The sequence below is a fragment of the Paenibacillus algorifonticola genome (assembly GCF_000971975.1).
Classification (GTDB): Bacteria; Bacillota; Bacilli; order Paenibacillales; family Paenibacillaceae; genus Pristimantibacillus; species Pristimantibacillus algorifonticola.
The window spans coordinates 346,029-403,699 of sequence record NZ_LAQO01000001.1; the positions used below are offsets into that span (position 1 = coordinate 346,029).

The 57,671-nt window shown below is 49.6% G+C and carries 54 protein-coding genes (2 of these 54 cut by a window edge); 17 read left to right on the top strand and 37 right to left on the bottom strand.

The features are described 5' to 3' along the window. The 3 genes in view from WH37_RS08310 to WH37_RS08320 are tightly spaced (at most 45 nt apart) and all read left to right on the top strand, a layout consistent with a single transcriptional unit that may run on beyond the window. Nucleotides 1–198 carry the end of an SDR family NAD(P)-dependent oxidoreductase gene (locus WH37_RS08310; protein WP_231594162.1) on the top strand. It extends 615 nt beyond the left edge of the window, so only the last 198 of its 813 coding nucleotides appear in the window; its start codon lies off the left edge, out of view; its stop codon occupies nucleotides 196–198. Continuing rightward, complete coding sequence (locus WH37_RS08315; protein ID WP_231594163.1) at nucleotides 195–1,016, top strand: SDR family NAD(P)-dependent oxidoreductase; 822 nt, start codon at nucleotides 195–197, stop codon at nucleotides 1,014–1,016. Before WH37_RS08310 ends, WH37_RS08315 begins: the two co-directional genes overlap by 4 nt. A gap of 45 nt (nucleotides 1,017–1,061) precedes the next feature. Then, on the top strand, nucleotides 1,062–2,450 hold the full coding sequence (locus WH37_RS08320) for a mandelate racemase/muconate lactonizing enzyme family protein (protein WP_046230069.1): 1,389 nt from the start codon (nucleotides 1,062–1,064) through the stop codon (nucleotides 2,448–2,450). 58 nt (nucleotides 2,451–2,508) lie between these two features. Here the strand turns inward: WH37_RS08320 and WH37_RS08325 are convergent, their stop codons facing one another. Continuing rightward, nucleotides 2,509–2,832 (bottom strand): ABC transporter permease subunit, encoded by a 324-nt coding sequence (locus tag WH37_RS08325; RefSeq protein ID WP_052736878.1) that lies wholly within the window; start codon nucleotides 2,830–2,832, stop codon nucleotides 2,509–2,511. A 396-nt stretch (nucleotides 2,833–3,228) separates the two neighbouring features. Between WH37_RS08325 and WH37_RS08330 the strand changes: the two genes are divergently transcribed. After that, nucleotides 3,229–4,104: an aldose epimerase family protein gene (locus WH37_RS08330; protein ID WP_046230070.1), complete on the top strand. Its 876-nt coding sequence runs from the start codon at nucleotides 3,229–3,231 to the stop codon at nucleotides 4,102–4,104. An 85-nt stretch (nucleotides 4,105–4,189) separates the two neighbouring features. Here WH37_RS08330 and WH37_RS08335 read toward each other — a convergent pair whose 3' ends face one another. The 4 genes from WH37_RS08335 to WH37_RS08350 are packed head-to-tail and all read right to left on the bottom strand — an operon-like array spanning nucleotide 4,190 to nucleotide 8,422. Next, nucleotides 4,190–5,212 (bottom strand): mannonate dehydratase, encoded by a 1,023-nt coding sequence (locus WH37_RS08335; protein ID WP_046230071.1) that lies wholly within the window; start codon nucleotides 5,210–5,212, stop codon nucleotides 4,190–4,192. 55 nt (nucleotides 5,213–5,267) lie between these two features. Beyond that, nucleotides 5,268–6,608 (bottom strand): extracellular solute-binding protein, encoded by a 1,341-nt coding sequence (locus WH37_RS08340; protein ID WP_046230072.1) that lies wholly within the window; start codon nucleotides 6,606–6,608, stop codon nucleotides 5,268–5,270. 60 nt (nucleotides 6,609–6,668) lie between these two features. Further along, on the bottom strand, nucleotides 6,669–7,499 hold the full coding sequence (locus tag WH37_RS08345) for a carbohydrate ABC transporter permease (RefSeq protein ID WP_046230073.1): 831 nt from the start codon (nucleotides 7,497–7,499) through the stop codon (nucleotides 6,669–6,671). After that, nucleotides 7,496–8,422 carry a carbohydrate ABC transporter permease gene (locus WH37_RS08350; RefSeq protein WP_046230074.1) on the bottom strand — a complete coding sequence of 309 codons (927 nt, stop codon included), beginning with the start codon at nucleotides 8,420–8,422 and terminating at the stop codon, nucleotides 7,496–7,498. The genes WH37_RS08345 and WH37_RS08350 overlap by 4 nt, the downstream gene beginning before the upstream one ends. A 218-nt stretch (nucleotides 8,423–8,640) precedes the next feature. Here WH37_RS08350 and WH37_RS08355 point away from each other — a divergent pair, with 218 nt between their 5' ends. Both WH37_RS08355 and WH37_RS08360 read left to right on the top strand, forming a co-directional pair. Beyond that, complete coding sequence (locus WH37_RS08355; RefSeq protein WP_046230075.1) at nucleotides 8,641–9,546, top strand: RraA family protein; 906 nt, start codon at nucleotides 8,641–8,643, stop codon at nucleotides 9,544–9,546. A 143-nt stretch (nucleotides 9,547–9,689) separates the two neighbouring features. Beyond that, nucleotides 9,690–10,538 (top strand): Rpn family recombination-promoting nuclease/putative transposase, encoded by an 849-nt coding sequence (locus WH37_RS08360; RefSeq protein ID WP_046230076.1) that lies wholly within the window; start codon nucleotides 9,690–9,692, stop codon nucleotides 10,536–10,538. Between the two features lie 114 nt (nucleotides 10,539–10,652). On the opposite strand, the gene WH37_RS08365 is transcribed toward WH37_RS08360, so the two are convergent. Together WH37_RS08365 and WH37_RS08370 are read right to left on the bottom strand one after the other, a co-directional pair. Continuing rightward, nucleotides 10,653–11,822: a helix-turn-helix domain-containing protein gene (locus WH37_RS08365; RefSeq protein WP_046230077.1), complete on the bottom strand. Its 1,170-nt coding sequence runs from the start codon at nucleotides 11,820–11,822 to the stop codon at nucleotides 10,653–10,655. A 63-nt stretch (nucleotides 11,823–11,885) separates the two neighbouring features. After that, nucleotides 11,886–12,533 carry a GntR family transcriptional regulator gene (locus WH37_RS08370; protein ID WP_046230078.1) on the bottom strand — a complete coding sequence of 216 codons (648 nt, stop codon included), beginning with the start codon at nucleotides 12,531–12,533 and terminating at the stop codon, nucleotides 11,886–11,888. A 187-nt stretch (nucleotides 12,534–12,720) separates the two neighbouring features. Between WH37_RS08370 and nagZ the strand changes: the two genes are divergently transcribed. Beyond that, entirely contained in the window at nucleotides 12,721–14,034 is a 1,314-nt protein-coding gene (gene nagZ, locus WH37_RS08375) for a beta-N-acetylhexosaminidase (RefSeq protein WP_046230079.1), read from the top strand. A 36-nt stretch (nucleotides 14,035–14,070) separates the two neighbouring features. Here the strand turns inward: nagZ and WH37_RS08380 are convergent, their stop codons facing one another. Further along, the gene (locus WH37_RS08380; RefSeq protein ID WP_046230080.1) at nucleotides 14,071–15,018 is read right to left on the bottom strand and encodes a hypothetical protein; all 948 of its coding nucleotides are present in this window, start codon (nucleotides 15,016–15,018) and stop codon (nucleotides 14,071–14,073) included. 101 nt (nucleotides 15,019–15,119) lie between these two features. Beyond that, nucleotides 15,120–15,941 (bottom strand): uroporphyrinogen-III synthase, encoded by an 822-nt coding sequence (locus WH37_RS08385; protein WP_414811824.1) that lies wholly within the window; start codon nucleotides 15,939–15,941, stop codon nucleotides 15,120–15,122. A 351-nt stretch (nucleotides 15,942–16,292) separates the two neighbouring features. Between WH37_RS08385 and WH37_RS08390 the strand changes: the two genes are divergently transcribed. Next, complete coding sequence (locus WH37_RS08390; protein WP_046230082.1) at nucleotides 16,293–17,141, top strand: helix-turn-helix transcriptional regulator; 849 nt, start codon at nucleotides 16,293–16,295, stop codon at nucleotides 17,139–17,141. On the opposite strand, the gene WH37_RS08395 is transcribed toward WH37_RS08390, so the two are convergent. From WH37_RS08395 to WH37_RS08420, 6 genes are all read right to left on the bottom strand, one after another. Beyond that, a complete protein-coding gene (locus WH37_RS08395) occupies nucleotides 17,096–17,740 on the bottom strand; it encodes an HAD family hydrolase (RefSeq protein WP_046230083.1) in 645 nt (214 codons plus the stop codon). The genes WH37_RS08390 and WH37_RS08395 overlap by 46 nt on opposite strands. Nucleotides 17,741–17,808: 68 nt before the next feature. Next, nucleotides 17,809–18,402, bottom strand: coding sequence for a DUF1349 domain-containing protein (locus WH37_RS08400; RefSeq protein ID WP_046230084.1), 594 nt, complete (start codon nucleotides 18,400–18,402; stop codon nucleotides 17,809–17,811). Nucleotides 18,403–18,481: 79 nt separating this feature from the next. Then, nucleotides 18,482–19,726, bottom strand: coding sequence for an MFS transporter (locus WH37_RS08405; RefSeq protein WP_052736879.1), 1,245 nt, complete (start codon nucleotides 19,724–19,726; stop codon nucleotides 18,482–18,484). A 96-nt stretch (nucleotides 19,727–19,822) separates the two neighbouring features. Further along, a complete protein-coding gene (locus WH37_RS08410) occupies nucleotides 19,823–20,854 on the bottom strand; it encodes a zinc-dependent alcohol dehydrogenase (protein ID WP_046230085.1) in 1,032 nt (343 codons plus the stop codon). Nucleotides 20,855–20,889: 35 nt separating this feature from the next. Further along, entirely contained in the window at nucleotides 20,890–22,161 is a 1,272-nt protein-coding gene (locus tag WH37_RS08415; protein ID WP_046230086.1) for an aminotransferase class III-fold pyridoxal phosphate-dependent enzyme, read from the bottom strand. Nucleotides 22,162–22,185: 24 nt separating this feature from the next. Further along, nucleotides 22,186–23,343 carry a glycosyltransferase family 2 protein gene (locus WH37_RS08420; protein WP_046230087.1) on the bottom strand — a complete coding sequence of 386 codons (1,158 nt, stop codon included), beginning with the start codon at nucleotides 23,341–23,343 and terminating at the stop codon, nucleotides 22,186–22,188. A gap of 307 nt (nucleotides 23,344–23,650) precedes the next feature. Here WH37_RS08420 and WH37_RS08425 point away from each other — a divergent pair, with 307 nt between their 5' ends. Further along, nucleotides 23,651–25,483, top strand: a complete 1,833-nt coding sequence (locus tag WH37_RS08425; RefSeq protein ID WP_046230088.1) for a UbiD family decarboxylase — start codon at nucleotides 23,651–23,653, stop codon at nucleotides 25,481–25,483. 237 nt (nucleotides 25,484–25,720) lie between these two features. Here the strand turns inward: WH37_RS08425 and WH37_RS08435 are convergent, their stop codons facing one another. The 8 genes from WH37_RS08435 to WH37_RS08465 all read right to left on the bottom strand — a co-directional run bounded on the left by WH37_RS08435 (nucleotide 25,721) and on the right by WH37_RS08465 (nucleotide 32,428). Beyond that, entirely contained in the window at nucleotides 25,721–26,482 is a 762-nt protein-coding gene (locus tag WH37_RS08435; protein WP_046230090.1) for a spermidine synthase, read from the bottom strand. Between the two features lies 1 nt (nucleotide 26,483). After that, nucleotides 26,484–26,639 carry a hypothetical protein gene (locus WH37_RS35430; protein WP_156182261.1) on the bottom strand — a complete coding sequence of 52 codons (156 nt, stop codon included), beginning with the start codon at nucleotides 26,637–26,639 and terminating at the stop codon, nucleotides 26,484–26,486. 185 nt (nucleotides 26,640–26,824) lie between these two features. Further along, nucleotides 26,825–27,823, bottom strand: coding sequence for a biotin synthase BioB (bioB, locus tag WH37_RS08440; protein ID WP_143088437.1), 999 nt, complete (start codon nucleotides 27,821–27,823; stop codon nucleotides 26,825–26,827). Between the two features lie 249 nt (nucleotides 27,824–28,072). Continuing rightward, nucleotides 28,073–28,570 carry an SRPBCC family protein gene (locus tag WH37_RS08445; protein WP_046230092.1) on the bottom strand — a complete coding sequence of 166 codons (498 nt, stop codon included), beginning with the start codon at nucleotides 28,568–28,570 and terminating at the stop codon, nucleotides 28,073–28,075. Beyond that, nucleotides 28,563–28,934: an ArsR/SmtB family transcription factor gene (locus WH37_RS08450; RefSeq protein ID WP_046230334.1), complete on the bottom strand. Its 372-nt coding sequence runs from the start codon at nucleotides 28,932–28,934 to the stop codon at nucleotides 28,563–28,565. Before WH37_RS08450 ends, WH37_RS08445 begins: the two co-directional genes overlap by 8 nt. Nucleotides 28,935–29,452: 518 nt before the next feature. After that, nucleotides 29,453–30,943: a glycerol kinase GlpK gene (glpK, locus tag WH37_RS08455; protein WP_046230335.1), complete on the bottom strand. Its 1,491-nt coding sequence runs from the start codon at nucleotides 30,941–30,943 to the stop codon at nucleotides 29,453–29,455. 51 nt (nucleotides 30,944–30,994) lie between these two features. After that, nucleotides 30,995–31,537 carry a glycerol-3-phosphate responsive antiterminator gene (locus WH37_RS08460; RefSeq protein WP_046230093.1) on the bottom strand — a complete coding sequence of 181 codons (543 nt, stop codon included), beginning with the start codon at nucleotides 31,535–31,537 and terminating at the stop codon, nucleotides 30,995–30,997. Nucleotides 31,538–31,780: 243 nt separating this feature from the next. Beyond that, nucleotides 31,781–32,428 (bottom strand): hypothetical protein, encoded by a 648-nt coding sequence (locus tag WH37_RS08465; protein WP_143088417.1) that lies wholly within the window; start codon nucleotides 32,426–32,428, stop codon nucleotides 31,781–31,783. A 201-nt stretch (nucleotides 32,429–32,629) separates the two neighbouring features. Here WH37_RS08465 and WH37_RS08470 point away from each other — a divergent pair, with 201 nt between their 5' ends. From WH37_RS08470 to WH37_RS08490, 5 genes are read left to right on the top strand one after another with little or no spacing between them, the layout of a single operon-like run. Further along, entirely contained in the window at nucleotides 32,630–33,187 is a 558-nt protein-coding gene (locus WH37_RS08470; protein WP_046230094.1) for an RNA polymerase sigma factor, read from the top strand. Next, nucleotides 33,174–33,938 carry a hypothetical protein gene (locus WH37_RS08475; RefSeq protein WP_046230095.1) on the top strand — a complete coding sequence of 255 codons (765 nt, stop codon included), beginning with the start codon at nucleotides 33,174–33,176 and terminating at the stop codon, nucleotides 33,936–33,938. The genes WH37_RS08470 and WH37_RS08475 overlap by 14 nt, the downstream gene beginning before the upstream one ends. 1 nt (nucleotide 33,939) lies before the next feature. Continuing rightward, nucleotides 33,940–34,821, top strand: a complete 882-nt coding sequence (locus WH37_RS08480) for an ABC transporter ATP-binding protein (protein WP_046230096.1) — start codon at nucleotides 33,940–33,942, stop codon at nucleotides 34,819–34,821. Then, a complete protein-coding gene (locus WH37_RS08485; RefSeq protein WP_046230097.1) occupies nucleotides 34,818–36,107 on the top strand; it encodes a hypothetical protein in 1,290 nt (429 codons plus the stop codon). The genes WH37_RS08480 and WH37_RS08485 overlap by 4 nt, the downstream gene beginning before the upstream one ends. Nucleotides 36,108–36,146: 39 nt before the next feature. After that, entirely contained in the window at nucleotides 36,147–37,298 is a 1,152-nt protein-coding gene (locus WH37_RS08490) for an ABC transporter permease (protein WP_046230098.1), read from the top strand. An 810-nt stretch (nucleotides 37,299–38,108) separates the two neighbouring features. On the opposite strand, the gene WH37_RS08500 is transcribed toward WH37_RS08490, so the two are convergent. Next, nucleotides 38,109–38,333, bottom strand: coding sequence for a hypothetical protein (locus tag WH37_RS08500; protein ID WP_046230100.1), 225 nt, complete (start codon nucleotides 38,331–38,333; stop codon nucleotides 38,109–38,111). 348 nt (nucleotides 38,334–38,681) lie between these two features. On the opposite strand from WH37_RS08500, the gene WH37_RS08505 reads away from it, so the two are divergent. The 3 genes from WH37_RS08505 to WH37_RS08515 all read left to right on the top strand — a co-directional run bounded on the left by WH37_RS08505 (nucleotide 38,682) and on the right by WH37_RS08515 (nucleotide 42,363). Then, entirely contained in the window at nucleotides 38,682–40,082 is a 1,401-nt protein-coding gene (locus WH37_RS08505) for a discoidin domain-containing protein (protein ID WP_046230101.1), read from the top strand. A gap of 220 nt (nucleotides 40,083–40,302) precedes the next feature. Beyond that, on the top strand, nucleotides 40,303–41,118 hold the full coding sequence (locus WH37_RS08510) for an alpha/beta fold hydrolase (protein ID WP_052736880.1): 816 nt from the start codon (nucleotides 40,303–40,305) through the stop codon (nucleotides 41,116–41,118). A 96-nt stretch (nucleotides 41,119–41,214) separates the two neighbouring features. Further along, complete coding sequence (locus tag WH37_RS08515) at nucleotides 41,215–42,363, top strand: PQQ-dependent sugar dehydrogenase (RefSeq protein WP_231594165.1); 1,149 nt, start codon at nucleotides 41,215–41,217, stop codon at nucleotides 42,361–42,363. 269 nt (nucleotides 42,364–42,632) lie between these two features. Here WH37_RS08515 and WH37_RS08520 read toward each other — a convergent pair whose 3' ends face one another. From WH37_RS08520 to WH37_RS08580, 13 genes are all read right to left on the bottom strand, one after another. Beyond that, nucleotides 42,633–44,315, bottom strand: coding sequence for a hypothetical protein (locus tag WH37_RS08520; RefSeq protein WP_052736881.1), 1,683 nt, complete (start codon nucleotides 44,313–44,315; stop codon nucleotides 42,633–42,635). 54 nt (nucleotides 44,316–44,369) lie between these two features. Further along, nucleotides 44,370–45,533, bottom strand: a complete 1,164-nt coding sequence (locus WH37_RS08525) for an MFS transporter (protein ID WP_046230102.1) — start codon at nucleotides 45,531–45,533, stop codon at nucleotides 44,370–44,372. An 11-nt stretch (nucleotides 45,534–45,544) separates the two neighbouring features. Beyond that, nucleotides 45,545–46,420, bottom strand: coding sequence for a carbohydrate ABC transporter permease (locus WH37_RS08530; RefSeq protein ID WP_046230103.1), 876 nt, complete (start codon nucleotides 46,418–46,420; stop codon nucleotides 45,545–45,547). A gap of 26 nt (nucleotides 46,421–46,446) precedes the next feature. Beyond that, nucleotides 46,447–47,349, bottom strand: coding sequence for an ABC transporter permease (locus WH37_RS08535; protein ID WP_046230104.1), 903 nt, complete (start codon nucleotides 47,347–47,349; stop codon nucleotides 46,447–46,449). Between the two features lie 125 nt (nucleotides 47,350–47,474). Next, nucleotides 47,475–49,076, bottom strand: a complete 1,602-nt coding sequence (locus WH37_RS08540; protein WP_046230105.1) for an extracellular solute-binding protein — start codon at nucleotides 49,074–49,076, stop codon at nucleotides 47,475–47,477. A gap of 327 nt (nucleotides 49,077–49,403) precedes the next feature. Further along, entirely contained in the window at nucleotides 49,404–51,668 is a 2,265-nt protein-coding gene (locus WH37_RS08545) for a helix-turn-helix domain-containing protein (protein ID WP_046230106.1), read from the bottom strand. A 250-nt stretch (nucleotides 51,669–51,918) separates the two neighbouring features. Continuing rightward, a complete protein-coding gene (locus WH37_RS08550) occupies nucleotides 51,919–52,392 on the bottom strand; it encodes a VOC family protein (protein WP_046230107.1) in 474 nt (157 codons plus the stop codon). Nucleotides 52,393–52,472: 80 nt separating this feature from the next. After that, the gene (locus WH37_RS08555) at nucleotides 52,473–53,129 is read right to left on the bottom strand and encodes an urease accessory protein UreH domain-containing protein (protein WP_046230108.1); all 657 of its coding nucleotides are present in this window, start codon (nucleotides 53,127–53,129) and stop codon (nucleotides 52,473–52,475) included. A gap of 33 nt (nucleotides 53,130–53,162) precedes the next feature. Then, on the bottom strand, nucleotides 53,163–54,005 hold the full coding sequence (locus tag WH37_RS08560) for an urease accessory protein UreD (protein ID WP_046230109.1): 843 nt from the start codon (nucleotides 54,003–54,005) through the stop codon (nucleotides 53,163–53,165). Continuing rightward, nucleotides 53,998–54,714 carry an urease accessory protein UreG gene (gene ureG / locus WH37_RS08565; RefSeq protein ID WP_074904676.1) on the bottom strand — a complete coding sequence of 239 codons (717 nt, stop codon included), beginning with the start codon at nucleotides 54,712–54,714 and terminating at the stop codon, nucleotides 53,998–54,000. The genes WH37_RS08560 and ureG overlap by 8 nt, the downstream gene beginning before the upstream one ends. 57 nt (nucleotides 54,715–54,771) lie before the next feature. Then, nucleotides 54,772–55,494, bottom strand: coding sequence for an urease accessory protein UreF (locus tag WH37_RS08570; protein ID WP_177217911.1), 723 nt, complete (start codon nucleotides 55,492–55,494; stop codon nucleotides 54,772–54,774). A gap of 27 nt (nucleotides 55,495–55,521) precedes the next feature. Continuing rightward, a complete protein-coding gene (ureC, locus tag WH37_RS08575; RefSeq protein WP_046230111.1) occupies nucleotides 55,522–57,537 on the bottom strand; it encodes an urease subunit alpha in 2,016 nt (671 codons plus the stop codon). Continuing rightward, nucleotides 57,534–57,671, bottom strand: partial view of an urease subunit gamma gene (locus tag WH37_RS08580; RefSeq protein ID WP_046230112.1) — the end only. Its footprint extends 189 nt past the window's final position; the window shows 138 of its 327 coding nt (coding positions 190–327); the start codon falls outside the window, past its right edge; the stop codon is at nucleotides 57,534–57,536. Before WH37_RS08580 ends, ureC begins: the two co-directional genes overlap by 4 nt.

Consider the following 57,671-nt stretch of genomic DNA (forward strand, 5'->3'; position numbering starts at 1 on the left):
TATGAGGATTACGCGTACAAAGTTCCAAATGCGGTACTCGGCAGCTATGATGATTTGGCGCAGCTTGCACTGTTCCTGTCCTCTGACGAGGCACGATATATGAACGGTGCAGACATTCGGCTTGATGGCGGATTTTTGCAGCATTATATGGATTTCAAAATGAAGCGTCCCCCACAACTGGGCGATCAAGGAGGATGAGCATGGACCTGGCGGGCAAGGTAGCCCTCGTAACGGGCGCAGGAACAGGCATCGGCCAAGGTGTCGCCATACAGCTCGCACAATGCGGCGCGAAAGTCGTCATTCATTATAATCGAAGCGATGCCGGAGCAAAAGAAACGCTAGCGCAAATTAAGACGGCGGGAGGCGAGGCGGTGCTGGCGCAGGCCGATGTTGCCAGCAAAGCGGAAATCGAACGTTTGATGAAGCAAGCTGCACATGCCTTCCCTGCAGCAGATGCTGGCGGTACAATCGATATTTTAGTCAACAATGCCGCTTTGCAGCTTAATTATGGGCTATTTGACCATGATGAAACGTCCTTTGACCGCATGATGAACATCAATTTGAAAGGTTATTGGCAGTGTATGCAAGCAGCTATTCCTTATATGAAAAATAACCCTGCCGGCGGCCGCATCATTCTCATCTCCTCGGTTCACAGCAAGCGTCCAACCGACTTCGACGCTGTGTATGCCATGACTAAGGGCGGCATTCGCATGCTGGGACGGGAAGCTGCGATCGAGCTTGCTCAGTATGGCATCACCGTCAATACCATTGAGCCTGGGCAAATTAACGTTGGCGTACAGTCTGCAAGAGAATCTCGGCCAATTGGCCCCGCTGCCTCAGACTCTGACGCGGCAAATTCTATACGCAAAAAACGGGACATTCGCAAAAAGTTCCCGCTCGGACGTGTCGGCAAGCCGCTTGATGTCGCTCGGCTCGTCTGCTTTATCGCATCCGATGAAAGCGAGTTTATGACCGGCTCAGCCATTCGATTGGATGGAGGCAGCATGCTGCTGTAGCAGCCGGATGATCCTTACGATAACGATAATAGGGGAGTGACGATTGTGATTAATAAAGAAACGTATGAGGAAACGCTTGCCCATGTACGAACGAGCTCTAATCCGACACAGCTGCGTATTACAGATATCCGGTTCACTGACATTGTAGGCGGCCCTTTCCACAGCAGCCTCATTAAAGTGTATACGAATCAGGGACTGGTCGGGTTTGGCGAAGTCCGTGACGGAGCCGATAAAGTGTATGCACAAATGCTGAAGGCACGGCTGCTGGGCGAAAATCCTTGCCATGTCGATAAGCTGTTCCGCCGCATCAAGCAGTTCGGCGGCCATGCCCGTCAAGGCGGCGGGGTAAGCGGCCTTGAAATTGCCCTATGGGATTTGGCGGGAAAAGCCTATGGCGTTCCCGTCTATCAAATGTTAGGCGGGCGCTTTCGCGACCGCATTCGCATGTACTGCGACACAGAAGTCGTAGGCAAAGACACGGGCAAAGCAATGGGCGAGGCGCTCAAGAAACGTATGGACGAAGGCTTTACTTTTCTGAAAATGGATCTCGGTATTGGTCAGATCATCCATGAACCGGGCACCTTAAGCGCCCCCCTCGGCTTTCTCGAGGAAATGCGGGAAAAATCGCGCAACCGCTACAACCAAAATTTTGACGGCATGTCGGATGAACAGCTGCGCGAAATAACGAATCGCCATTATGATATTTATAATATTGCTCACCCGTTTACCGCCATTCAGGTGACCGAGAAAGGGCTCGACCTGCTTGAGCAATATGTGGCAGATGTCCGCAGCGTCATCGGCTATCAGGTTCCGCTTGCCATTGATCATTTTGGGCATATTGGGCTGGAAAGCTGCATCAAGCTCGGACGCCGTGTCGAGAAATTCAACCTCGCTTGGATGGAGGATATGCTGCCGTGGCAGTATACGGAGCAATACGCCAAGCTTGCGCGGGCAGTGGCAACGCCGATCTGTACCGGCGAGGACATTTATTTGAAGGAAAACTTCAAGCCGCTGCTGGAGGCGGGCGGCGTATCGGTCATTCATCCAGATGTGCTGACGACCGGGGGCATTTTGGAGACGAAAAAAATCGGCGATATGGCGCAGGACTATGGCGCGGCAATGGCCATCCATATGGCGGAAAGCCCAATTGCTTGCTTGGCGGCCGCCCATGTTGCAGCGGCAACGGAAAATTTCCTCGCCCTCGAATACCATTCCTGCGAGGTGCCGTGGTGGGATGATATTATCATTAGCAGCAAGCTGCCAAACAAGCTGGTGCAAGATGGCTTCATTACGATCAGCGATGCGCCTGGACTCGGCATTGACGACCTCAATGACGAGGTGCTTGCCGAGCATCTGCATCCCGATATTCCCGGCATTTGGGAGTCTACCGATTCGTGGAATAAGCTGCTGTCGAACGACCGTTTGTGGAGCTAGCATTTGTAGAGCTAAGCTAGACGAGCACGAAGAAAATAAAGCCCGTATTAGCTGTATATCAAGCTAAACGGGCTTTATCCATTAAAACAACACTAATGAACAGATTGGATACGACAAGAACGGCCAAGGTGACAAGCGAGATCAGCGTCAGTTTGGATAGGAGCAACTTGCTGCGATCGATCGGATAGACAGATAGCAGCGAGATCGTCTTGTTCGCATACTCGCCTATAATGATGCGAGCCATGAGCACGGCAGCGAAAATCGCGAACGTGATATTCACCATCACCCGAATGAAACGAAGCACGGCGACGTAGGTCGGATATATGACGATGTCTTCCTCCGCCCATCCCTGCTGCAGCATCGCCCATACCACGCCCGCCATCGCCAGGTTCGCCGCGATGACGCCAAGAAGATAGCCGCCAAGTACCCCGCGACCAACGGCCAGAACGACCTAATGGTCGAGCCGGCTTTTTTTCTCTTCATGAACACCCAGTACAACAATCCGAAATTGACGACAACCAGTACAAGCTCCCAAAATCTCATCTTATGTAACCGCTCCTTTTTCCTCATCCAAATTTGGCAGTTGAGTCGACTCCTATTTTAGGTGTAAAGCTTGTCGTTTTTCATTCTTGATTCTTAATTGTTTCTTAAATAGCTATGAAGCCTTCTCCATTCTCCATTTCACAAATCATTCCTATACAGCGCATGTACTTGCTATAATAGACAGGAAACCTTACTGTTATTTAGAAACAGGATTACACCCACTGGAGGTAGATAAATGACAACAAACCAAGCAGGCTATGAGGTTACCAGCTACACCGATACATATGAAATTTATGAGCTGAAAGAAAGTGCGACAAACTCCCGCGTGCTCGTCTGTCCGGAACGCGGCGGCATCGTAATCAGCTGCCAGCTCCACGGTGAAGAGCTGCTTTACCTTGATCGCGATACATTTATTGATCCGGCTGCAAACATTCGCGGCGGCATTCCGATTTTGTTCCCGATTTGCGGCCAATTGCAAAACGGCGCCTACGAATGGGATGGCGTAAGATATAATATGCGCAATCATGGCGTAGCCCGCACAGCTTCATGGGAGGTAGAAGGTCAATCGGCTGACAATGAAGCATCGCTTACGGTTTCGTTGGAAAGCAGCGCGCAGACGCAGGCGGCGTATCCTTTTAATTTCAAGCTGACGTTCACGTATCGCTTGAAAAACGGCAAGCTGGATATTGAGCAGGTATACAGCAATTTGTCTGAGACAAGCATGCCGGTACAAGCTGGCTTCCATCCTTATTTTGCAATTGCCGAGAAAAACCTGAATTATCGTTCCGATGCGCTGCAAGCGCTGGATTACAACGACAATCAGGTGAAACCATTTACGGGCCCTCTGGATTTGAACGGACTGGTTGAATCCGTCGCCCTGATCGACGCGACAACGCCGGAAATTTCCTTCCCTTTCGGTGATAAAAGCATTAAATTGAGCTACAGCGAGGTGTTCGGCACAACCGTCATTTGGTCAGTCGAAGGCAAGCCTTTCATCTGTGTCGAGCCTTGGACGGCGCCAAATGAAGCGCTGAATCATAAAAAAGGGCTCGTTATGGTTGAACCAGGCAAAGCTTTGGAGGCCAGCTTTACGATTGAGCTGGAAGCTTAATTTAGCTGCAATAAAAAAAAGGTACTGCTCTTGGCCAGCATGTCAACATGCTATCCGAAGGCAGTACCTTTGTTTTACCTGCAGCTTATTCTACTGCTATTTTTTCTACTGCTGCCGTACTTGCGCTGGTCTGCGCTCTTTCCGCCTGCCGTCTCGCCGCCGCCTCCATCAACCCTTTAATGTAGCCTACCCCGAACAAACGTCCAAACAGCTCATAGCCGGGATTATCATTCGTTTCGCCTTCCATCGTCGGCACATGATCGGGCCTTGCCGGGCCAGTGAAGCCGACATCATAGTAGGTGTACATCGCCTCCAGCATATCGGTAATGCCATCATCGTGGAACGTTTCCTCAAACTTTTCCGGTGTGCCGCGCACATCTCTAAAATGAACAAAAAACATTTTGTCCTGCCCGCCAAAATGGCGAATGACGCTTGGGATATGCTCCCCCGCCGTCGCGAGCGTACCTTGGCATAGCGTAATGCCATTGTAAGCGCTCGGTACAAGATCTATGGCTCGCTGCAAAGCATCCGCGTTGCGCAAAATACGCGATACCCCGCGAATAGGAGTAATCGGCGGATCATCGGGATGCAGCGCCAGCTTCACCTTCGCTTCCTCTGCCACAGGCACAATCTGCTCCATAAAATAATGCAGATTTTCCCACAGCTGCTGCTCGGATACTTCGCCCGCTTCGGTAAGCGGCGCATCCCGCATCAAGCTGTGATCATAGCTGGAGACGAGCGCTCCGCCCCGCGTACGCGTCGTCGTTGAGGTACGGAACCAATTGAACTGCGCCATAAAGTTGTAGCATAGCACAGGGATACCTGCCCTCCCCATATTGACAAGAAATTGCTGAAATATTTCGATTTCCGCATCGCGCCCTGCTGTGCCAAGCTTAATTTCATTGCTTGGCGGCATCGATTCAATGACAGCCAGATCAATGCCGCTGTCGGCAAAACGCTGCTTCATGCGGATAAGCGGCATAAGATCCCAAGGCTTTTCATTTTTTTCATCCCATGCCAGACCGCTCACCGCGTGATTGACATCCATTTGCTTCGCAAGCTGCCACAGACGGTCAGGCCGCGGCGAGAAAAATTCTGCCAGCTGCATTTCAATTTCCCCCTATTTTGTTTTACAAGCTCTGCATCCAGTGCGTGAATTAAGATTATCCAGCTTTAGCGGCTAGCTCCTTGCCCAGCTTGTCGATTTTATTGAATGCTTCTTCAATCGATTGCTGGCCGAAGGAGACGGCATCCATTTCTTTTTTGTACGTATCCACCCACTCGGAAAAACCGGCAGCTGGCGAATAAAACGGCAGCGCTTTGTCTACCGACATATCGTAAATCTCCTTGCCCAGCAAATCCTTGGCTTCAAGCGTTGGCTCAAGCTCCTTGAATATTTCCGGATTAATCGGCAGTCCGCGCGTCAAGCCTAGAGCCTTGCCCGCCTCTTGATCCATTATAAACCATTTCACAAACTTCTTCGCCTCTTCCTTGTTTTTCGAATTGGCGCTTACGCTGAGGAAAATCGTCGACTGCGCCCAGCCGCCGCCAGCTGGTCCCGTCTGCAAGTTTACAACGCCAAGCTGGCCTGGCATCAGCTGCTCCAATGCGCTTACGGAGCCGGTCGTCGCGCCTCGCGTCAGCACAACGCCTGAAGCCATAGGGTCGGCTTGCGGGTCATTTTCCAGGAAAGAAGCGGCTAGCTCTGCTGGAGGAACGATTTTATTTTTGCGGAAATCGTCATAAATGCCATAAAACTTCATGAACAACTCCTTGTCGAGCGTGAACGTTTTGCCGCCATCCGACATAATGGGCGGTTTGCCCATCGCCGTCTGGTAATAGTTGAAGCCATCCCATGTCGATGTATCGCCAATCGGATATTTGCCCTCCGGCAGCTTGGCCCGTGCATCTCTCGCCCACTGAAAAAACTCATCATACGTCCAATCCTTATGCGGCAGCGGGATGCCGAGCTGCTCCAGCTCTGTTTTGTTGTAAGCGAGACCCTGCGCGTTCTGGCTGAGAGGGATGCCATACAGCTTGCCGTCTATTTGCAAATTTTTCAGCACATTCGGGTCCACAATGCCGGTCAAGTCAATGTCGGATAAATCCTCCAGCTGGCCTCTGGACACGTATTCCTGAATGTAAGCCGCATCCATTTGCAGCACGTCGGTAATCGACTTGGAGGCTGCCAGTGTCGGAAGCTTCTGCCAATAAGCATCCCATGCCATAAATTCCGGCTTGAATTTCACATTTGGAAACTGCTGAGAATAAATGTCCAGCGCTTTTTTCGTAGCTTCATGACGGACATCTGAGCCCCACCACATAATGCTGAGCGTCGCCGCTGCCCCGCTTGCTCCCCCTGCCGCTGCCGTCTCCGTTGCCGAGCTTGGCTCCGAGCCCTGATTGCCTCCGTTCCCGCTATTTCCGCTGCATGCGGTCATTGTGAGCACCACAGCGAGCGTCAGCATCGCCCAGCCTTTGCTTTTCAGCCACCTTTTTCCCATTGTCAGCTCATCCCCTTCAAATGAAATATCTTTCTCTGTAAACGATTTTCACAAAAGCCGTTACCCTTTGAGTCCTGTTGTAGCAATGCCTTCTACAAAGTGCTTTTGGGCCAGAAAAAAGATCAGAACGGAAGGCATAATCGACAGTAAGGACATCGCAAGCAGCTGCCCCCACTGAATATCGAACTGGTCGATGAACATTCGCAGCGCAAGGCCGACCGTAAACTTTTCAACCGAGCTTAAATACAGCACCTGGGCAAAAAAATCATCCCAGCTCCAAATAAAGGTGAAAATACCCACTGTCACAAGCGCTGGCTTAATGAGCGGAAAAATAATCCGCAGAAAAATGCCGTAGACGGACGCTCCGTCGATTTTGGCCGCCTCATCAAGATCACGCGGGATGCCGCGAATAAACTGCACCAGCAAAAAAATAAAGAAGGCGCCGCCCCCGAAAAAATGCGGCAGCACAAGCGGGACGTAGCTGTCGACCATTCCCAGCTTGTTGAACAAAATGTATTGCGGCACGACCGTCACCTGACCAGGCAGCATCATCGTCAGCAGCAAAATCGAAAACCAGAAACCTTTTAGCCCAAAATATAATCGTCCAAAGCCATAAGCTACAATGGCCGCCGTCAAGACACCGCCGACTACATTGCCCAGTTCCATCAGCAGCGTATTGCCGAAAAAATGCGCAAACGTATATTCGCCGGAGAAGCGCCAGCCCTTGCTGTAATTTTCCCACATCGGGATGGAGGGCCAAATCGTCGGCAGGCTCAGCTCGGACGTTTTTTTGAGCGAAGCGCCTACCCACCAAATGACGGGATAAATCATGATGAAGGAAAACAACGCCAGAAATACATGATCGAAACCTTTTGCGCGCAGCCTTCTCATTTCGCTTTCCCTCCATCCGATTCGTAAAATACCCAATAGCGGGAAGCGGCAAAGTTAATAATAGTCAGCAGAGCTACGATGACGAGCAGGATCCAGGCCAGTGCAGAGGCATAGCCCATCTGGTAATGCTTGAACGCTTTTTCATAGAGGAACATGGCGTACATGTAGGTTGAGTTGATCGGCCCGCCCTTCGTAATAATGTAGGCGGACGTAAATGTTTGAAAGGAACCGATAATGCCAAGCACCAGGTTGAAAAACATAACGGGAGAAAGCATGGGGAGTGTAATGCTGAAAAATTTTCGCGTTTTGCCCGCTCCGTCGACCGATGCGGATTCGTACAGCTCTTGCGGAATTTGCTTAAGCCCCGCGAGAAAAATAACCATGGTGGAGCCGAACTGCCACGTATTGAGCAGGATCAGCGTAGCCAGCGACGTATCGGGATTGGATATCCAGGCGACGCCTTGAATGCCAAACCAGCCAAGCACCTGATTCACATAGCCGTCCAGGCTGAACATATTGCGCCACAGCGCCGCAACTGCAATACTGCCGCCGATGAGCGACGGAAAATAAATCGCGGTGCGGTAAATATTCATGCCGCGCAAGCTTTTATTCAGTGCCATCGCCACCATTAGCGAGAAAAACAGCTTGAGCGGCACGGAGAACAGCACGAACATAAACGTCACTTTTAACGATGTGGTGAATGTGGAATCATTCGTAAAAATGTTGACGTAGTTGTCCATACCGATCCACTGCGGCGCTTCCAGCAGCGAATACTCCGTAAAGGATAAATAAAAAGATTGGGCAATCGGCCATAACGTCAGCAGCAAAAACCCTAGCAGCCATGGCGAAATAAACACGTAACCAGCCAAATGAGTGATCCGGTTATCTTTACGCTTCACCCCATTTCTCCCCTCCCTTTGCATACTTGAGTCGAATGCTTTTTGCCTAGCCTTACTTTATACGAAAACGCTTTCATAAATGAAGGAGACAATTTTATGATATGGTTGGATTTTTTTATAGTCCGCTGCCGATTACCGTAAAAAAGTCACATCGACAAATTTGCCGCTGTCCGCAACAATAAAACTATAGCGTTCATAGCCATACCTTGAACAAATTACAGTAGCGGAAGAGGTGCTGCAAGATGAAGTTCGATAATCCGGAAGATATAGGGCAATTGACCCCGCTTTGGGAGGGTGAGCGCTTTGAGAATGGCCGCCCTAAAGTAGATGAAGATATATTGCGCCGCATGCGAAAAATAACGCTGGAGGAAGCGTGGGGCCCGCTGTGGAATCGCGGCTATACGTTTCAATTCGAAGGAGACTTCAAAATTATGCATCCCGAGCAGGTGATGGTCGGGCGTGCCGTTACAGCGGTCATGGTGCCCAAGCGCCCCGACCTGCATGAGACGCTGCTTGATTACGGGCATGAGCAGGAGAATCGCCACGGCTTTTTCAACCAATGGGTCATTGATTCGCTGGTGGAGGACGATGTGGTCGTTGTCGATATGTTTGATAAAATTCATAGTGGCACTTATGTTGGAGGCAATTTATCTACGGCGATTGCCACTCGCACGAAGCGCGGCGGAGCCGTAATTTGGGGCGGTATCCGCGATAATCAGCAGGTGAAGGAAATCGGCGGCATTAACGTCTATTATCGGGGCAGTGATCCGACAGCGATTGCCGATGTGACGATGGTCGGAATGAATGTGCCGACTCGTATCGGCAAGGCGATCTGTATGCCAGGGGATGTCGTGCTGGGCACGCCTGCGGGGGTTATTTTTATTCCGCCGCATTTGGCTGAGTTGACCGTTGTACAGGCGGAGAAGTCGCAGGTGCGCGACGTATTCGGCTTCATTCGCCTAAAGCAGCAGGTGTATTCAACTGCGCAGATCGACGCCGCGTGGAACACGGCCTTGTGGCAGGATTTCATCGACTGGTTCAACCATGATGATGCAGCAGCGGAATATCGGCATTTGAGCTGGGACGATGAGCTTGAGGATGCGAGGAAGAGAGAGCATGATGGGCCGCGGAGCGATGTGCGGTTGTAGGGGACTAGAGGTAAAAGCAGCCGATGACGGTATTGAGCCGTTGTCGGTTTTTTATTTTACATAAGAGGACTATGACTTTCGTTTAGTAAATTCCGGTTTCTTATTTCGCATGGTATAATCATGTTGAATGGAGCTGATTTGGGATGAACGAGCTGCTTGATCCTCGTAATGATTTCGTCTTTAAGCGCATTTTTGGCAGTGAAGAAAATAAAGATGTACTGCTCGCTTTTTTAAATCGTACTTTTGCCGAGTCTAACGAACCTCCGCTATCAGAAATTGTTCTTTTGAACCCCTATACGGATAAGGATGCTCCATTGGACAAACAGTCCATTTTCGATATTTGGGCCAAAACATCTGAGGGTAAACTGATTAATATTGAAATGCAATTATTTAATAAATATGATATAGAAAAACGTACCCTGTTTTATTGGAGCAAACGCTACTCCAGCCAATTGCAGGAAGGAAATACGTATAAGGAACTCAAAAAATGTGTGACCATTAATATATTGAATTATTCCTTCCTGGCTAATGACCGTTACCATAATGTGTTCCATTTGCGGGAAGACCACACCGGCCTCGCCTTAACGGATGATATTGAAGTCCACTTTATGGAGCTTTCCAAGCTAAGTGATCAAATGCTGCCTCATGAAGGCGGCTTAATCAATTGGCTGTTATTTCTGAAAGGTGCCGATAAATCAAATTGGGAGGTGCTAAAGATGAATGAACCGACACTAGGCAAAGCGATGGATACCTTGGAGTTTCTAAGTCAGGATGGGGAGGCTCGCCGTTTATATGAGGAGCGGCAGAAGTTTTTGCATGATGAAGCTTCCATGATTGAATGGGCTACGGAAAAGGGCATGAAACAAGGGATCGAAAAAGGCGAACGCCAAAAAGCGATCGAAATCGCCAAAAATATGCTAGCATTGGGGATTGATTTATCACTCATCGTCAAAGCGAGCGGCTTGTCTGAAAAAGAGGTTAAAGCGTTATAACTGACTGCATTTCAGCAAATGACTATGCAGCTAGAATGTCATGCAGCTAGAGTGTCCATGGCACAGAGGGAGCCCACAATTGCGTGGGCTCCCTCTTCCTTTATGCTTTCCGATCTAATGCCCCGCCGACTCCCGGTACTCGCTTGGAGACAAGCCAACCCGCTTTTTGAAAATTTGGCTAAAATAGCGCGAGTCTTGGTAGCCGACCTTTTCAGCAACTTCATAGTTTTTAAAATGCGTCGACTTGAGCATCGCTTTCGCCTTATCAATTCGGATATCGGTCAAATGCTCGATGAACGTTTTGCCGGTGTTCGTCTTGAACAGCAGGCTCAAATAGGTCGGCGTCATATACACCTTCTCCGCCACGCTTTGCAGCGAAACATGCTGGCATTCCTGCTCCATATAATACATCGTTTTCTTAATGATGCTGCGATGGCTCTCTCCTTGGTAAGGCGACACAGCCTTCCACAAGCTCGTGACAAACTCGCTGACGCAGCGAACCAGCTCATGAAGCGTTTTCATTTTCAAAATCGATAAAATTTCATACGGCTTGTTAGCTACAACGGCATCCGCGTCAGCCAGCACTCTTCGCTCCATCCCCACGAGCAAACGCAGCGTTAGCTCATACATATGCGAAATATCAATCGGTCCGCCGCGCATGACACTGCGATAAAACATCTTTACCGCCTCTTCAAGCTGCCCCTCCGACGTCGCCGTCTTGCAAGCATCGAACAGCTCCTTCTCCTTATGCTCCGGATAGTCCTGAAGCGGCACATAAGCACGAAGCTCGCTATAATAAATAATTTCACCAATGCCTTGATAAAATTGATGCTGGAGCGCCTGCCCCGCCTGTTCATAAGAATGCCTCACTTCTTGCAAATAGCCACAGGGCTTCCCTATTCCAATCGTAATCGGGTCGGAAAATTGCTCACCCAGCATCGACTGCACATTATCGAGCATCTTCTTCGACACCCAGGAAAACAGCAGCGTCAAGCGGTTTTCTTCATCTAGAAAGAGAACACTTCCCGCCGGAATGCGCGGCTGCAAATACTCCCTTATTTTCTCCATATAGCCGAGCCGATCATGCTCATGATGAAAATAAGCCGCTGGCGCAAGCAGTGCTATAGCCGGGTACGTAAAATAGGGATTTACATTCAGCTTCACTAGCTGCTCCTTCATATTCGCCCTGCCGCCGCCTCTGTCCGAAACCAGATCCTGCAGCAAACGATCCCTCATCAAGGTCAGCATATAATCGTCCTTCAGCCATTTCTCTTCCTTCAGCATGCTCCATTTCCCCTTTAAATTGAAAGGTTAACAAGCAAGTTGCCTCTCGTCTTTAGTCGCGGCCTAATCCAGATGAATGATTTTGTAAGCGTGCATATGGTCGATAAACGCCTGCTCGGCCGCTGCAACATCCCCTTTGCGCAGCACGTCAATTAGTACAGTATGGTAATCTGCCAGCCCTAGTGTCGTGTAATGCCGATTGGAAATCGCCATGAACCGCATAAGCTTCGTCTTCATGTCCTTCCATAGCGTTAAAATGGCCCCATTATCGCATTTGCGGTAGAAAAAGCCATGGAAATCCATGTCCAGCTCCAAGATGCTCAGCATATCGTTTTGCTTAACGGCTTGGTCCATCTGCTCAATAATGCCAGCCAGCTCGGAGAAATCCTGCTCGGTAAGCAGCGGCATCGACTGCCTAACCGCAAAGCCTTCAATCATTTCCCGCAGCACGAACAAATCCTTGATTTCCTTCGCCGTTATGTTGGAGACAACCGAGCCTTTGTTCGGAACGCCTATAATGAGCCCTTCCTGCTTGAGCCGTTCAAGGGCCTCCCTTACGGGAGCCTGGCTAATCTGGAATTGCCCGGCGATTTCCAGTACAATAAGGCGGGCACCCGGCTGAAGCTCGCCAGCCAAAATATCTTTCTTAAGCTTCATATACACATGTGTACTAATAGAATGAATTGGCACGATTGCAGAATTTTCTGGCATTTGAACACGTCCCTATTCCAAATTATCGATTATCGTTAATTTATCTACTTCCCATTATATCGGCTCATTTCCCGCTTCACAACCCAATTTTGAAAATGATGCCGCCAAAGTTTTCTCTTCTAACTTCCCAGAAAGTATGAGAAGCTGGCATGAAGGGGATATTGCAAGAAAAGGAGGAACTTCCCACATGCTTAAAAAAATCACCTCATTACTCCTTGCTTCATTTCTCGTTATATGTGCGAGTTCTTGCGGCAGCGCGGGCGATCGTGCCAACAGCAGTAACGGCAGCCATTCCAGCTCCAATCAACCATCCACTGCCATGCCGCGGGGCCCTTCCGCCACAGAATCGGCAGCAGCATCAGCCATTCCAACTGCATCGCCTACGCCAACTGCGACGGAAGCGCCTGACCCCATCAAACAGGAAATCGCCAGCATGTCGGTCGATGAGAAAATCGGACAGCTGGTGCTCGTTGGCCTGGAAGGTACCACCCTTCAAGAAGATGCAATCGAAATGATGAATACGTATCATGTAGGCGGCTTTATTTTGTACAAAAGAAATATTACCGACGCTTCGCAGACGCTAGCCCTGCTGAACGAGCTTAAAAAACAAAATAAGAAAAATCCCGTACCGCTGTGGCTGAGCATTGATCAGGAAGGGGGAACGGTGAGCCGGATGCCGCAGGATTTTGTGAAAATTCCATCCGCACAGTCTATTGGCAGCAAAAATAAACCGCAATACGCCTACGGCATAGGCGAAGCTATCGGTGCCGAGCTGTATGCCCTTGGGTTTAATATGGATTTTGCCCCTGTGCTCGATATTAACAGCAACCCGGACAATCCGGTCATTGGCAACCGGGCGTTTGGCTCCACAGCGGAAAGCGTCATTGCCAGCGGCATTGAGACGATGAAGGGCATACAGGCGGGACATGTCGTGCCTGTTATCAAGCATTTTCCCGGTCATGGGGATACGTCAGTCGATTCGCATCTGGATTTGCCGGTTGTGGACAAAAGCTTGAAGCAATTGGAGCAGTTCGAGCTGCTTCCCTTTGTAGAAGCGATTAAGGAGCGGGCACCCGCTGTGATGGTCGGGCATTTGCTTATTCCGGCAATGGACAAGCAATACCCTGCTTCCTTGTCCAAGACGATCATTACTGATCTTTTACGGGACGAGCTCGGGTTTACGGGTGTTGTCATTACGGATGATATGACGATGGGCGGCATTACGAAGCATTTTGGCATTCAGGATGCGGCGGTCAAGGCCGTTCAAGCGGGCAACGATATTCTCCTTGTCGGACATGATGCCAAGCAGCAGATCGCCGTGCTGAAAGCATTGAAAAAGGCGGTCAAAGCGGGCGAAATCTCCATGCAGGCGCTCGATGACAGCGTCTACCGAATTATCCGTCTCAAAAGCACCTTTAAGCTGAAAGATGAGCTCATCAGCCGTGCCAATGTCGATGCGGTCAACCGTCAAATTAAAAAAGCGCTGAACGCTTCTAAATAGAAGCATTCGGCGCTTTTCTTCGTTATTTGATTAGATCTATTCGGGCGACATATAACGGCCATAGCTGATGTCAAGCTCGGAAAATTTGCCGTCCTTCTCCGAAAGGAATGACACATTTTCTCCTTCCGCCCCCATCCATTTGACCCCGAGAACGATACCTTCAGCCGTCTTCGCGGCGAATAGGAAGGAAAACATTTCTGGCATGACCTCACCGCCATCGTCTACCCGCCACGTCGAGCTTTCATCGAACTGCGCCGGATAGTCCTGAAAAACGAAACCGTCTGCGGTTTGCAGCGCCAAGCTTGCCAGCATGTCCTTGCCCTGACGCTCAAACTGCACCAGATACAAGGTATTCCCTTCATCCCCTATTTCCTCGAGCGGCCATAGCTTCTCTACGCTGCGATTTTTGCTTTTGGCAAAAGCCGACTTTACATGATCTGCTGCCTGCCCGCTCCGTTTTTCAGTTATGGACAACAGCATTTCCGGCTTCACCGACTGATCCTGGATTAGAAAATAAGTTTCATTCGGCTCCGCCTTGCCCTCCATGACCTCAAACAGTTGGCCTTGCTGGTTTGCAAAATTTTGCGCCGTTTGCCTGCCGTTATCGGCTTCGGTTGCCTTTTGCTCATTTTTGTATTTAATTTTGAGCAGCTGCCCATTGTGACCAACCGCAAGATTAAAGCTGGACCACTGCTCGCCGCCCCCTTCGGACAGGCCGGCAAGCAGCTGTTTGCCCGCTTCATCGGCAAAGCCAAACGTTCCTTTGCCAAGCGCGGCGGCATCCAGCAGCGGTGCTGCAGTTGGCTCTGCTACTGGCTCCTTCGTCGCCGCTCCTCCATCCGCTGGCGCATTCGTGACTGCTGGACTCTCCACTTCCCCGCTCGTGGAAGCCGTAGCTTCTCCCGAATACTTAACCTCTGAGGAGCATGCACTTAGACATATAGTCAATATGAACGACAGTATCAACAAGCTGCTTTTTCTCATCTTATCTACCCCTTCAATCAAATGATGCAACGACTACAAGCTTAAGACGAAGCAGCTATTCAAAAAGGTGCAGTCCGAAAACACTAGAATTAGCAATTCGTTTATTTGGTTAGACCTTGCGCTTCATAATAGTGTGCCACTTCAATAATCATCGCGCCCATTCGTTCAATATCCGGCACAATATAGCGTTGTACGCCGATTAATTGCAGCGCCTCAGCGGTTACTTTGCCCACAGCTGCTGCCAGCACCTGTCCATCGAATATTTCCAGAAGCTGCTGCTCAAGTCCTATTTTTCTTGCATGGCGGAATAAATATTGTACTTGAACGGCTGTTGTAAAGCAGACCACGTCAACCTCGCCTGCCACCAGCTCTTCCATGAGCTGAGTAAGTACGCTTACCTCGGGCGGAACATGTTTGTAGGGCAGCAGCGAAATAACCTCACTCGCTTTTTTAGCAGCAAAAAAACGCTCCAGCTCGGGCGAAGGCTCGCCATGCAGCTGAATGACGATACGCTGGCCGGCAAAATCATATTCCTCCAGCTTTTCGATTAGATTTTGCACCGTGCCATCATCATCCGCTACAACCGCTTTCAAGCCTGCACGCTTAATATAAGCAGTCGTCTTGTAACCTCTGGAAGCAATCGATGCCTGCGACAGCTGCTCCAAAAACGCCTCCTTTATATTCAGCTTTTCCGCATTGCTGGCAAGCGTCTCCGAGCCAATGCCCGTCGTTAAAATGACCCAATCAGCACCCTCCGCCGCAAAACGCCGTAGTGGTGCTTCCAGCGTTTCCTCATCCAGCAGCGTCAGTCCCTGAAGCGACCGCACGAGCGCTGTCCCGCCCTGCTTTTCAATGATGGCGCTCATTTCCTCTGTTTTTCGAGATCCTGCTATGACCAATCGTTTCCCCTTCAATGCGTCCATTCCCATGCTTGCCCCGTCACCATGCTTTCTCCAAATGTGTTTGTCATATATCTTAACACAAGCATAAACAACTGTCGCCATTTCAAGGCAGGCAAAACTTGTTTTACACTTTGATAACTGCAGCTGACATGTAAAATAACCGTTCTCTAAGCCAAGAACGGCTGTTTCTTTACACCTATACAACTGCTCCATATAACGAAAAATAGCGAATAATAGAGAAAAACAGAGAAATACATCGAAAACTAGATATAACATATATTTCTTTATATATGTTATAATTCCAATTGTTATTCAGGCATCCACAGTTTGACTCTCATTTTCATTCCACTTTTAGGAGAAAAGAGGAATTCGATGCAGGAAGCATTAGACACAGGCAGCACCCACAACGAGCTCCCCCTATTGATTACCGGATCTGGAAGCGTTACCGTCACTGAGCCTGAGCGTTGCCCTGGGGGCAGCCCTGATTACAAAATCGTAAACTGCGTAGGAGGCACAGGCCGCCTTGTTTTTCAAGAACGGGAAATTCAGCTGCAGGAAGGCGTCGCCATTCTTTATTTTTCCCACACCGCTTCTATATCCTGCGAAATTAGTGAAACGCTCAGCATTAAATATTTAACCTTTACCGGTTATTTGCTGCCAGCATTTTTGCAAGCCTTACATATCGCGAACCTTTCCGTATTTCGGCTAGATCCCGCTCCGCAAATGCTCATTGACGAAATTATTTTAAGCCAGCAATCCACCCGTCAGGAGCGTGTTTTTACCGGATCAGCACTCTTGTATATGCTGCTTATCAAGCTGAAGCTCTCCAAGGACCTTTACCTCGTTCCTGAACGCAAGGAGCATACACCGAGGCTGTCCAGCATCCTGACCTATATTAAACAAAACTATCATCTCGACATTTCCCTATCCATGCTGGCCGGGCAGCTTTACATCACCGAGCAGCATTTGAATCGCATGTTCAAAAAAGAATACGCGATGACCCCGCTCGATTTTCTAACCCGCTACCGACTGCTCAAGGCAAAAGAAATGCTCATTCATGAGGATTCCATGACAGCCAACGACATTGCCAAGGCAGTCGGTTTTAACAGCGCGAGTTATTTTGGCTCCGTGTTCAAAAAGCATGAAGGCTGCTCGCCCATGGTGCTGCGCAAAAGCTACAAAGCTTCTAAATCGAATTCGGCGATTGAGGCAAGCCGCTGATCAAAATTTAAAAATTCCAAATCCCTCGTCACTTCATTAGGCACCACGATACAGCGGATGCCAGCCGCCTTCGCAGCTTTCAAGCCATTTGGCGAATCTTCAAAGACGATGGCTTCTGAGGCATCAATGCCAAGCCGTGCCAGCGTCAGCTGATACAGCTCCGGATCAGGCTTTACCCGCCCCACATCTTCAGAGGTATGGATCACATCGAATGCTTCAAAGATGCCGAGCTTCTTCAAGTAGCTGTGAACCCAGTCACGGGTAGAGCTCGAAGCAACCGCAAGGTGCAGATTTCGCTGCTTCACGCTCGCCAGCAGCTCCGCAACTCCAGGCAATAGCCCAGCTTCGCCAATGTAAACGGCATATTTTTGCTCAGACAGCTCTTTAATATGGTCATGGTCAATCGGCGTTTGCAGCGCTTCCTCCAAATAATGAAAAGGATTGAATTCGTCGAAGTTCGTGCCTACATTGCGGGACCATAGGCTAAGCGACAGCTCTACGCCATGCTCCTGATAAATGTCCCGAAAAGCGTAATACCAAGGTGTCTCGGTATCCATAATCAAGCCGTCGAAATCAAAAATGATCGCTTTCAGACTCATCGCTACTATCAGCTACCTTTCCTGCTTTTACTTGCAGCTTACCGCCAGCGACTTTCAGCTTGCAGCTGCTAAAATCGGCTTTCCTCATTCGGCTCGGTGAGATGGACAAAGCTGAAGTCGGCCCTGCTGCCGCTGCCTTTCGGAGATTGCGCAACGACGCCGACCTTTACTTCATCCGGCGTACGCATGCCGAAATAACGGATCAGCCTCCAATCCTCGCCATCAGGCGAATAATAGAAGGACACACAGTCCTCTACTTTATTGATTCGCAAATAAGGATTGTCCGACTGGATCTCTTCCGAGTTGCAATCATCTGACCAGCCGTCCTTGGTGACGACCGAGACGATCGAGGCTGCCCGCCCATTAAATTCAAAGCATAATTTGCACCAATTGTCGCTATCGACGTACAGCATAAGGCATCCAGAGTCATACTGCTGCTTCATCTCCACCGTCAGCCTTGCCGTCAATTCGAAGGAGCGCTTGACCGGAGCGTACAGGAAAGGAGCGGAGCTGGCAAAATGCTTGCCTGAAGGATCGCAGAAAAAATCCGCCTCCGGTGGTGCCTCAATGATCACGCCGCCCTGCTCTGTGAATTGCCACTGCGGCGGTTCGTTAATCCAAGCCAGTGTATCGCGTGTTTCATGATTTAATACATTAATCATTAATTACCCCTCCCTAGCCATTTTCTGTATAACCATTCGACCTCTTTAGCAGAAAACCTTCTTTTGTCATAAATGGTTATTAGACATGATGGTTCGCTTTCATAACCTGCTGTTGCCTGGAAGGAAGCGGGAGGAAAAACACGACAGCCATGAGCACCATATACAGCGCAACAATGACGGCGAACAGCAGCTTCGGATTATAGTTATAGATGAGTCCCGTCAAATAACCAGAGGGGATAGCAATAAGGGTCATGACCGTCTGTACGGCCGAAAACATATCTGCCTTCTCATGCGTGCCGAGGCGATTCATCAGCAGCGCATCCCGGTACGTTTGCAAAATAAACGTTCCTGCCGCCAATATAATAATCGTCAGCATGAGCAGCGGCACATTGCCGGAAGGAATAAAGAGCAGCAGCAAGGAGCCGGCGGTGCATAAGGCGATCGACAGACTAACGTATTTTTCATCCGAGCGCTGTTTCAGCCGAGGAATGACGACCAAGTATAGCACCATGACCGTCACCGCAGTGACGACTGGAATGTAGGAAATCGTCCAATCACCGAAATGCAGCTCCTCTTTGAAAAACACGACCTGAAAAAAATTCAGCTGCAAAATAAAATTGGACAGCACCGTTATCAAAATAATCGGGAACAGCCGGCGGGTATAGAACGCTTTGCCGAATAGACGCAGGCTGGCTCCCAAGCTTTTCAGCACCTTGGTCTGGCTATGTACCTCAATGAGCTCTTTGCCCGCCTCCGTCTCCTCCGTCAGCCTGTTCCTTACAATGAACATAATCGTCATCATCACGCCTCCGGCAAAATAAATGACGGCGAGTGTCTTCCCGATACCGAAATCGGCGATGACAAAGCCCGCTAGCGGTGTAAGCACGCCTGCTGCGGTAATAATCATATTCATGATGCCAAAAACTTTCGGTCGCTTTCGCTCCTCGACATCTTCAATAATGAGCAAATTGAACGACACGGTGACGAACTTGGACGTCGCATTTAATAAGTAGGCAATCATAAACAGCCAGAAGCTTTGCGAGAACGCCCAAATAAACATTGGAATGCTCCAGGCTACAATATCAAAAATGAGCGAGGTGCGCTTGCGGCCCAGCTTATTCGTAATCGACCCGGCAAATAATTGAAACACAAAAGCAAAATATAGGTTAATGGAATTAATCAGCCCAATTTCAATATCGCTCAGTCCGGCATCCTTCATATAGAGCGGCGCATAAAACAAAACGATCGTTCCAGGAATCGCCCAGAGCGGCTCCAGAAAAATCGAATACCGCGGATTTTTTGGCAAATCGGCAAGCAGCTTCATCTTTAAGGCTCATCCCCTCTTCTTCATGCGTCATTGCTGCGCGGCGCCCCGTAAGCCATTCGTCGCGCAGCCATAACGCCCTTGCCTTAACCTACATTATGAAATAAGTGCCGTCTTCACGGAGGTCATCGCTCTTGGCGCGCCTGTACTCATGTCATAACCAATCGTTTCATTAAAAGCGCCTTCGTAGTCCTGCAGCTTTTTGGTTGAAGTGACCATATTTTCGAGCTCCGGCAAGCTTTGAGCAAACTTGAGCGCCGTGCTGATCATTTGATGAACCGCTACATCGCCAATGACATTTACCCCGTTATTAATAAAATCAGTCGGCTTAAACGATACTTCATAGCTGTCGTCATAGCCCATTGGAATAATTCTGCCGCCCTTGCCGATCAGTTCCAGAGCGACATGCAGCTGATTGCCGACCGCATCAATAATAATATCGAATTTATGGCCATTGTTAATTTCGAGCACTTTTTCAAGCGTCAGCTCCTGAGGATGGAACACATAATCAGCGATGTTCGCAGCGAAGCTTTTACGGTATTCATCCACCTCTGTGCCTACGGTCAGGCGGCCAAGCCGCTTGCCAACAAGCTGGCACAAGGAGCCAATCGCGCCGGAACCCAGCACCAGCACCGAATCGCTCGGTTTAACGCGGGCTTTCAAAAAGCTGTTGAGCACACAGCCCAGCGGCTCGACCATCATTGCCGCTTCCCAGCTCATCGTGTCAGGAATTTTGAACACATATCTTTCTTCGCCCGCATAATATTCCGCGAAAGTGCCGTGGATGGTCATGCCAACCTGATGATCCTCGAAATTTTCGCAGTAGCAGTGCAGCCCCTCACGGCAATAGGAGCAAATGCCGCACGATTGGGTCGGATCAATGAGCACACGGTCGCCTACTTTAACGCTTCTTACTTTAGGGCCAACCTCAACGACGGTTCCAACCCCTTCATGCCCGATAATCGTGCCGGAATTGGCCGGAATTTTTCCTTTTACAATGTTAAGATCTGTTCCGCAAATGCCCGAGCCAAAAATTTTAACTTTGACGCCTGTCGGCGACCCGATGGTCGGCTCCTCCATCTCCAGAAGTTCCACCTTGCGATAATCCTGATATACTAATGCTTTCATTAACTTGCCTCCTCTTTCTATTCGTGAATAATAGGTTAAACTGCCGACTTGCTATGTTTATGTTCTTGTTTGCTCCACTCCAGCAAAACTTCCTTAAGCGACTCCTGTACGAGCAGCAGCTCCGCCTCCGAATGAGCATCCGAGAAGACGAAGAAGCCTTTCGTAAAAATCCCCTGCTGAGCGAGCCGCTTCATCATATAAGCGCGGAAGGGATCGCGGTAAAAGTCCTGCTCCGCCCGTGACCTAAGGCAGAAGCTCGCATAGGTGCCGTGCAGTGCCAGCTCCTCTGTCAGCCCCAGCGCATCCAGCTGAGCCTGCAGCTCTGCCATCAGCTTCTCGGTACCGCCGCGCCAGCTTGGCCAGCTTGGTGCCGCCTGCATCAGCTTCTCGCAGGCAATAAGCGCTGCCAGCGCGATCGTCTCGCTCGAATGGGCGCTGCTGAACTTGACCTGTCCACATAGCCGCATAATCGGCTCTGATCCCAGTACGACGCCCAGCGGCAGGCCATTCGCCAGCCCCTTCGACAAGCAAAGAATATCCGGCCACAGCCCGTATTCGCCTGCAGTCGCCTGCTTGCCCATTCTTGCGCCCGACGTTACCTCGTCGAATACGATTAGAATGCTGTGGCGTGCGGCCAGCTCCATCACCTTTGCCAGCTCCTCGCGCTGCCACTCGCTGGGGCATAACACGATGCAGGCCAGCTGGTCGCCATGCCGGCGCACCTCGTCTTCGATCCGCCGCAGGCTTGCATGCGGAACCCAAACGGTACTATTGCGAATTTCCGCCGGAATCCCCATCGCTTCCGCATCTCCGCCGTAATAGCCATACGCCGACCAGTCGCTCCAGCCGTGATAAGCCGTTGCCATCACCTTCGTCCTGCGGGTGTAGGCTCGTGCCAGCCGAACCGCGCCGCTAACCGCATCGGCTCCGCCTTTGCAGAAGCGCAGTGCCGCATAACGCTGCTCGAAGCGGGCGAGTATGAGCTCCGCTGCCGTCAGCTCCACATCAGCGGGCACTGAGAAGCTTGTCCCTTTGGCGAGCTGCTTTACAATCGCCGCTTGCACTTCCTCACGGGCATGTCCCCATGAGGCGGTGCCCATCGCCATCTCGCAATCGAGCCACTCATTGCCGTCGATATCGATAAATCTGGATTGTCTGGCTTCTACGCAGCAGATGGCCGTTTCGCCGGGGAATAAGCGCTCTGGCGTCTTTGCCAGCGTGCTGCATCCGCTCGGAATCAATTGCTGCACGCGCTCCAACCATTGCAGGCTTTGGGTAAACACCGCCTGCTCCTCTCTCGTCTTCATGGTTTCTCCTCCATTTATCGCGTTCTAGCGCACCTTTGTTCCTGGCCAGCAGCTTTCGTAAATCCGGTCGATGGAGATGACATTGCCGTAGAGGTCAATGATCAAATCCTGTGCCCGGTGGGCGTGGCGCATTTCAATCCAGTAGCGATTTTCCAGCAGCCGCGTAAAGTTGTCTACTAGAAACAACAGACGGCTGCGGCTCTGAATGAGCTCCTTGCCCAGCACCTGCGGCAGCCAAATCGCCCCATTCGAGTTGAAGCGGTTCGAATAGTCATATACTTCTGTCAGCGTGGCGAACTCTGCCTCCCGAAGCTGGCTCCAGAACATGTCCGCGTCGCTGCGCACCTCAGCCAAATCGACGCCAATCATCGGCAGCGCCGCTGCTGCTGGATCCTGCTGCTCCAGATGCGACTTCAGATGGTCAAACATGAACGGCCAAATATCAGCCTTGATGTCACTGCCCCATTTTTTCCAGAAGCGGGCCAGGTTGTTTTTGCGATTGAAGCTGCGGTGAATGCCGCTGCTGCGCTCCCAGTGATAGGCCAAAACCTCCGGATTAATGACGATGTCATAGCCGGCTGCCCGCGCTCTCATCTGGTAATCGAAATCCTCGTAGCCGTTGAAAAACTTTTCGTCGAGCAGCCCCACCTTCTCATACACCTCGCGCTTCATACCGAACATCGCGAATATGACGAGCTGTACGGAAAACGTCTGCTTCGGAATATCCATAGGGGAAGCGTTCAGGAAGAGATGACGGCCTATCGTATCCGCAAATGCAATGCCGCAATGCTGGACGCCGCCTGTCTGTGGATACAGCAGCACGCCGCCCGCCATGCCGATCTCGTCGCTGCTGTCGAGCGTCTCGCTCATCAACTGCTGCCAATTGTGATTCAGGATCGTGTCGGAATCGAGAAAATAAATATATTGCCCCTGTGCAATTTTCAGCGCGCTATTAATAGAAACGGCGCATCCAAGCGGATAGTCGTGCTGCAAAATCTCCACCGTCACGCCTTCCTTGCACTCTGACTGAAGCTTGTCCAAATGCTGTCTGACTGCTGTGCCGGAACCGTCATTGATGAAGATAATCTGGGTGGATGGGCTTACTGTCCGCAGCAATGAATCCGTAAATAAGTTCAAAATGTTATAATCCTGGTTTACTGGCACAATAACTGTGTGTAGCATGTAATCTCCTCCACATGATTTATAGTTTCAATTTCGTTCGACGCCAGCTGCCCTCCCTTTATCCCGACTCGACTCTATCTAATTTTGGAATTTATGACGTGTGACTGGAATAGAATCTGGTTACAGTGTATGTTTATGCACCTTGCTGTGTAAATCTCAACATCTGAACTCTATTAAATTTTGAACCTGTTCACTAGATTAGGCGGCAAATTTGACAAGGGGTTTTAATTCGTTTTAACTAGAGATAACGGGTTTTTTAAGCAGAGAATCATTTCGCAAAATTCATATAGATCGGAGCTATTTCAACATGTATCGCCACTTGGAACAATGTGTATTGGATTTAGAGCAGAACGGACATCTCGTCCGGATAAAGGAAGAGGTCGACCCCCATTTAGAAATGGCGGCGATTCATATGAAGGTATTTGAAGCTGGCGGTCCCGCCCTATTGTTCGAAAATGTAAAAGGCTCCAAATTTCGTGCCATATCGAATTTGTTCGGAACGGTTGAGCGGAGCAAGTTTATGTTCCGCCATACATGGGAGTCCGTCGAGCGCGTCATGGATTTACGCGGCGATCCAATGAAAGCGCTGAAAAACCCGTTCGGACATATCGGAACGGGTCTCGCAGCATGGAAAGCACTGCCGAAGCAAAGCTCCGGCAGCGTACCGGTAGCGGCGCAGGAAATTCAAATTTCCGATCTGCCGCTCATTAAGCATTGGCAAGGCGACGGCGGCGCTTTCGTCACCCTGCCTCAGGTATTTACCGAGGAGCCGGGCAAGCCGGGACTCATGAATGCGAATCTCGGCATGTACCGCGTTCAGCTTAGCGGCAATGATTATGAGCTGAATAAGGAAATCGGCGTCCATTACCAAATTCACCGCGGCATTGGCATTCATCAGGATCTGGCGAACAAGCTGGGCAAGCCGCTGAAGGTCAGCATTTTCGTCGGCGGACCGCCTGCCCATACGTTGGCGGCTGTTATGCCGCTGCCAGAAGGCTTAAGCGAAATGACATTCGCTGGTTTGCTCGCAGGACGCCGTTTCCGCTACAGCTATCGAGACGGGTTTGTACTAAGCAATGACGCGGATTTCGTCATTACTGGGGAAATCCATCCCGGCGAGACGAAGCCGGAAGGTCCATTTGGCGACCACCTTGGCTATTACAGTCTGACGCATCCGTTTCCACTGATGAAGGTGCATAAAGTGTATGCGAAGCCAAATGCGATCTGGCCGTTTACGGTTGTTGGCAGGCCGCCGCAGGAGGATACCGCCTTCGGAGCGCTTATCCATGAGCTTACGGGAGACGCCATCAAGCAGGAAATTCCCGGCGTGAAGGAAGTCCACGCCGTCGATGCAGCAGGCGTGCATCCGCTGCTGTTCGCGATTGGCAGTGAGCGGTATACGCCGTATCAGCAGGTGAAGCGGCCAACGGAAATTTTGACGCTGGCAAACCGGATTTTGGGCACAGGACAGCTCAGCCTGGCCAAATATTTATTTATTACGGCGGAGGACAAGCAGCCTGTAACAACGCATCATGAGGCGGAATTTCTCGCCTATGTGCTGGAGCGGCTTGAGCTGCGGCGGGATATTCATTTTTATACGAATACGACGATCGATACGCTGGACTATTCGGGTACGGGGCTTAATGAAGGCAGCAAGGTCGTCTTTGCCGCTTATGGGGAGAAGAAACGCGAGCTGTGCCGCGAGACGCCTGATGCGCTCAAGGAACTTCGCGGATTTGAGAACGCACGTCTCGTTATGCCAGGCATCGTAGCCATTCAAGGGCCAGCTTTCACAAGCTATGCCGACGCGAAGGCGCAATTGCAGGGCTTGAGCGAAGCGATTGCCGAGAAGGGGCCGCTGCCGTCCTGCCCAATGATTATTTTATGCGACGACAGCACGTTTTTAAGTGCAAAAGTGGATAACTTCCTGTGGGCTACGTTTACGCGCAGCAACCCATCCCATGATATTTACGGGGTAAATAGCAGCTATGAGCATAAGCACTGGGCTTGCGATAACGTCATTATCGATGCGCGCACGAAACCGCATCAAGCGCCGCCGCTCATTGCCGATCCAGCGGTGGAGAAGCGAATTGAGCGCTTGTTCGCAACTGGCGCGAGCCTGGGCGGGCTCAAGCTATAGCTTGCTCACACGCAAAGCTCATATAGCTTGCAAATGCGGAGTTTCCATCATGCACCGACTAAGAAAAAGCAGAAATAGACAAGAAAAGAGCACAGGCGCTTGTCCTATGCTCTTTTCTTCTTTTGTTCTTTTGGAGACACGATGCTCACGCACATTGATGAGGAGCCCAATTGGTTCAGCCCGGGGCGCAGCGAATGCGCTCGCGGCCGCCGCTTTATTTTTCACTTTACGAAGCTCTCAATCTCGAATGATATAGCCTTGACCGGGCTCCAGCTCCACAAAGCCAGCCATCTGGCGAGCTTGAAAAGCAATCGGCTTGTCGCTGCCGATAATAATGATATTTTGCAGGTCAGCGGCTCCATCCGCGGGCAAAATAAACGCTTTGGTGCAAGCGAACAGCTCGCCCAGCGTCAACATAATAGCATGAATGAGCCGATCCCGCTCTCCCCTGCCCATCAGATTCAAAATCACTGCGCCGCCTTCGCTCAGCTTCTGCTGAATCAAGCAAAAAAACTCCAGCGACACAAGCTGCCGCGGCGTCCCCTCACGGGTGAAAGCATCCACAATGACGTAATCATAAGCACGGTCCGCTTCGCCAGCAAGCAAAGCCCGTCCATCACCAATGATAACATTATCCTGATTGTAGCCAAAAAACGTTCGGCTCAGCTGCACCACCGTCTCGTCAAGCTCGGCAACTTTAAACGACTTCTCTGCAAAATAACCGGCTATCGTGCCGATGCCATGACCGATGAGAAAAACATTTTCGAAAGCGGCTTGATTGCTTTCCATTAAATGAATGATGGCCCGCGGATATTCGAACAATATACGCTCCGGGCGTTTCAGATCAAGCGCTCCCTGCGTCGCCTCTCCGGAAAATTGCAAAACGCGGAAGCGTCCCTTTTCCCCATCCAGCTCCATCGTATCGTAGACGGCAATTTCGTGATGAGCGGTACGCTCCTCAAACCATACGCGTCCTATTTTATTTCCTGAATGATCCATGTCACGATTCACTGAGCTTCGTATCCAAAGTACTATTCATAAAATCAATCAATACCCCCGCGCTTTTGTCATTCTCCGCCAGTTTTTCGAATGTGCCAATGCTCACATCCAGCCGCTCCACCAGCTCCGAAATTTCATCAATCTCCTCCTGCGTCATACCTTCTCGAGCTTGCTCCCATTTTTCAATAAGCCCGCTTAACTTAGAACTAATTTCCCCACTAACTCTGTCCTTGCTTGCTACAGCATATGTTCTTCATATGCATCTCCTAGAATTCGACAATTTTCTATGAATTCCTTTCCAAAGCTAAGAAGGCTGAAAGCAAACGGCGGGGCAACCATTAATTATAGCGCGTTTCGTTCAATTTCAAAGCCCAGGTCTTCGATCATCTGATGATCGGCAGTGATATCTTGCCCCTCTGTCGTCAAATAATCGCCTACAAACAGCGAATTCGCAGCATATAACGCTAAAGGCTGAAGCGATCGCAAGCTGTGTTCTCGTCCCCCGGCGACGCGAATTTCCCGCGACGGACAGATTAAACGAAACAGGGCCAGCACCTTTAATGCTTGCAGCGGCGGTATGCAGCCTGCATCCTCAAGAGGCGTACCGTGTATCGCGTGGAGAAAGTTAATTGGGATGGAATCTGCCTCAAGCTCACGCAGAGCGAATGCCATTTCAACGATTTCCTCATTCGTTTCTCCCATGCCGATAATAACGCCCGAGCACGGCGAAAGACCGTGGGCTTTAGCGGTTTGTACCGTATGTACACGCTGTTCATAGGTATGTGTCGTTGTAATGGAAGGATAATACTTTGGGCTCGTATTCAAATTATGATTGTACCGATGTACGCCTGCATCAGCTAAACGCTTCGCCTGCTCCTCTTTCAACAGCCCAAGGCAGGCACAAATTTTCAGCGGCATCGTCGCGCGAATTTCCCGCACCGCCTCCACCACTTGGCTGAGCTCCTTGTCTGTAGGTCCCCGGCCTGCTGCTACTATGCAGTAGGTTCCCGCCTTTCGAGCCATTGCTTCACGTGCGCCGGCTAGCAGCGTCGTTTTATCAAGCAAGGTGTATCTGGGGATCGAAGCGGTCGACACAATCGATTGCGAGCAATAGCCGCAGTCCTCGGGACAGAGGCCGCTTTTCGCATTAATGAGCATATTCAGCTTCACCTTCCTGCCAAAAAAATGCTGCCTCACTCGAAATACCGCCTGCAAAAGCGGCAACAATTGTTCCTGCTCTCCTTCAAGAATGGACAGTCCATCCGCTAACGTCAGGCATTCCCCATCAAGCGCTTTTTGCGCCATTTCCTCCCACTTGCTTCCAATAAGCTGTTGCTCCATCATCATACGAGCTGCCTCCCCACCGAATAAAAAGCCGCTTGGCATTTAATTGTTAACCTAAATAATTTAATATAGGTTAACAATTAATCTTTGTTATTCTAGCAAAACACGCCGCCTCTGTAAAGATCGCCTTCATTCCATATCTGAGCACTGCATAACAAAAAGACTGTCCCCTTTGCAGCTTGCACTGCGAAAGAAACAGCCTTGGGACGTTGATTAAAGCTTGCATAATTACTAGGTTTAAAAGGCTTAGCCTGCCTGAACCTCTTTCAAATGTGCTTCGAGCTGATCGAATGTTCCGCCAAAGCCTTGTCTCATGGAATCGAACATGCCCATAAAAAATTGGCGTTCTTCCTCCGTCGCATTAACCGGTCCTCCGCGCAAGGTGAGAATGGTTTTGCCATCCTGCTCGGTGAACGTTACCGTATTGGAAACTTCAATCGGGAATGTTTCACTGAAAGAAGCACGTACGGCATTGCCATCCTTGTCGGAAAAAGAGTTAATGAAGACGATCTTTTCCGGCTCTACAATTTCTCCAAACACGAATCTGCCCCACATTTCAGTACCATCTGGCGCCGTCATCTTGTAATGGAACATGCCGCCCGGTCTAAAATCCAGTTTGGCATAGCTAATCTCCAGCCCGGTCGGCCCCCACCATTTTTTCAAATGCTCTACCTCAGACCACACTTTAAATACCAGCTCACGCGGCGCATGCAGTTCTCTTGTAATTTCCAATTGTTCAGCCATGTTCATCCTCCATCTTCAACTTTGTAATCTGTTGCTGTGCTTGTGCTGCCTCTTGCTTCTGAAGCTCCTTCAAATAAGCTTCCAAATTGTCAAAACGCTGCTCCCACATGCTCCGGAACGTCTCCGACCATTCATTCAATTGCTGTAAAGATTGCGGCCTCAGCTTGTAAATTCGCTTATTGGCAGCCGGCTGCACCTCCACCAGTCCCGCGTCGCTGAGCACGCGAAGATGCTTCGACGTCTGGGGCTGGTTCAGCTCCAGCTGCTGTGCAATAGCGCCTACGGGCAGCGGACCGTCACGCAGAAGCTCCACGATACTAAGGCGGTTCGGCTCGGCTAAAGCGCTGAAAGTCATCGCTTTCATCATCATAAATCTACTCCAGACTTGTTCTCTATTTAAGTATACTTCAAAAGGAATATTCCTGTAAATGCATATTTAATTCATTTTGAATTCAATATTCCCACTAGCCTCTTCATTATATCATGCCGAGCCGCAGCAACCTGCCTTAATTGTTGCTTCTGCCAGATTGCTTTACCTATGTTATCCCCTTAGCTCAGAAAAATGACTTAGGCTGGACGCTAAAACAATTTACATAATCGTCCTTATCTTCTCCAACCAATAGGGCAAGGATTCTTCCGTCGATCGTTCAAGATCGTTCCACCGATCGTTTCTTCCACTTCGTTTCTGAGCTAAGGGGATAACAAAGGAAAAGGAAACGATACAAGCAGCGGATCTAGTTTGAAAGCAGACAAATCACAGGTTCAAGTCACTTGCTGTACAAACGGAAACGACATTGCGGTTCCGTAGTGGCAGCATCCTTTTCGCACATAAAAAACCGCAAAGCAGCCCCTCGCTGCCTTGCGGTTTCAACTAGCCTCGCTTTATTTAAACGCCCTCGCAGCGTTAACTGCTTTTTTCCAGCCGATATAGAGCTTTTCCTTACGCTCTTCCTCCATTGCTGGCTGGAACACCCGCTCCTTGTGCCACTGCTCCATAATTTCCTCGCGGCTGCTCCAGAAGCCTACGGCGAGTCCAGCCAAATATGCCGCCCCAAGCGCAGTCGTTTCCGCATTGACTGGACGCTCGACCGGAACGCCGAGAATATCGCTCTGGAACTGCATCAGGAAGTCATTTTTCACGGCTCCGCCATCGACGCGCAGCGTTTTCAGCGTTAGCCCAGAATCAGCCTCCATAGCCGCAAGCACATCGCGCGCCTGGTAAGCGAGCGCCTCAAGCGTCGCTCTAATAAAATGCTCCTTGGTCGTGCCGCGTGTCAGCCCAAATACCGCACCGCGCACGTCGCTATCCCAATATGGCGTGCCTAGTCCAACAAACGCCGGTACGACATAGACGCCTTCCGTTGAATCGACGCGTGCGGCGTATTGCTCGCTGTCCGTCGCATTTTGCAGCATGCGAAGGCCATCCCGCAGCCATTGAATAGCAGAGCCAGCTACAAAAATACTGCCCTCCAGTGCATATTCAACTTTGCCGTCTATCCCCCAAGCGATTGTGGTCAGCAAGCCATGCTCGGAAACAACTGCTTTTTCTCCGGTGTTCATCAGCATGAAGCAGCCTGTGCCGTAAGTATTTTTAGCCATGCCTTCCTGGTAGCAGGCTTGACCGAACAAGGCCGCTTGCTGGTCGCCGGCGATACCGGAGATCGGAATTTTGCAGCCGAAGAAATGATATTCGTCAGTATAGCCATAAACCTCAGAGGAAGGACGTACCTCCGGGAGCATATTTGCCGGAACGGTGAGCAGTTCCAGCAGCTCTTCATCCCATTTTAACTCGTTAATATTGTACATCAGTGTACGCGACGCATTGGAATAATCCGTCACATGGACCTTGCGCCCGGACAGACGCCAGATCAGCCATGTATCGACCGTTCCGAACATAAGCTCGCCACGCTCAGCCTTCTCGCGCGCACCCTCCACATGGTCAAGAATCCATTTTACTTTCGTACCGGAAAAATATGCATCAATAAGCAAGCCCGTCTTGCTGCGGAACAAAGGCTCATGACCGCCCGCTTTAAGCTGCTCGCAAATTTCTGCCGTTTGGCGGGATTGCCAGACGATGGCGTTGTAAATCGGAACTCCCGTCTCGCGATCCCATACAATCGCTGTTTCACGCTGGTTCGTAATGCCGATTCCAGCAATCTGCTGCGTTCTAATGCCCGATTCAGACAAGCAGGCGGCAATGACCGCCAAAATAGAGCCCCAAATTTCATTGGCATTATGCTCAACCCAACCTGATTTTGGAAAATACTGCTTAAACTCCTGCTGGGCCGTATGAACCTTTTCCCCTTTCTTATTAAATAAAATAGCTCGCGAGCTTGTCGTGCCTTGATCGAGCGCCAATATATATTTTTCCATCATTTCAAAAACCTCCTGATTTACACGTTGTGCCTAATCGGAATCATCCCTTTATAATTTCCAAAGCGCCGCATTGCTGGATGAAACCGCGATAGCCCCGGAGCCGAACAAAGCAGGCAAATCCTCTCGCGTATGCACAAAGCCGCCAAGAATAATTTCCGTATTCGTCTCCTGCCTGATTTTGCCGACCATAGAGTGGGCGAAGCTTGGCAGCAGCTCGATGTAATCGGGCTTCACATGCGCCGCCGTATTAATAATCGTCTTGACCGAATGCGAGTCAATGAGAAATCCGCGTTGAATTGCTGCAAGCCGATGTTTCTTGGCAAGCAGCAGGCTTGACGTTCTTGTGCTGATGACGCCATCAATCTTGATCGCCTTGGCTAAATAATGAATGGATGCCTCATCGTCCTTAATGCCCTTGACCATATCCAGATGCAAAAACAGCTTTTTGCCCGCACTTCGCACCGCATCCGCGATGCCCTGCAATTGTATAAGCTCGCCCTCGAGCAAAAATAAGATACGCTGCGGCGAGGCAAGCGCCTGCTCTAATTCTTTGAAATTCCGAATCGCCGGAATGACTGTATTCGGCTGCATGCTTGTTCCCTCCAAACCTCGCAACCAATCACGGCTGCCAAAATCACTGCTTCGGCTGTAAAGCTGTAAACGATTTCAACGGCTATAAATTAAAAAAAGCCGACAGAAAGAATGTATACACCCCATATTTGGAATTTATATACTCAATCCAGCGGCTGTTCTCATTAGTCTCACAGCGAGTTTTATTTACTTGTCAGTGACGATTATAATATACTCCGATCAAGCTGTAAACCCACTCATTCCTTATGAAAGCTCAAGAAGGCCAAGCGTTCCCAGTTCCTCAAGCGCTTTCTCAGGGTCTCGCTCCGGATTCAGGCTGGCGATGAGTTCTTCTGTCATTTCGGCGCCTTCAAAAACCGCGCGCACGGCTGCCAAATCCAGCTGCTCCTCGAAATAGCCTTGTGCCCATTCCTGATAGCTTTCTGGGGAATCGCACAAATAACCTAGGAGAAAATCTGCTCCATTTTCCCAACCATCTGGCCGCTCATATTCGCTGCTGTGCCACGCGGAATCGCCATTTTCCCACCATATGCAAAAGGTAACATCCTCATGAGTGAATGCCACATCCTGTATACGATGCAGCAGCGCTTTCGGCACCTCATCATAAATGCCCGGCCAAGTACCGTATTCCTCCTGCGCATGCGGACTGTAAGGGGATTCATGGTCAAAGCCTTTGATAATGACCCCTTCCGCTGCAAAAACAACAAATACAACATCGCCCGATCCATTGTTCAAGCTGCCCATCGTTTCATCATCCGACCATGCGGAATCATAGCGATGAACGCGAAGCCAGTCCTCCTCGCACATAATCAAATCCAGCGCAGCGAGTATGCGCATCTGTTTCTCCAGCTGCTCTGGTGCCGGCAGCTTTGGCTCCTCCCATATGATCAATCGTTTCTACCTCTTTCCCCGTTACCTTATTTATGTGCTTTCCCAATTATACAGCAAAAGCAGCGGAGGTACCGCCTGATCCGATATGCGAATGCTGGCATAAATTTTTTTCTGCCAAACTATTTTACGCTACACTACGAATATATACATAAGCGGCGAAAAATGACTGGCAGCATAACGTTTTAGGAAAAGAGAGGGCGCATGGAGACGGAAGCAGCATGGATTAAGCAAATTCAGAAGCAATCAAGCGAGTCAGCAGCGAATGCGCTGGTCCGCTATTATTACAAGGAAATGTACAGCTATGTATATAGACAGACGACAAATCAACAGCTGTCCATGGATCTAACACAGGATATCTTTATCCACATGCTGCAAGCGATCGGGCGCTATGATGGACGCAAGGGTTCCTTCCGGTCATGGCTGTACAAGCTTGCGACGAACCGGATTGTCGACTACTACCGCTCGCGGTATTATCGCTACGATCAACGGACGACAGCGATGGATGCGGAGTTCGCCGAGGATGAGGATTTCACACTGGAAATTGAGCAAAAAGAACAGATCGAAGCCGTTTTGCAGCTTGTTAACGAGATGGATGCTGCCGCTCAGCATATTTTCCGGCTCAAATTTTTCGCCGAATATACGTTTGCTGACATTGCGCCACTGCTGCATATGCCGGAGTCGACCGTCAAAACGAAATATTACACGATGCTCAGAAAGCTGAAATACGGATTGGGAGACGATCACGATGAAAAACGATAAATTGGCGCCGATCGAGCTGCCAAGCGAGCTGAAAATCGAACAGCAAATAAATCTGATTGTGGCACGGGGGCTTGTGCCGAAGCAAACCTTTTTAGCTTATTTGCGCTTGATGTATGCCCGCCTTGGCTATCGTTATGTGTTTCACGACTGGACAGAAATTGCCTTTGCGCTCACTTCCGGCTCCCTTCTTATGCTGCTTGCCCTATTCGCGAGATCAAGCAATTCGCTGGTCATGAAGGAGGATATTTATGCGGCTATCTTTATTGGGTCGCCCGTCCTCTACCTCCTTGTATCCACCCTATTCTTCGTCCGCCCTAAGCATAGCGATACGTATGAGACAGAAATGGTGTGCAAATACAATGTTTATCAGCTTGCTTCGCTGCGAATGCTGGCCTTTAGCCTGATCTGTCTGGTTCTAAATGCAGCGCTCGTGTTTGCAGCTTCGGCTATGTTTCAGCAATTTCATTTGCTGTTTGCGCTGGCGCTATCAGCTTCGTCGCTGTTTCTGTTTTCCGTTGTTTTTCTCTATATCGTCCTCCGCATTCGCTCGGACATGATGAAATATGTGCTGATTTCGGTCTGGTTCGCCAGCCATATCGGCTTGAAGGCTTTGTACAGCACAGGCTATATGCAGCTGCTTCAAACGATTCCTGTCTCCGTTTATTTGCTTTTAACAGCTGTCTGCGGGGCGTTATATATCAAAAGCCTAAACCAATTGCGAAAATTGCAAAATCCGGAAGGAGCGATTTAAAATGCTGACTGTACAGCAGGTTTCCAAACGCTTCGGCAGCTTTAGCGCGCTGGAGGACATTAATCTTGAATTTACGAATGGCGTTTATGGGCTGCTTGCCCCGAACGGCGCTGGCAAAACAACGCTCATTAAAATGCTCGTCACCTTGCTTTTTCCAAGCGAAGGCGAGATTTTGTACAACGGTGAAAATATTATAAAAGCGGATGAGCGCTATCGCGAGCAGCTCGGCTATCTCCCACAGCAATTTGGTTATTACAAGCATTACAGCCCGCACAAATATTTGCTGTACATCGCCGCCCTGAAAGGCATGCGTGCAGCGGATGCCAAACCGCGAATTGCCGAGCTGCTGAAGCTCGTTGCGCTGGAGGACGTCATGGATAAAAAGATGCGCAAGTTTTCCGGCGGCATGATACAACGCGTCGGCATTGCGCAGGCGATGCTGAACGATCCACGCATTCTCATTCTCGACGAGCCTACTGCCGGGCTTGATCCGAAGGAGCGCGTCCGCTTTCGCAATATGCTGGCGCAGCTTGCGCGCAATCGCATCGTCATTTTATCCACGCATATCGTCTCGGATGTGGAATCGATTGCGGATGAAATTATTATGATTAAGGATAAGCGGGTGCTGCATAAAAGCCCGATCCAAGGCATTTGCAGCCAGCTTGAGGGCATGGTATTTGAAACGACAATTGACTATGAAGCGGCAGATGAGTTCCGCGGCAAGTATTTATCGATTTCGGAACGGCAGGAGCAAGGCCGGCTTAAATTCCGTTTTATTGGCAGCGGCGAGCCTCAGCCGAATTGGATACCGACCAGTCCCAATTTGGAGGATGTGTTTATTTATATTTATCAGGACGAGGCGAAGGCAGATGAAACGGCATGAGGGGGGTCATCTGGCGCTATGAGCTGAGAAAGGCGCTGCTGTCTCCGGTTATTTTAGCGCTGCTCGCCCTCTTCATCGCGTTCAATCTGCTGTTTATTGCCGAGCAGTCTTACAAACGACAGGATATGGCTGTACTGAACGAGATGGCAGAGCAGTTCGGCGTACAAATAACCGATCAAATGCAGGACAAGCTTGAACGTTATAATCAGGCGCAGCTCGCAGAAATGAACGAGCTGACGAAGACGCGGACGGGTGAGGTGTATGCGCAGCCGGGTGATTTTTTCACCTATGACCATTTCAATGCCTACGTTCAGGAACAGCCAGACCTCTACCTGGATGCGGAAATTTCCGGTTTTAATCGGATGCGGATCATACATGATTATGCAGCAAGGATGCATGGCATAGCTGAAGTCTATGCCATGCTGGATACCAGCCAGATGGCTTTAGGGCAAATTCAGTTGTACGGTTTGAGCGGACCAGCTGCTGAAGCGGTAACTGGGCGCTATGCAGAGCTCGACGGTCGAATACAGCAGCTCGTTGCGAGCGGCGAATATAGGCATTTATTTTTCGACGGTAACGTGTACGGAGCGCATTCGATGCTGTTTAAAAGCTTGTTTCGGATGCTGCTGTTTGAGCTGATGATTCTAGCTGTGCTGCTTGCCGTTTTTTTGAGCAAAAATGAATTCGAGCAGCATACGCATCTCTTGTTTTATGCTGCCAAGCATGGGCGAAAGCTGCAAACGGACAAGCTGCTTGCCGCGCTTGCCTCTGCTGCTGTGCTGACAACGGTGCTCGCTGGCGTCACGCTGGCTATCTATTTTCTCACCTTCAGCTATAAAGGGCTGTGGCAGACGCCGATCAGCAGCTTTTTCACCTGGGAGCCGGGGATGTTTTTCCCATTCCTCACTTGGAGGAACGTATCGTTCGGCGTCTATTTCAGCTGCGCGGTAGTGCTAATGTACGTGCTTCAACTGCTGTTTGCCGCCGTCGCGTTTGTGCTCGGCTCCTTTATTCGCAACAGCTACCTCGTGTACGGAAGCTTTGCCGTTCTATTCGGCAGTCTGCTGCTGCTGGGCAGGCTCGTCCCACTCAGCTCGGAGCTTATATTTTATACCATTCTCACGCCATTTCACCTCATACTCAATCCGCATATCTGGTTCACGGCGGGCGGAGCCTTCAGTATGATCCGTGATTGGGAATGGATGACGGCCGGCGGCTGGGCGATAATGCTGGCCATCCTCAGCTTGTGGTGCCTGCGGCAATTCAAGCGCCAGGATATACATTGACAACCCTTTTTGAAAATGAAGGAGTTCGGAGGAGCAACTATGGCTATTGTGCTTCATGAAATAAGAAAGCTTTTCAGCCTGAAAATGATCGCGCTGGTCGCCCTGCTCAATGTCATTTTTTATTTGATGTATATTCAGTTTTATTTTGAGCATTTTCCAAACGGCAGACCGGATAAGGATATTTACAAGATTGTAATCGAGATCAAGCAGCAATATGGCCTAGAGCTTGATGAGGCAGAATTTGTACAATTCAAGCAGACGTTTGATCAAAAGGTTCAAGAAGCAGAGCTGATCATGAGCCGTGATTCGCATTTCAAGGGGGCGGGCATCTCCACCTATGAGGCTTTTCGTACGATGGATACGTTCTCTGGCAATAAAAGATTCAAGGAATTGAACCATTACGCCATGTTCGATCCCGGCATCGATTTGTTCTGGGAGCTGCAAGCTCAGCAATATTTAATCGAGCGATTTGAAGACAGGCTGGAAAGGGCTTATGCCAATTTCGCAAATACGGACGTATCAGTTGTAAAGCGGGTTGATGCTCTGGTCGAGTCAGGAACACTGAATACGATTTTTCCAGATACAATCTATAGACATTATCAAAGCATAATGTTTTACGTGTATTCCATTAGCATCGTCAGCATTTTGCTGATCGTATCACCGATTTTTTTGCGAGACAGGCGCAGCGGAGTCATTCACCTCCAGCACGCTTCACGGATCGGCCGCAGGCTGTTCCGCAGCAAGCTGATTGCGGCTCTTCTATCCGCAATGCTCATTATATCTATACAGCTCGGCTGCTTCTTCCTGCTGTACACCCGGCGGGGTATCGCATTATTTTACGAAGCGCCCATCAATTCGGCCTTTAATTCTATGTATTTCTGGTATGACCTGACGTTTGCCCAGTTTATTGGGCTATCTGTAGGAATCCTCTATGTGCTCGGCCTGATTACAGCACTGGCGGCAGCCTTTTTCTCCAGCATTTCAGCGAATTATATGGCACTCGTCGCGCTGCAAATTCCTTATATTTATCTTATTACGCAGCCGCTTTCTGGCGTGCTGATTGAAAATTTGATTGTGCTGTACAGGCCGAAATATGCGCAGCCCATCGCTTACGGGTTACTTTTCGCCATCGTTGCTGCTTTGCTGGCATTCCGATGGCGGCGGGAACGGAAAGGAGATTTGCTTCTATAGGGCTTGCTTTGCCATCAAGCGCCAGCCTACCCACAGGCCTCCTTGATGGCTTCAGCTGTTTAAGCGGCTAGTCCTAGACTGCCGCTATTTGCTCAATAGATTCACTCACAAAAACATCCTCTCCCTTCACATGTCGTGACACTATTTTATTCCATACGTTTGCTCCGTTATCCTGCCCTTTTAGTAAACTACACATTTTAAAGTGCGATTTCAAAAATTGGGCACATGACCCAGTATCACTAGGCTAATGTGTATCATACATTGCCATATAAGTTTCCATAAATGTTTTGAACAAAGAAATCTAAAAGGAGTTATTAATAATGTGGGTTTATTTTCCTGATTCTTATGATCGTGCGTTTGGACCGTTTGGAATTCCAGGCCCTTCAATGCCACCACCATTTGCTCCTCCTATTTTCCCTCAACCAGGCATGCAAACATTCCCAAGCACGCAGCCTCCAGTTCAAACACCTATTCAAGGAGGCCCTCCTGCTTTCGCTCCTCCTTCTACAATTCCACCCAGACCACCACAATTGCCATCAGGAGTTTCTGCTTTAATAGATCCAGGTGCTATAGCAAGTTGTCGAAACAAATTCACCTATATATGGCAAAGTAACGGCGCTTCCTACTGGATGTTTATTACTTTTGTTGGCCCAAATTCAATAGCTGGTTGGCGCTGGGTAGGGCCAGGAATTGGTTGGGTAAATTTCGGGCTTGATCTTAGATTTGTGGACTCGAGCGTCTGTGTCCCTTGATTTCAATAATTTTCATTATTTGAGGAGAAAGGAAAGGAGTTGCGTACGCAGCAAATCCCTATTTGACGCCGAATTGCAAAAAAATGCTGACCATATCAGCTCCTCCATCTGCCGGGTAATGATCGAATATAACACGCAAATGAGCAGCATTTTTCGGCACCTGCTCTCTCTGCTGCCGATTACCGTTCCAACGCCCAGCAATGCCGATGCTGCTGGAAGCGCGAGATGAAGATGGCAGCGCAATGAGCGAATTGCAGCTGCGCGATGAACAAAGGCTTGGCATCCTGCAGGATGCCAAGCCTTTTATTACGTCCGCAAACTTGATCTCTACTTATATCGTTTAATGGATTTTCCAGTTAATGGTATAAGCGTCTTAATGGATATAGAGACATTCGATAATCAAACAAGCAGCAAAATCCCGCCCAGGCGTTTCATCATTCGACGGTTATCCACGAATTCCAGCAGCAATTTACAAAAATATACTTTTCTATTTTTTTCATCTATTGTAAAATGATAGACGAAATGAGATTTTACTAGATGTATCCAAAATTTCAAAATCACAGTGTATAGGGGGTTAAAGATCAGCCAGCGGTTTGAAACAAATCTAATCTCAGAAAATGGAGGATTACAAATGTTAAAGAAAACCGGCCTCATCTTGACTTCATTCATGCTCTCGACTTCCCTGCTTGCAAGCAGCCTTACAGTCGCAGCAGCAGCCCCGGCGGCGCCAACGATTACGCCAACGGTCGCTTATCAAGCTTCAGCCGCCGCAGCCAGCAGCATTACGCTTGCCGACATGCCTGCCAATCTCAAAAGCTCCATTGAATGGGTATGGACCAATCGCATGGTAACGGAAGGCTCGACGACTCGTAAAAACTTGATTTTCGATCAAATTTTTGCCGGAAAAGGTACGATAAATTACGTGGTGCGCTGGCAATCTAACAAAAATTTGACGCTCCAGCAGCGTAAAGACCTTGCCGCCATGCTGCAGCGCCAAATGAATAATTGGACGAAGCATTTGAAAGATTACGACGGCTGGCCTTACGGAGACATTCAAGTGAAAATCGTTGGCTGGGCCGTAGCCAATTCCGCGCAAATTTTAGACAAGCAAGCAGATGAAATCATCTATACGGACTATATAACCGACCAACTGAGTACCTCTAATCCTGCTATCCCATCGAAGCTGCCTGTAGCGCCGAGCGCCCTGTCTCGCTTTGACCATTTTACGAACCCCAATTATGTTTATCCGGGCGGGCTCGACAAGCGCTTTGATATGTATTTGTGGGCAACGTCAGGCTTTGGCGGAGGAGCAGGCGGCGATTGGGGACAGCGCATGTCCGACGATTACATTTTGAGCACGGTCAACTCCAATGAAATTCAAATTACAGAACATGAAATTGGCCATGGCTTTGGATTAACAGACTTTTATGAGGCGAATGAGCGCCCGCCAGGCGGCTTCCCAGTACCAACGATTATGTGGGCAGGAAATTCGCCAACGATCACAAGCTGGGACATTTGGATGCTGCGCTATACGTGGAGCCAAATTAAACAGGATGCCTCCCGCTTCCCGGCTACAACCGATAATGGCAATACGAATTTGAGCAATATTGCACTAAACGCTTCCGTAACGTCCTCTTATGTGTCCCCTTGGGAGAGCATTAACGCGCTCAATGACGGCTTTGATCCGATTCATTCCAATGACCGCAACCATGCTGTTTATGGAAACTGGCCGGAAACGGGTACTCAATGGGTGCAATATACGTTTGATAAAAGCTATACCGTCACACAATCTGATGTGTATTGGTTCAAGGACAATGGCGGCATCGATGTGCCAAGCTCGTATAAAATCAAATATTGGAACGGCAGCGCCTGGGTAGACGTCCAAAATGCCGTTGGCTTGGGAACGACCATCGACAAATACAACACAACAACGTTTACTCCCGTAACAACGACATCGCTGCGAATCGAAATGGTATCGAAAAACCCGGCATCAACCGGCATTTTAGAGTGGAAGGTCAAAGCTTCCAGCTAATATTGGAGCCTAGAAGTGTAGTGGAAAAGAGGCTACGCTGCATGGAAAGCAAGACATCATAAGCATAACAAGAACGTCAATGGGACTAGCTCCCTTTCGGCGTTCTTTTTTTGCCTTCTATTTATAGCTGCTAATCCTCCATTGATCTTCCATGCTTTTGGCATTACGGCCTGCCCGCTCGAATATATTGATAAGCATACTAATGTGGAGGCCTATTCCAATGAACGAGTTCATAGTAACTGCCCGGCACTTGCCATATCGCAATAGCAGCATTTTTTATCAATTCATGCCCAACCCCGGCAAACAAACGCTATTATTTCTCCATCCGGCCTTCGCGGATCATCGGGTATTTTGCGGGCAGACGAGCTATTTTAAGACCGGCTATCAGGTGATAGCCCTTGATATGCCAGGGCATGGACGCAGCCAAGTTCATGGCACCAAAGTGACGTTAAAAGATATGCCGCACATTGTGGCCGGGATTTTAGACAAGCATAACATTGCCGCCTGCCATGTGGTCGGCGTTTCACTTGGCTCGCTCGCAGCTCAGTCTTTCGCAGAACGTTATAACGAGCGGGTGCATTCTGTTACAATTGTCGGAGGTTATTCCATTCATCGCGAAAATACGGAAATTTGGAAGGAGCAGAAACGCGAGGGACTGCGTTGGCTGTTTTATTTTTTATTTTCCATGGGGCGGTTTCGCCGCTATGTGACCACCTTTTCCTGCTCCAGCAGCTATGGCCGAAATGTATTTGCCCAAAGCGCGAAGCTGTTTAATCGGCGCTCTTTCGCAGCCATGGCGGGGCTAGGCGCTTTTTTCACGAAAAAAGATACGTCCGTCCCCTATAACATGCTGCTCGTATACGGAGAAAAAGATTTGAAGGTGCTTGTGGATAACGCACATAACTGGCAAAAGACAGAAGCGCTGTCGCAGCTTTTTCTGCTGCCAGGTGCCGGTCATTGCGCCCAGCTCGATGCGCCAGAGTCGTTTAACCACATACTGGAGCGATTTATTGTGTCTGTGTCCTGTCGAGCATGATTTTTCGTACGATTTGAAATATCCCCTTTGATGTTTCGGCGAAGCGCCCGAAGCGTTAGAATAGATAATAGACGAACAAGAGGGAGAGAATGGATCTTGAAATTGAAACGAGTAACGGCTGTACTTACGTTGAGCGTATGGATAGGTGTGTTGGCGGCTTGTGGACAAAATGAAGATCCGGGGGCAACCCCACGCTCCACGGCCGCAGCGCCAGAAGTGACATCGGATACAGCTGTGCCAACAGCTGCAGCGGAACCAACGTCTGAATCGACTGGACCGTATGAAGTAGCCGCAGAGGAGCTGCGAGCTCCTTGGGTCATTGCGTTTGCCGGTAACGTTATATACGTTAGCGAACGGGAAGGCAATGTTGTCCAAATCGATGGCGATCAATGGACGAGACAAACCGTGAACCTGACTAAATCGGTTCATGGCGGCGGCGAGAGCGGATTCCTGGGCTTTTTGCTTGCGCCGGACTTCGAACAGTCGCAGAAAGCGTATGCTTACCATACGTATGAGGAAAATGGAGAAACGCTCAACCGTGTCGTGCAGCTGAAGTATACCGGCAAGAGCTGGGATGAGACACGACCATTGCTGGAGGGAATACCAGGTGCTTATAACCATGATGGAGGCAGAATGGCCTATGGACCGGACAAGCTGCTATATATTACGACAGGCGATGCCGGGCAGCCTGAGCTCTCCCAGGATCAAGGCAGCCTGGCAGGCAAAATATTGCGTATGACGCTCGATGGCAAGGTACCGGCAGACAATCCTTTCCCGGATTCCTACGTTTATTCGTATGGGCACCGCAATCCGCAGGGGCTGGCCTGGACAGATAAAGGCGTCATGCTTGTTACGGAGCATGGTCCATCGGGCTCGCCTGGCGGGCATGATGAGATTAATATTATTGAGCCTGGCGGCAATTATGGCTGGCCGACTTTGTACGGCGATCAGACGGGTAGTGGAATGATTCCGCCCGTCTATCATACCGGCGAGCCGGCTATCGCGCCTTCCGGTGCGGCGATTGACGACCAGAACCGGATGCTGATCGCTACGCTCGTAGGCAGTGCGCTGTATCGCTATGATCCTGCGACAAAGGCTATGTCTGTCGTCTTTGATGGAGAGGGACGACTGCGTGATGTGAAGATGAAGGATGGCCGCGTATATGTTATTACCAATAACACCGATGGCAGAGGAAACCCTTCAAAGACAGATGATCGGTTGCTGATCGTGAACGGCTTGAAGTAAACGTAAAAATCGCTTTTTGATCAGGCGGATAGAATAACTGGAGTGACGCAGCAGGATATACAGCAATGGCCCACTTGTACGAAGCAGTGCCCCCGTTTCTAACTGAAACGGGGGCACAGTGCTAATTATAAGAGTATTGTGAGTACCATTTCGATATGGTATCGCCTGTCTTCCCACACCCTGCGAACAGAGAGCGTTACTTCGCACCATTCGAGCCCCACGACTCTCCTGTCCATGCCTACTCGCCTAAAGCCGCTTCCGTTCTTTCGCTACAATCTGCTGAGCAAAAATTTCATCGTAGTGGCCGTAGTAGGCGCCGCTAATGCATTTTTCGCTTGTACTAAATAGATGATTTCCAGACGATTGTCAAAAGCTTGCACAACGGGAGCTGGAGCATCCACCTCAACTTCAAGCGTTAGCCCTGGCAGCGTCCAGCGATTGGCCGCAATGCCGCGTGTGTCTACCCCTTGCCCCGTAATTTCAAAATAAAATTCAATGTCTACGGCGGCACTGCACTGGACTTCTACCTCAAGCTGGCGTTCATTCACTGCCGCTTCATAATATACACCCCGCAGATGGGTGTTCCAATGCTTGCCGACTTCGCGCCGAATGAGACGGAGATCGTATTTATGCCCATCCGCCGTTTTCCAATGAATCGTGGCAGGGTGAAGCTGGCCGTTCGTGTTTTTGCTGCCTGACATTGCACCCATCATAATCTCTCTCTCGATCCAGGCTCTCGCTGCACATAAATTTGTATTTGCACCCGGCCGATCCCGCTCGCAAAGTTCCCGGAACGGCTGCTCTACGAGCCGATTGCGTTGATGCTTAGCAAGCTGCGGAAGCAGCTCCTCCGGTACATCTACGCCTACAAGCGCAATCATAATATCATGCTCCGTCTCGCAGTTTATCGCGGTAAAATGCTCATAGCCTTTGCCGAGTGCCAAATACAGCATGACGCCCAGCGAGCTGTGGGCGGTCATTTCCATTTCGTAGGCGCGGGCAAACGGGCCGGAAAGATTTTCGATATAAGGATTATAAAAATCAGCGATGTTGGACCAAAGCCCCTTCTCCATCGCATGGCCGAGCTGCTTGAAGGGTGCCGTCCTTCCGTACTGCCGCCATAAACCAAGCACCGTCAGATCGACGCCATAATAGGTTGTCGTATTGAATTCGGATAAGGAGCCAAATTCCGTATAACGCGCATGAAGCTTTTCCGCCTCGCGGTCGGCATGCTCCATCCAGTCGCTACGCTGCAAGCGGTTTCCATAATAATGGACGATAAACGTGTGCATGAGCTCAATATTGGAATTCATCGGAACGACATCCGACAAGCGGCGCTCAATGGAGCCGGTAACGGCCTTGATCATCGATTGCTCCATACGCCCGAGCAGCGACTGAGGCAGCTTGCCTCCGAAATGCTCCAAAATGACTGCAAAAATGCAGCTGATAAACTCCCGCCAGTTCGGATCGTAGCTTTTCCATACCGGAGGCAGCACCTCATCAATAGCCGCTGTTAGGCGCTCCGTCCATTCCTGCTTCGCTTGCTCGCCTTCGATGCCGCTGGCGAAGCGGTCGGTTATTTTTTCAAATGTTTGCGCCAGAAAATAAGCATGGCCTGGCCCTAAGCTTTTCCAAGGGTAGTTGCCGGCTGGCGGGTCGATAGACTGCAAAGCGCTTTTGAATGTGCCATGGTAAATTTCATCTGGCGCATCGAATTGCAAATCGATAATTTTATGGAGCACTTCGCAAGCGCGCTCTATGTCGCCCGGCTCGCTTCGCAGCAGCAGTCCGAGCGCATAATGTCCACTGCCCCTCGTGCCGTGCTTGCCATGCTCCTCGCTGTCGCCAATCAGCTTAGCCTTCTCATCATACTTTGAATCCATATAAGCCAGCGCTTGATCAACTAAATAACGGCGCTCCTCCGACAACTGGCTCCACTCTTTCAATGCCATTCCCTTTCTCCCCCTAAAAGTTCCGCCATTATCTGCTCTGCTTTCATACCTAAATTAATGTCCGGGCAAGGAACAGCTCCTTTTATTGACGCCATGTAACAGCAGCAAGCCCATTATAGCACTGACCGTGCAAGCCAGATACATCAATTGTGCGCCACCTGCATTGTACAAAAATCCATTAAGCAGGTTGCCAATAATGCCTCCCAGCCCGACAAAAACCATATTAAATACACTTTGTCCGGTCGCTTGCATTTCCTTGCCCGACACGCTCGCTACATACTCGACCGCTGCGACATAAAAAAGTCCAAACGACAGGCCATGCAAGGCTTGAATGCCGATCATGACAGGAGGATACGGAAACAGCCATTGCACAGCCCAACGAAGCGCATAGGCGAAAGCGGCAATGACGAGCGTGCGTTCCCTGCCGAGCTTGGCAATAATTTTAGCGGTCAGCAGCATCGAAGGCACATTGGTCATCGAAGCGAGCAGCAGCGCAAAGCCGACCATGGAAAAGCTCCCGCCTGCCTCCTGAAAGGAAAGCACAAAAAAGGAATTATAGGCGGTCAGCGTCTGATTGACAAAAAAGCAGGCTACGAGAAACCATAGGAAATTGCGGTTGCTGAGCATTTGTTTGAACCCTTCGGTTAAGCTCACCGTCGTTCGGTAACTATCCGACTTATTCGAGAGCGTCAGCACCATTGCCACTCCAGCCGCACTGAATATAAAAAACGGCAGCCATAGCTGGGTAATGTGAAAATAAGATAAATACAAGCCGCCGGCATAACCGCCAAGCGCCGTGCCTAAACTCCCCAGACTGCGAATCGTGCCATAGGAGGTGCGCCCTTCGCGGGCAGCGGTAACGGCATAGGAATCGGCAATCGGGCTTTGCGTCACGCTGAAAATAATCGACGTTGTATACACGATGACGAGCAGCGCAAATATTTGAACATTGTAAAAGTAAGCAAGCACCGCGGGCATTCCAATGCTGCATACGAGCACCAGCTTCGTCTGACGATAGCGGTCCACCATATAGCCCCAAAATGGCTGAACAATGATCGACAACAGCGTGCCCAGCGACATCATCATGCCTACCTGCCCCGCCGACATGCCTTGATGAACGAGCAGCGTCGTTAAATAAGGATTGAACAAACCGCCAGCAAGCCCTGTAAACAAGTACAAGGCTCGCAGCTTTAGCAGCATTTTTTTCGCGTCATTCATGATGAGGTTGATTATCCTTTCACTGCTCCAAGCATGACGCCGCTAACAAAATAACGCTGCAGCCATGGGTATACGAGCAAAATCGGAACAGTAGCAAAAATAACACTCGCTGATTTCAAGCTTTCTGGCGTAATTTTCGGTCCGCCGCTGTTGCCTTCAAGGCTGGCCAGCTCGGAAACCATATTGTTCTGAATCATTTGATACAGCTTGAGCTGAACCGGATACAGGTCCGGCTTGGAAATGTACATGAGCGTATCCTGAAAGCCATTCCAGCGCCCGACGGCGTAAAAGAGGCAAAGCGTCGCCATAACGGGCAGGGAAAGCGGCAATATGATGCGCATCAGCGTTCCAAAATGCGAGCTGCCGTCGATTTCAGCCGCTTCCTCCAAGCTTTTCGGAATGCCATTAAAGAAAGAAATCAGAATAATCAGATAAAACGGGCTAATCAGACCCGGCAGCACAAGCGCCCACACCGTATTGAGCAAATTCAGGTCGCGCACCAGAATATATTCAGGAATAATGCCGCCTGTGAAAAACATCGTAATGACGATTAAAATCATAAACAGCTTGCGTCCTTTAAGCTGCGATTTTGTCAACGGATAGGCGGCAACAATCGTCATCGCCATACATAGCGCAGCGCAAAGCGCCGTCAGAAATACAGTAAAGCCTAAGGACCGAATCATCGTCATATCCGAAAAAACCTTGCCATACGCATCCCAGTTGAACCCGACCGGGAAAAGGGTCACTTTACCCGATGTAATGGCCAAATTAGAGCTAAGCGACACCGCTATAATATGCAGAAACGGCAAAATACAAACAACCACTGCCAATGCAAGCAAAACAATATTTACCGTATCAAATACGCGATTTGCCGTACGTTCATTCATTGATCCTCCGCACCTTTCCGTAAGAGCTATAATATGCTCTCATCTGTTAGTTTTTTCGATGCATAATTGGCACCCAGCACGAAGATCAGTCCTACAATAGCCTGGAATAAACCGACGACTGTCGCCAGCGTATATTCGCCAGACTGAATACCGACGCGGTAAACGAAGGTGCTGAGCACATCCGAGTATTCGCGAACGGCCAAATTACCAATAATATACGGCCGTTCAAAGCCTATCGTAATCATATTGCCAAGATTGATAATGAGCAGCGTTACAATTGTCGTTTTGAGGCCCGGAAGTGTAATATGCCAAATCCGTTTGAAGCGCCCTGCTCCATCAACCTCTGCCGCTTCGAACAGCTCGCGGTTAATGCCCGTCAAAGCGGCCAAATATAAAATCGTTCCCCAGCCCGCGCTTTGCCACACGCCGGTTGCCAAATACGTAACGAGCCAATCCTTTTTATCCGTCAGAAACGGAATCGCATCAAAGCCAAGCGAGCTTAATACATTGTTAATCATGCCGGATTGCGTGCCAAATACTTGATAAACAATGCCGCCTATAATGACCCATGAGATGAAATGGGGAATATACAAAATCGTTTGCGATATTTTTTTGAACCAGACCCATTTTGCTTCATATAACATGATTGCTAAAATTAAGGGAGCCGGGAAGGATACTAATAAATCCAAAATATTCAGCATTAACGTATTGCGAAGCGTCAAATAAAAATCCTTCATTTTGAAAACTTCAACAAATGCGTCGAATCCAATCCATTCACTGCCCGAAATGCCTTGAAACAGGTTAAAATCCTTGAATGCGATTTGCACGCCCCACATCGGTCCATATTTGAACACCAGAAAATAAAGGAGCGGAAGTGAAATCAGCGCGTAAAGCTGCCAATACCTGCGAAAATAAATGTTTGTGCTCAATGTTGTTCGCCCCTTCTTTCCTTCATATGCAGTTGGCGCAGAGGGAGCCCCGACTATTTAGGTTCGGCTCGCCTCTGTCCTCCTGCCTTCTACTTGCCTGCCTACCATCCAAAACACACGCTGCTTTACTTCGTTTCTGTGTAAGCTTTCGTACGCTCGTCCATCACTTCCTTGCCGCCACGGGACATGTAATCTTCCAAGGCAGTATCAAAGGTGCTGTCGAATTTATCTGGAGCCGCCATCGTTGTTTTAACGATCATTTCATCGAGCTTGCTTTCGAGTGAAGTACCGTATTTCGTTTTGCTCTCGATCGGACGGGCAAATTTGACCGGGGCGATCGTATCGGTATCGGCAAATTCCATCGATTGGCGGACGCCTTCCTGGTATTTAGTTGGCATCCCGTAAATGAAGGCTTCTTTATTTTTCTCGTCGTCGCCTGCGATTCTGCCATTAGCTACGATGACAATATCGCCGAGGTTATAAATTCTGTCTTTCGCTTCCTGCGACGCATTTTCCAGCACGACTGGAATGCCATCCTTCAGCTCGTAGTTTTCGCCTACAACGCCGTTTTGCATATCGATTAGAACATTGGTCGAGGACATCCAATCCAAATATTTAATCGCTTCCGCAGCATGCTTGCTTGATTTAGGAATCATGATGTAAAGGCCGTTGGAAGCATATTCCGGTTTTGCATGCAGTCCTTCCGCATTCGTATACGTATCAATTGGAGAGAGAACAGCTTTCGGGTTGTTCGCCTGCAGGTTCTCATACGCAGCATCGTTATAATAGATATTGTCATAGTCATCGCTGAACATGCCGATTTTACCGCTTTGAATGTCCTGCGTCAGCTGTTTCTTATCTTGGTCAAGCCCAAAGTCCTTGCTCATCAGCCCTTCATTATACAGCTTGTTCATAAAGCGCAGGCCTTCCTTAAAGCCCGGAAGCACTGGCAAATAATCGCGGTTAGCCAGCTGCTCATCCGTTGTCAGGCTGTTTTGCGGCTGAACGAATGACCAGAGCAATGGCTCCAGCTGTCCAGGCTCAATGGTCATGCCGAGTGGAATGACGCTGCCTCCTGTTTCACCTGGGTCCTTCTCTTTGAACGCTTTAAGCGTTTCGTAAAGCTCGTCCGTTGTCGCCGGCATTGGCATGCCCAGCGCATCCAGCCAATCTTGACGAATCCACGAGGAATATCTTGCCGTTATCGTTCTTTTGCCCGGAATGGCAAATTGCTTTCCTTCTACTTGTCCATATTCCAGCGTATCGTCGCCCAGAAACGTCTTAAGATTTTGTCCGTGCTCATTTAATAAATCCGTCAAATCCGTGAGGCCGCCTTGCTCGGCATAACGCTCGAATGTCGCTTGATCATACGTAAATACGATATCCGGCACATCATCGCCGCTTGCCATGAGTACATTCAGCTTGGCAATTTCCTCTGAACGGGGAATCGGTACGAATTGAACATCAATGTTGTTCGGTTTGCTGAAGTTGTCTATCACGTAACGGGTCAAATAGCTGTCTGTAATCGTGTAACCCTGCGGTGTATTGCCGCGATCGAAAATTTCTACTTTTAATGAAGAAGCTGCTGCGCCTGCATTCGAGCTTGAGCTTGAGCTTGCGCTAGGTGTTTCTCCGCCTCCGTTTGAACAGCCCGTAACCAGTACAGTTAATGTGAACGTACCCGCCATCCATTTTCTAACCGCCATTTTACTTTTGCTACGCTTCATTTGTTCACAGCCCCTTTTTGTTCGGTTTGCCCCGCCTGCAGAGGTGAGCTTTCCTAACCTCTCACTGACGACGCCGCTTTTGGAGATGAGCCAAGTATGACATGATGACAGGAAATCTGACAATAAACAGAATTCCACCTCAAAAATCAGGTGGAAAATCGTCGTAAATCCCCTGTTTTCGCTATGTGACGCTATTCCTGTAAACATACCTTTTTCCGAATAGCGTTATATTAGTCGAACAATGAAAGGAAAAGAGCTGTACAATTTGTAATTACGCCAAACAAAAAGGCCCCCGAAAGGACTCGGGAGCCGCCTTGCAACCAAAGCCTATTCATTTGCATGTTCCGGCTTCATTTCGTATTTTCTATAGTCTCCTGGCGTCACACCGACTATTCTTTTAAACACTCGGCCAAAGGTAACCGAATTCGCGTAGCCGACCTGCAAGGCAATTTGCTGAATGACCTCGTCGGTTTGGCTCAGCAAATTTTGGGCATGCACAATACGCAGCTGGGCCAAAAAATCGACGAATTTTGTATTAAACTCTTCCTTGAACAAATGACTCGCATATTTCGCAGACACTTGGAACCGATCGCTCAATATTGTAAGGGACAGATCGGGATTCGTGTAATGCTCTTCAATGTAAGCTTTCATCTCACTTATCATCGCTCGATAGCTTTTATTTTCATTAGTCGACACATATACTCGGTAAACCTCATTCATCATTTCCAGCAGCAAAGCTTCCATCTCGGGCAGCCGCTTCGCTTTATCCAGCTCCACACGCCACTGCCTCGCCTGCTCGCCAACAAAATAATCCTTCAGCTTGTCGGACAAGTCCATCAGCTCTCTGCCCAGCATTTGGCGCAGCCAATGGATGAGCATGCGAATGTCATGATCCGCAAGCAGCTCGGAGCCGACCATTTGAAACAGCGTGTGCACTTGCTCCCGCCATTCCTGATTGGTCAAGCGAAACATTTTCACAATACCAGCCATGATCGGGAAATATTTATAGGACTCCATATGTGGCTGCAATGGCACATCCGAGCCGAATACCATCTCATTTTCACCAAGTGCTAAGACATACTGCAGTGCCGATCCCGCAGATTGAAAAGATTCCTTCAAATTCAGCTGGCTGTCCAGGCTGGTTACAATGCCAATGCCAAATCGCATCGTCAGCTCAAACTGGCTCGCCGCCCACTGATGAATGCTTTTGACAGTCAAACGCAGCTGTTCATTAAAGCTTTCCGCATCTACATCCTCATCTGGACCGCTCGTAAAAATAATGCCCAGCTGGTTGCCGCTTATCCACTCCGCCCAGCCATCCAGCTCCCTCTCCCGCGCAAGCTCTTGAAAAAGATTCATCAGCGTCAAACGGAATGTTTGCTGATCCTGATGGGAAAAATCGCCGTAATAGGCGTCAAAATCATGCATTTCCGCAATGACGACTGCGGCGTGCACGGCATGCTCAGAGGCTTGCAGCACAGCCAGTGACTGGCATTTTTCCATTGCCTCTCCTTGAGCGCTTCCTTCCATTAAATCCATAAAAAATTGCCGCCTGCGTATAAGCAAATTTTCATGATGCTGCTGCTCATAATCCGCTGTCTGTTGAATAAGCTGCTCCAGCGCATAGTCGATTAAGGCCAGCTCGTCTCTGGTTGTCACATCGGACGAACGGGCTGGAAGCGCCTGAATACGGCTCATCATCACTTGAATAGGCTTATAGTTTTTGCGCGTAATATAGATGATGTAGAGGACGGCTAACAATAAGGTAGCCAGCCCGATTATAATCCATACATAGGAAATGACCGATACCCAGGCGAACAGTTGTCCTGCCCGCAAGCCGCTGCTGAAGGTCCAGCCCAGCTTTGGAGACACTAGCGTCGTTAACACATTGCCTTTCTCGTCAATACTCCCCATCCCTAAATTGCCTTTTGGAAAAATAGTTTCGCCTTCCTTGCCCGTCACATGAAGAAAGGAAACATTGCTGCGCGTCATATCATCGATCATCCGGCCTAAAGGATAAGCGCCCAGATTAATGACCAGAATCCCTTCCTGGCCGAAGGGAAGCGGCAAGCGCTTATGCATGCTGATTACTTCCTCTGGCTTATCGGACTCCAGCAGCTTAAAGGAGCGAATTTGCGACCAGCCTTGAAAAGTTGGTTCATCCAGCGCCTGCTCCAAATAAGCGCGATCAGCAAACACCTCTTGCGTCGTAAATCCATATTTACTAACGATACGCTGATCGGACAGACGGTATATATACATAGAATCAAGCAGCTCATTGTTGCTTTCCAAAGCCCATAGCTTTTTGGCGAGCTCCATAAATTCGGGACTGCCCTTCTCCACATCGCCTGCGAGAAATTGTCCGTAAATCGGGTCATTTTCCATTTGACGCAATATTTCCATTTCCACTTGATTGACCGCTCTGTCGAGACTATCGACGACATAGGAAGTGGAAATGCGGCCCGCCTTCTCGGTTTCATTCCGGGAAATCTCATTCACAATCAGGAAGGAGAGGAAGATAACGATAGATATCGTTAAAATAAAAATCGGAAAATAAGAAAAAAGCAATCTGCGATACCAATTTTTTGACATAAACCTCACTCCAAATCTGACAGCATCGAAATTGCCAGGCGATTATTCATTATGAACACTCTTTTAATGATAGCTTTTCTAACATTGTATCAGATATATCGAGAAAACAAAGCTTAATTCAAAAAAAGATGGCAGGAAAACCCTTACATTTGCAATGTGTAAGCTCTATAAATGAACAAAGAAAAAAAGAGAAAGTGAGGGGCTTCGGCAAGCCCCTCACTTTCCCTTTTAATCGTACCCCTGCTTCAACTTACTCGTTATATGCCTGTTTCAACTTCGCGATGTCGATTTTGTCCATCATCAGCATCGCCTGCATGACTTTCGCCGCTTTCTCACGATCGCCGTCTTGCAGCAGCGCACCAAGCGTCGTCGGTATGATTTGCCAGGATAGCCCAAACTTATCCTTCAGCCATCCGCATCTCGATCCCTCTCCGCCCCCAGCGGTCAGCTTGTCCCACAGCTCATCGACTTCCGCTTGTGTCTCGCAGCTGACGAATAGGGAAATTGCCGGGTTGAAGTTAAAATGCGGTCCTCCATTCAAAGCCATAAATTGCTGCCCTTCCAGTTGAAAAGTGGCCGTCATTAACTCGCCCACTGGACCAGGTCCGCCCTCTCCGTAACGCGACTCATGAATCATTTTCGCATCCTTGAAAATCGAATAATAAAACGCGATAGCCTCTTCGGCGTTGTCATTGAACCATAAAAACGGGGTGATTTTTTGCATGGTGGTCGCTCCTTTATTTGCTCCAGGTCACCGATCAGGAACTTAGATCAACATTCCGTCTGATATAATCTTTCAATTAATTACACCCATAATCCAAACAACCCTTCATTCACACCTAGATTATACATATAATACAAACCAAATACAGCGCTAATAATCCCGGTTGCTCCAATCAAGACGCGATTCAGCTTGAAACGGCTGGAAGAAAGAATGAACGGGATGCTGATGAAAGTAGTAAAGCATAACATGCCGATTACCGTCCCTACACCAAATACGACGATATAGATCAGCCCTTCGCTAATGCTGTTCACGGTGCTCATCGTCAGGACGACCATCGCTCCGCTGCCAGCGAGGCCGTGGATAAAACCAATCAGCAGCGATTTACGGTAGGAGCCATGAAAATGCTGACTTTCCTTCGCATCCACATTCGTATGTATGCTTCTGAGCGAAATAATCGTATTCACGCCCAGCACGACAATCATTACACCGACAAGAAACTCCAAGGACATCGCCCATTTTTCCGTCATTTCGCTTCTCATTGCCATGAGGATAAATCCAACAATAAACAGCGTTAGCGAATGCCCAATTCCCCAAAACACGCCGGAAAAAGCGGATTTGACGATATGCTTGCTTTTAATCGCAATCGTTGATACCGCAATGACATGATCTGGCTCAAGCGCATGCTTGATGCCCAGCAGAAACCCGATTGCCAGTACAGAGAGTATACCTGCATCCATCCCAAAACCCCCTGTTTTTGATTTCTATATCAACTACTTTCGCAGCTTAAAAGCATCCTTACCCAGCAACAGCGGGCGAAGCTCGCTCCAAATGACGTGGAACAGCGCCTCAAGCTCTGCCCCGCTATGTCCAAGGCAGCGCACGACTAGCCCGTTCGCCTCCAAGAGCGTCACTCCGCCGTAAATTCCTTGCCCTGCCCCTCCTCCTCCACTTGACATCTTCACGTCTAGATAATTATCAAGCACATGCCGCACCACATCCACGTGCTCTGCCCCGACAGCTTCAGATAAACACCAGAAGCTGCCGAAATGAGAGTAGCCGCCAAGAACCGATTGCGGTGAAAATCTCAACGGCTCCAGATGCAGCGGGTCCCACACGACAAGCCGATCCCCCCAATATACCGACAGCTCGCTATGTAGCCTATCGTATTTAAACATCTCCCCATAGCCTGCACGGCCGGGCGTCAGCATATCGCTCATAAACAGCTGCGCCCCCGGCTCCATATGTATGATGCTGTTCCCGCTATAACGGACATCCTTATAAGGAACGAGCGGCCCTGGAAAATACTCCATCACAGCATTTTTCCCGACTCGAAAAAGATTGCTCTGCCCGCTTGTTTTTCCGCCTTTTCCTGGATGCAGCTTGCACGACGACTGTGTCGTAAGCAGCAGATGGGCGTTTTCCCCTACTGTGCAATCCAACTCCTGAACATCTCCGCCGAACAGGCCGGGAGATGATTCCATTAAATAAATAATCATCTCGCCGGACGGCCCTTTGAACGGGCGGGTAATTTTCAGCGGTGCTTGATGAGCCGAATAGCTCAAAACATTTTTCCCATTTATATAATCAATTTCACCCTGCCATCGGCTATGCATGGTCGTGATGATGCTCGTGATGGTGATGATGAGTGTGGCTATGCTTTAGGTTAGGACAAGCTGCGATAATCCATTCCACGACTTTAGCGGCACTTTCTTCACTTTTGAGATTGGTCAGGACAAAAGGACGGTCTCCGCGCATCCGCTTGGAGTCCTCGCTCATCACCTCAAGGCTGGCGCCCACATAGGGGGCGAGATCGATTTTATTAATGACGAGCAGATCGGAGCGGGTAATGCCCGGCCCACCTTTGCGCGGAATTTTCTCGCCTTGCGCAACATCAATAATGTAGATAAACATATCGACCAGTTCTGGGCTGAATGCTGCTGCCAAATTATCGCCGCCACTTTCAATGAACAGCAAATCAAGATCGCTAAAACGCGCCTCCAGATCTTCGACCGCTTCCATATTCATCGACACATCCTCGCGGACAGCGGTATGCGGGCAACCTCCTGTTTCCACTCCAATGATGCGCTCCTGCGGCAAAACGCCTGTTTTGGTCAATATGACCGCGTCCTCTTTCGTATAAATATCGTTGGTAATAATACCAATGCTGTAGCCCGGATACATCATTTCGCTGATTTTCTCCAGCAGCGCTGTTTTCCCCGACCCTACAGGACCGCCTACTCCGATACGAAGCGCTCTTCCTCCTTGAAACGGCGTGCTGTTCCAGCTGTCATGGGCATGGCTATGATTTGCTCCTCCACACATACAATCATCTCTCCTTCATCATTTTTGATTGCCAACGAAAGCTAGCTTCGTCCAGCACTAAGACATAAATAAACGGGAATACAAGCTTTCATGGCGCATGGCCGCAATTTCCTGCATGACGTTCGCGGTATACATCTCGCTTGGCAAAAGCGGCTCCCCTGTTATCGCCGCCGCCTCACGCTCCAGAAGCGGGAACAAGGCGGTCATGATTTTTTGACCATCTGTCTGGCCAAGACTCCACATCCGAATTAAATTTTGCAGCATGCTGTTAACCGTCTGATATAAAAAGCTGAGCACCGCCATATGAGGCGTCAGCTGCAAATACGCGCAAATCCAGCCATGAACGATCGCCGCATTCGCGTCCCCGCGCTCATGCTTAATCCAAGCCGCATAATCGCCAAGCTGTGCTTCGGGGTATACGGCCTGCACGGTATGCAAATACCGTTTGCCAATTTTGCTTGCCCCTTCTCTTGACTCCCGCGCAAGGCGCGTCCCCGTCATCCTGCGCGATAAATCCAGCAGCTTCGCTTTAATCGCTTCCTGTTCCCGCTGCTCGGACTGCTGCAAGTAGGCCGGCACCCATATCGCACTCCAATACACGCCAGTTCCTTCAATGGGGGTAACCGTACCACGAATGTAACTATCCATCCACGCCAAAAAGTCGGGAATCGTGCGAATCCGCTCCTCCTGCACATACGTTTCTAGGCCGAAGGAGTGGGAAAAGGCCCCTGTCGGAAAGGCCGAGTCCACCAGCTGCGCCACTTGCAAAAAAGACAGCATAATCGGCATCACCCTCCAAGCGAGCTTCTAAAATAAGTAATACCGCTGTGCCATCGGAAGCTCGCTTAGCGGCTCGCAGATCGCCTGCTCACCATCTACGAGCACCTCATACGTATCTGGATTTACCGTAATTTCCGGCGTTAAGTCATTCAGCAGCATGTCACGCTTGCCGATGTTCCGGCAGCCCGAAACAGGCAGCACCTGCTTCGCAAGGCCCAACTGCTGCTTAATTCCAGCATCGGCGGCTGCCTTCGATACGAAGGTGATGCAGCTGCTGTATTTCGCCTTGCCATGCGATCCAAACATGAGCCGGCCGATTTTAGGCTCCGGTGTTGGAATCGAGGCATTAGGATCACCCATGATCGCGAATGCAGGCATTCCGCCTTTTAACACCATTTCCGGCTTCGTTCCGAAAAACGCCGGCTTCCACAAGACGAGATCCGCCCATTTCCCCGCCTCCACCGAGCCTACATAGTCCGAAATGCCGTGGGCAACGGCTGGATTAATCGTATATTTAGCTACAAATCGTTTCACCCGGCCATTGTCATTTGTGCCATCCTCGCCAGCCAATGGACCGCGCTGGCGCTTCATTTTATCAGCCGTCTGCCACGTCCTGGAAATAACCTCCCCCACTCGGCCCATCGCCTGCGAATCGGAGCTAATAATGCTAAGCGCCCCCAAATCATGCAGAATATCTTCCGCCGCAATCGTTTCTGGGCGGATGCGAGAGTCAGCGAAAGCAACATCCTCGGGAATGTTGCGATCGAGGTGATGGCAAACCATCAGCATATCTAAATGCTCTTCTATCGTATTTATCGTAAAAGGCTTTGTTGGGTTCGTCGAAGACGGGATGACGTTCGGATGGCCTGCGAGTGTAATAATATCCGGCGCATGGCCGCCGCCCGCCCCTTCGGTATGATACGTATGAATCGTCCGTCCGTTAATTGCCTTAATCGTCTCTTCCACAAAGCCCGCTTCATTAAGCGTATCGGTATGAATCGCTACCTGGACGTCCATTTCGTCCGCGACTGTGAGCGCTGCGTCAATAACCGCGGGGGTTGAGCCCCAATCCTCATGAATTTTGAGGCCAATCGCTCCTGCCGTCACTTGCTCGCGCAGCGTATCCAGACCGGATGAGTTGCCTTTGCCAAGAAAACCGATATTCATCGGGTACTCCTCAGCCGCCTCCAGCATTCGGTGAATATGCCAGCTGCCCGGTGTACAGGTTGTAGCTTTCGTTCCCTCTGCTGGTCCTGTTCCCCCGCCGATCATCGTTGTGACGCCAGAAGACAGCGCCGTCTCGATTTGCTGCGGGCAAATAAAATGAATATGCGTATCGATCCCACCTGCAGTAATGAGCTTTCCTTCGCCAGCAATAACCTCTGTCGAAGCGCCGACAATCAGCTCAGGATGAACGCCCTCCATCGTATCCGGGTTGCCCGCCTTGCCGATTGCGACAATTTTCCCATCCTTGATGCCAATATCACCCTTTACAATGCCGGTGTAATCAATAATAACGGCATTGGTTATAACCGTATCGAGCACCTTCTCATCCCGAGTACGAAAAGCGGACTGTCCCATGCCATCCCTCAGCACCTTGCCTCCGCCGAACTTGCATTCATCTCCATAATGGGCATAATCGTGTTCGATTTCTATAAACAGCTCTGTATCAGCGAGCCTCACCCGGTCACCTATCGTCGGCCCAAACATGCTGATATAAGCTTCTCTAGAGATTGGCAAACCAGTTTGCTTATCCTCACCTTCTGTACTTAACGGCGCAGCCGCTCCGCCATAAGCTACGAGCTGAACCGACTTTTCCTCGCCTGGCTCGAAGCGCACAGCCGTTCCTGATGGAATATTGAGGCGAAAGCCTTCTGCTGCAGCACGGTCAAAATCCAGCTTCGGATTCACCTGTGCAAACGGAAAATGCGACCCTACCTGAATCGGCCGATCCCCGCGGTTCATAACTCGTACATCTCTTACTATGCGACCTGTATTTTGCCAAACCATATCCTGCTTCGGAACCACCTCACCGGGAATCATTCTTCACTCCCCTTCCTTCGCGGAATAATCGGGTCATGAATCGTTACCAGCTTCGTTCCATCTGGAAAGGTAGCCTCTACCTGCACCTCATGAATCATCGACGAGATGCCCTCCATTACATCCTCCTCCGCAAG

Excerpts from the sequence above, each read along its gene's own strand:
- WH37_RS08475 (WP_046230095.1), top strand. The coding sequence starts at position 33,174 with ATGAAAAACGATAAATTGGCGCCGATCGAGCTGCCAAGCGAGCTGAAA.
- WH37_RS08550 (WP_046230107.1), bottom strand. The coding sequence starts at position 52,392 with ATGCAAAAAATCACCCCGTTTTTATGGTTCAATGACAACGCCGAAGAG.
- WH37_RS08520 (WP_052736881.1), bottom strand. The coding sequence starts at position 44,315 with ATGGCATTGAAAGAGTGGAGCCAGTTGTCGGAGGAGCGCCGTTATTTA.
- WH37_RS08380 (WP_046230080.1), bottom strand. The coding sequence starts at position 15,018 with ATGAGAAAAAGCAGCTTGTTGATACTGTCGTTCATATTGACTATATGT.
- WH37_RS08540 (WP_046230105.1), bottom strand. The coding sequence starts at position 49,076 with ATGAAGCGTAGCAAAAGTAAAATGGCGGTTAGAAAATGGATGGCGGGT.
- WH37_RS08405 (WP_052736879.1), bottom strand. The coding sequence starts at position 19,726 with ATGAAGCTGCTTGCCGATTTGCCAAAAAATCCGCGGTATTCGATTTTT.
- WH37_RS08530 (WP_046230103.1), bottom strand. The coding sequence starts at position 46,420 with ATGAATGAACGTACGGCAAATCGCGTATTTGATACGGTAAATATTGTT.
- ureC (WP_046230111.1), bottom strand. The coding sequence starts at position 57,537 with ATGATTCCCGGTGAGGTGGTTCCGAAGCAGGATATGGTTTGGCAAAAT.
- WH37_RS08480 (WP_046230096.1), top strand. The coding sequence starts at position 33,940 with ATGCTGACTGTACAGCAGGTTTCCAAACGCTTCGGCAGCTTTAGCGCG.
- WH37_RS08460 (WP_046230093.1), bottom strand. The coding sequence starts at position 31,537 with ATGCAGCCGAATACAGTCATTCCGGCGATTCGGAATTTCAAAGAATTA.
- WH37_RS08315 (WP_231594163.1), top strand. The coding sequence starts at position 195 with ATGAGCATGGACCTGGCGGGCAAGGTAGCCCTCGTAACGGGCGCAGGA.
- WH37_RS08505 (WP_046230101.1), top strand. The coding sequence starts at position 38,682 with ATGTTAAAGAAAACCGGCCTCATCTTGACTTCATTCATGCTCTCGACT.
- ureG (WP_074904676.1), bottom strand. The coding sequence starts at position 54,714 with ATGTGTGGAGGAGCAAATCATAGCCATGCCCATGACAGCTGGAACAGC.
- WH37_RS08545 (WP_046230106.1), bottom strand. The coding sequence starts at position 51,668 with ATGTCAAAAAATTGGTATCGCAGATTGCTTTTTTCTTATTTTCCGATT.
- glpK (WP_046230335.1), bottom strand. The coding sequence starts at position 30,943 with ATGGAAAAATATATATTGGCGCTCGATCAAGGCACGACAAGCTCGCGA.
- WH37_RS08410 (WP_046230085.1), bottom strand. The coding sequence starts at position 20,854 with ATGAAAGCATTAGTATATCAGGATTATCGCAAGGTGGAACTTCTGGAG.
- nagZ (WP_046230079.1), top strand. The coding sequence starts at position 12,721 with ATGCTTAAAAAAATCACCTCATTACTCCTTGCTTCATTTCTCGTTATA.
- WH37_RS08385 (WP_414811824.1), bottom strand. The coding sequence starts at position 15,941 with ATGGACGCATTGAAGGGGAAACGATTGGTCATAGCAGGATCTCGAAAA.
- WH37_RS08450 (WP_046230334.1), bottom strand. The coding sequence starts at position 28,934 with ATGAAAGCGATGACTTTCAGCGCTTTAGCCGAGCCGAACCGCCTTAGT.
- WH37_RS08470 (WP_046230094.1), top strand. The coding sequence starts at position 32,630 with ATGGAGACGGAAGCAGCATGGATTAAGCAAATTCAGAAGCAATCAAGC.
- WH37_RS08390 (WP_046230082.1), top strand. The coding sequence starts at position 16,293 with ATGCAGGAAGCATTAGACACAGGCAGCACCCACAACGAGCTCCCCCTA.
- WH37_RS08415 (WP_046230086.1), bottom strand. The coding sequence starts at position 22,161 with ATGAAGACGAGAGAGGAGCAGGCGGTGTTTACCCAAAGCCTGCAATGG.
- WH37_RS08350 (WP_046230074.1), bottom strand. The coding sequence starts at position 8,422 with ATGCAAAGGGAGGGGAGAAATGGGGTGAAGCGTAAAGATAACCGGATC.
- WH37_RS08400 (WP_046230084.1), bottom strand. The coding sequence starts at position 18,402 with ATGATTAATGTATTAAATCATGAAACACGCGATACACTGGCTTGGATT.
- WH37_RS08570 (WP_177217911.1), bottom strand. The coding sequence starts at position 55,494 with ATGCTGTCTTTTTTGCAAGTGGCGCAGCTGGTGGACTCGGCCTTTCCG.
- WH37_RS08525 (WP_046230102.1), bottom strand. The coding sequence starts at position 45,533 with ATGAATGACGCGAAAAAAATGCTGCTAAAGCTGCGAGCCTTGTACTTG.
- WH37_RS08330 (WP_046230070.1), top strand. The coding sequence starts at position 3,229 with ATGACAACAAACCAAGCAGGCTATGAGGTTACCAGCTACACCGATACA.
- WH37_RS08510 (WP_052736880.1), top strand. The coding sequence starts at position 40,303 with ATGAACGAGTTCATAGTAACTGCCCGGCACTTGCCATATCGCAATAGC.
- WH37_RS08560 (WP_046230109.1), bottom strand. The coding sequence starts at position 54,005 with ATGCATAGCCGATGGCAGGGTGAAATTGATTATATAAATGGGAAAAAT.
- WH37_RS08345 (WP_046230073.1), bottom strand. The coding sequence starts at position 7,499 with ATGAGAAGGCTGCGCGCAAAAGGTTTCGATCATGTATTTCTGGCGTTG.
- WH37_RS08500 (WP_046230100.1), bottom strand. The coding sequence starts at position 38,333 with ATGCCAAGCCTTTGTTCATCGCGCAGCTGCAATTCGCTCATTGCGCTG.
- WH37_RS08425 (WP_046230088.1), top strand. The coding sequence starts at position 23,651 with ATGTATCGCCACTTGGAACAATGTGTATTGGATTTAGAGCAGAACGGA.
- WH37_RS35430 (WP_156182261.1), bottom strand. The coding sequence starts at position 26,639 with ATGACGCAGGAGGAGATTGATGAAATTTCGGAGCTGGTGGAGCGGCTG.
- WH37_RS08335 (WP_046230071.1), bottom strand. The coding sequence starts at position 5,212 with ATGCAGCTGGCAGAATTTTTCTCGCCGCGGCCTGACCGTCTGTGGCAG.
- WH37_RS08365 (WP_046230077.1), bottom strand. The coding sequence starts at position 11,822 with ATGCTGAAGGAAGAGAAATGGCTGAAGGACGATTATATGCTGACCTTG.
- WH37_RS08485 (WP_046230097.1), top strand. The coding sequence starts at position 34,818 with ATGAGGGGGGTCATCTGGCGCTATGAGCTGAGAAAGGCGCTGCTGTCT.
- WH37_RS08325 (WP_052736878.1), bottom strand. The coding sequence starts at position 2,832 with ATGGCGGGCGTGGTATGGGCGATGCTGCAGCAGGGATGGGCGGAGGAA.
- WH37_RS08395 (WP_046230083.1), bottom strand. The coding sequence starts at position 17,740 with ATGAGTCTGAAAGCGATCATTTTTGATTTCGACGGCTTGATTATGGAT.
- WH37_RS08355 (WP_046230075.1), top strand. The coding sequence starts at position 8,641 with ATGAAGTTCGATAATCCGGAAGATATAGGGCAATTGACCCCGCTTTGG.
- WH37_RS08370 (WP_046230078.1), bottom strand. The coding sequence starts at position 12,533 with ATGCCAGAAAATTCTGCAATCGTGCCAATTCATTCTATTAGTACACAT.
- WH37_RS08445 (WP_046230092.1), bottom strand. The coding sequence starts at position 28,570 with ATGGCTGAACAATTGGAAATTACAAGAGAACTGCATGCGCCGCGTGAG.
- bioB (WP_143088437.1), bottom strand. The coding sequence starts at position 27,823 with ATGGAGCAACAGCTTATTGGAAGCAAGTGGGAGGAAATGGCGCAAAAA.
- WH37_RS08490 (WP_046230098.1), top strand. The coding sequence starts at position 36,147 with ATGGCTATTGTGCTTCATGAAATAAGAAAGCTTTTCAGCCTGAAAATG.
- WH37_RS08420 (WP_046230087.1), bottom strand. The coding sequence starts at position 23,343 with ATGCTACACACAGTTATTGTGCCAGTAAACCAGGATTATAACATTTTG.
- WH37_RS08360 (WP_046230076.1), top strand. The coding sequence starts at position 9,690 with ATGAACGAGCTGCTTGATCCTCGTAATGATTTCGTCTTTAAGCGCATT.
- WH37_RS08555 (WP_046230108.1), bottom strand. The coding sequence starts at position 53,129 with ATGGATGCAGGTATACTCTCTGTACTGGCAATCGGGTTTCTGCTGGGC.
- WH37_RS08340 (WP_046230072.1), bottom strand. The coding sequence starts at position 6,608 with ATGGGAAAAAGGTGGCTGAAAAGCAAAGGCTGGGCGATGCTGACGCTC.
- WH37_RS08435 (WP_046230090.1), bottom strand. The coding sequence starts at position 26,482 with ATGGATCATTCAGGAAATAAAATAGGACGCGTATGGTTTGAGGAGCGT.